Here is a 57,671-nt window from a genome sequence, read left to right on the forward strand (position 1 = left end):
GTAACCTCCACCTCATCTCGATATTGTTTAACCCATTTATACAATGAATACGGGGAGATTCCATGTTTTCGTGCAGTTAATGCTACATTCCCCCGGTCTAGTGCTTCCTCGACGACCTGTATTCTCAACTCGTCAAACTTACTGTGTTGCACTCTCATACGGACTACCTCCAGCTAATTTTTATTGTATATTGTTTAGCCTGAAAGTGTCCAAGGTGATTAGGGGGCTTTATAGTTTAACTGCACTTTTTACAATTAGATTTCTAAGACTGCCATAATGGCAAGGTTTAACTGTACAAAATGCAATTACTACGTGCGAGGCGGCCAGAATAAGGCCATAAGCATTCGTTTTTTTCCCACGTATATGGCTACAAGATTCTTTCCCCAGTAATTTTATACTTTCTGATATTAAAAAAACCGAGGCATAGGCGCTCGGTCTTTCATTATCATCATTTTGACTTTAATACAATTTTTCCGAAATCGCCTTTGCTGTCATTTCTCTATATTTCAAGGCCTCTTCTTTTATTTTCAGCGAGACGCCGACGTTCAAAATATCGATGAGGACAAGCTGCGCCGTCTTGGCGGACAATGAGCTGCCCTGCAGCGGATTTTCCCTGGCCACCATCAACAGCACAATATCCGCCAGCTTCGTAATCGGAGAACGGGCATTGCTTGTAATGACAATAATTTGGGCCCCCGCTTTTTTGGCCAGACTCAGGTTGTCAATCGTATCTTTGGTGCTTCCGGATATAGAGAGCCCTACGGCCACATCCCCTTTTCTCATTAGCGAGGCGGACATAGCCTGAAAATGGGTGTCGGATCGCGCTATACTGTTCTTTCCGATTCTTGAAAAACTGTGAGCCGCGAGCTGGGCCGTAAGTCCGGAAGAGCCTACGCCAAAAAAGCTAATATTCGTAGCTTGATACAGTAGAGATATCGCTTTCTCCAATTGGTCCGGATTGACTAGCTCCGAGGTTTGCTCCAGCGTTTCAATATGCATCGAGATCACTTTCCGATTTAAGGTCGCCGCGTCATCCTCTTCGGTAACTTCATGATATAAACGGTCAGATGGCTTAACTAAATCCTGGGCCAAAGACAATTTAAAATCCTGAAATCCATGGAATTTCAGCTTACGACACAGTCTTAATACGGTCGTCTCGCCCACATCAGCCCTCTCGGCCAGCTCCGTGACCGAATGGTAAATGACATCCTGCGCATTTTCCAGAATGAATTTAGCCACTTTTTGCTCTGTTTTCGTGAGTCCGTTCAGATGACTTCGGATCGACAGCAGCGTTTTCCCCATTCCTTGTTCGCTTAACAAGTAAATTCCCCTTTCAGGCCCGATACCCATTTCACCGATTCTAAGGCAAATACTCCGGTTTTGTTGACATACCACGACATTGGTTTTTCTACTAATAAATTATACATAATATTGAAAAATGGCAAATGCAATTGTTACCCTATTTAAGTATATCCAATTGGGCTTTCTATTTCATCTTTTCAAAAATGTCGGCTGCCGCACCGATCACTCCTCCGTCGTCCTCCAGCATCGCTGCCACAACATCTATGGTCTCCGGCGAATTTCGGTATACGGGCAGCAAAGAGCTCGCGAGCTCTTCCCTGACAATATCCAATAGGAAATTGCCTTGCTTCGTTATAGCCCCGCCAACTACTATGCCCTCAGGGTTAAATATGTGGATCAGATTGGCTAATCCGATCGCGATATAACGAGCATACTGGCGGACAAGCACTGATGCAAGCTTGTGATCTTCACGAGCAAGGGAGAACACAGCCTTCGACGAGACCAACTCTTTGGCTTCAGGGTCGACTTGGCGAGCCATCCGCATCAACCCCGTCACAGAAGCATATTGCTCCCAGCAGCCGGTTCTCCCGCAATTGCAAGGCTCGCCTCCGTCTACAATGACATGGTGGCCTACCTCTCCGGCGTAACCGCTGCGACCGCGGTACGGCTTCCCGTCGACAATAAGGCATCCGCCAACCCCAGTTCCGAGCGTAACACATACAAAATTTCGCCAGTTTCGGCCGGAGCCAACCCACGCTTCCCCGAAGGCCATCGCATTAGCGTCATTGTCGACGGATACAGGCAGGCCAGTCGATGCATGCAACTGCTCACCAAGCTTCATACCCGCCCAGCCCGGTAAATTGGCAGTCGCCCCCATGACTACACCTTCGGCATGATTGACTTGGCCGGCCGTTCCGATACCTGTGCCAATAAGCGACCAGCCTCTTTTCCGGGCTTCATCCGATAGTTGCTCTACAATACTTATAACTCGCTGCAACAGCGCTTCGCCGCCTAAATAGGCCTCCGTGGGGAGGACCAAACGATAAACCACTTCTCCTCGATCATTTACGATACCGGCCTTGATATTCGTACCGCCAAGGTCGATTCCGATCGCCACGCTCTCTTGATGGCTCATCGTTTGGTTTCCCCCTCCTCCATTTCTACTTGGAATCCTACCTCAAACATTCGGTTCCAGGGAAGCGTCACACTCTGAATATTCAAACTTTCAGCAACCTGCCCCTGCATATAGCGACCAACAAAAGCGTTCAGCTCCGCTTCAATAATGCGGCATACCTGATCCTGCACATGAGAAAGGGCAAAATAGCTTGCTCCAAGCGGCGGCAGCGATTCAAGACATACCTTATAGCGGACCAGCGACTGGTATCCCCAATCTTCGATCAGCCGGGAAATATAGAACAGACGGCTGCTGCGTCCGAATCTTTTCTTCTCATCGCCAGCAGCTTTCCGGTAGAACGAGGCGATAACCGCATGGGCAATAACGGTCCCCAGTGAATTGCCTGAAGTGTTCCAGCCGGCGTATCCTTCAAGACGGGGGAGCAACCCCCGGCTGTGAAGCAGCGTCATCAGCAAATGATCTCCACCGTTGCATAGGGCAACATCAGCCAGCATCACAAGCCGATCGGCGTCCAGGTAATGCTTCATCGCCTGGGCGAATTCGCGCGTATTCACCTCCGAAAAATAAGAGCGGTGCCGCTCCTGGACCAGCGTGCTGGTCTCGCCCATCTCTTGCTGCGATACGGCCGGAGAATGCACCATCAGAATTGCATCCGCATCGGCGGACCCATCGGCCATAACCGCCCCGGCCGAGGTAAGATGCGCCTTAATGCTTTCGTTTAAGCTGCGATCCTCATATTTAGGAATGCACAGCGGCCCCTGGGTCGAGGAATACCGGACGAATAAGGAAGGCGTAAACTGCTTCAATTCGGAGAACACCCGTGCAAAGAGCGTACAGCCGATTTCGTCGGCTCCCGGATAGATCGCTACCCGGTCGGCCAGTCCGGCAAGCTCCGTTTGGATCGTCAAGGCCCGCTGTTCCATCGCGCTAAACCCATACTGAGCGTTGTCGTCCAACGGGAAAATCAAATAATCGATCACTCCGGTTTCCGCGAGCTCCAGTGCCGCCTTGTTAACATCCGAGTTAACGCTGCGTCTTGTACGGTAATCGGTCAGCACATCTTCCGGAATGGTGGCCAGCACCTCGCTCAGCCGCTTCTGCTCCGCTTCCGTCAAACCAACGCTTTCGCTTTTATCGCTGAGCCAGCCAAGCTCATAAATTTCACGGCCGACCTGGTCGTAATAATCCGGTTCCTCCTCACTGCTAGAATACGCCGGGACCCGGGTGATTAAATTGAACGCGTATATTTTCAGATGCGGATTCGCTTCCTTTGCTTTTCGGAGCAGTTGCAGCCGCACCCGGCAGTCCTCCGAGCTGTCATGATGGAGACGGGAAGGCACGATGCCGCCATGTACGAGCATGTCGAGCGAAGCAATTAGCACGCCGGCAGTCCGACATTCCTCCATGAGCCAATCCGCCACCCCCGTTAGATTGGCCCGCTGCTTTTTCTTCCCTAGAAGCTCCAGCGCAGGAACCAGCATCTCCAGATCCGTCATCGCGGCGAGCTGCTGCGGGTAAAGCCTGTTGCATGGTCTTTCATCCAAGGGCAAATAAACAACCTTTGTCTTCATCCTTAACACCTTCCTAATAGACGTATTGGTGAGAATCGGCCAGAGCCGTCACTCCTTCACTGCGCCCGCAGTAATCCCGCGAATAAACTGCTTTTGCATCAGCAGGAACAAGATGATCATCGGAATCAGAGACATTACCGAGCCGGCCATGATCGCCGTCCAGTCGATGTCTCTCGACGATTTGAAAAGAGCCATACCTACCGGAAGTGTCCGCATCTGATCGTTGTTCGTAACAAGCAGCGGCCACAGCAGGTTGTTCCAGGCCGTGTTAAACGTAAAGATTGCCAAAGTTGCCATGGCCCCGCGGTTTAAAGGGACAACGATTTTCCAAAATGTCCGCATTTGCGAGCTTCCGTCGATCGTTGCCGCTTCAAGCAGGGCATCCGGCATGGACAGCATGAACTGACGGATCAGGAAAATGCCGAAGGCGGTGGAGATTTGAGGAAGGATCAGCCCCTGATACGTATCGATCCAGCCGAAATTCGAGATCATCCGAAACAGAGGAATCATCGTTGCCTGAAACGGGATCATGAGCGTGATCAGAAACAACATGAAGAGAATATTCCGGCCTGGAAATCTCATTTTAGCGAATGCGTACCCGGCCATCGTGCACAGCAGCACCGTGACGGCTGTGATCAATAGGGCAACGACAATACTATTCAGGTAATAACGTCCAAATGGAATCATGGAGAACACTTTCTCGTAGTTTGCAAAATCAAGCGAATCCGGAATCCATTTCGGCGGAAAGCGGAACACTTCACTCCCCGGCTTAAAGGATGTCGAGAGCATCCAGGCGAGCGGAGCCAGATTCAGCACTAAACCCGCGCTTAGAAACAGGTATATGAAGAACAACTGGATTTTCTTCTTTTTGAATTCTCCCATGGCGGTTACCTCATTCTTCCTTCTTATAGATCAGCTTGAACTGGATCAGCGAAATAATGAGCAACATGAACAAAAAGATGTAGGATAGCGCAGACGTGTAGCCCAGTTTCAAGTATCTAAAGTTGCTGAAAATTTGAAAGACGATCGTTTCTGTGGATTTCACCGGTCCTCCGTTTGTCATGACATAAATTTGGTCAAATACGTTAAACGCTCCGATTACCCCGTATATGAGCAGGAAGGCGAGCGTGTCCTTAAGGCCCGGAAGCGTAACGTTCAGAAACGATTTGAAGCCGCCCGCGCCGTCTATTTTAGCCGCCTCATACAAATGCTCCGGAATCTTTTGCAGCGCCGCCAAAAATACGATCATCGAAAAGCCCATCCCCTGCCAAATACTCGTGCCGATAATGGAATACATGGCAACCCTTTTGTCCGTCAGCCATCCTACCGGCTCAAGTCCCAGATCGCCCAGGATGAAATTCAGGAGTCCCTTCTCGTTGTAGATCAGCGTCCATACGAGAGCTACGACGACCATCGGAGTGATGACAGGGATAAAATAAGTGACCTTGAAAAAGCTCTGGAAACGTCTCAACTTATCGATCAAAAGCGCCAGTATTAACGCGATTCCCATCCCGCCGATCAAGCTGACGACAGCAAATTTGACCGTGTTCAGCAATGCCTTGTGAAAATCCTGACTCTCCAAAATCTTCATATAGTTTTGGGCTCCGATGTATTTGGCGCTCTGAAGCCCGTTCCAGTTCGTGAAGCTCATCAAAAATCCATACACCATCGGAATAAGGCTAAAGACGATGAGCAAAGCGATAGGAATCAGTACGAATAGGTAAGCTTCCTTGCTCTTTCTCATCTCCCGCAAAATATTGCGCCGATGGGGAAGCAACTTGCGCTCCGGCTCGACGGCAAGGTGTCCGTTCATCTTTCCCACCCTTTCAGTGAAAGGCGGGTATATGCCATACCCGCCTTAACATTCAACATGCTTCTACTTTTCCCGAGGAACCCTGCTTATTCCTGCGCTAGGATTTGATTCACCTTTTCGGCAGCTTCATCCAACGCTTCCTTCGGCGAAGACTCCTTCATCACCGCTTTGGCAACCGCATCGGTGATGGTTTGGCTAATTTCCTGCCAGGAGCTGACGATCGGGTTTGGTTTGCCTTGTTCAACAGCCTTTTTAAATACGTTCAGCGGAACATCGTCTCCGAAGAACGGGTCTGGTGCGCTGACTTCCTTCGATTCGAGTGCTGGCAAATATCCCGGTGCAGCCCCGGAAGTCTTGTACACCTGAACGGCATTTTCTTCCCGGCTCAAGAACTCGATGAACTTCCAGGCCTCTTCTTTATGCTTCGATTTCTCGAAAATACTCAAATAAGTGCCCCCGATATGGGTTCCGTACTGTTTGTGGCTCATGGCATCGGTAATTTTCCACTTGCCCTTTTGCTCCGGATTGCTGTTCTTGATTAAGCCCATAACATAAGGTCCGTCCTGGAACATGGCTATGGTTCCGTCCTTTAGTCCCGCTACGTAGCTGCCGCGGTCCGGCGTCCAGTTAATGGCAATTTTATATTTGTTGACCATATCGGCATAAAACTGCAGTGCTTCAACCCCTTCGGGACTATTGAAGGCAGCTTGCTTCATGTCGTCAGACAGGACTTTCCCGCCATTCGCATAGAGGAATGGTTCATAGTGGTTCCAATCCGGCATAACCAGAAAAGCGTATTGATCGGTTTTTCCGTCCCCATCCACATCCTTAGTTAACTTTTTGCCGACATCAACAAGCTCGTCCCAATTTTTCGGTGGAGCGGCTGCGCCTGCCTCCTTGAGCAAATCGCTGCGATAATACAAGGAATAAGAGTCGAAGTCATAAGGAATACCGAACAAACCTTGGTCCGTGGTCGCAGCTTTGATCATTCCTTCGCTGTATACTGACTTGATGTCTTGTCCATTGACTTTCCCGCCGGAAAGCGTATTCAAATCTGCAAACAGGCCAAATACCGTATATTTAGGATTCCACATGAGTCCGGTCGTAGCAATGTCCGGCGTTTCCCCGCCGGATGCGGCAGCGGCCATTTTATCCCAGAAGTTATCCCATGGCTGCTCCTGAAAATCGATCTTGATATTAGGGAACTCCTCTTCAAATTTCGGAATCAAGGGCTTGATTGGTGTAGTAGCTCCGTAGTTGTCCCATACCGTAATCGTAACCTGTTCCTGCTTCTCACCTTGCTCTTTCGTAGCGGGCTTGCTGTTGTCGCTTTTCCCTCCGGAACAGCCGGATAACGCCATAGCCGAGACCAAGATTAAAGACAGCATAATTGATAGCTTTGATTTGTGTTGCATGTTAACCCTCCCTTTTTGATGTTCCATATTGACCAAGCCCTTGAGTCCAAATACATGAAGCGGTTCATCCCCCCTCTCAGTGACTTCCTTCCGAAGTGATCAGTTATACGGAAAATGAGATAGCGCATCAACATATTTCTTAACAATCTCTTGAGGACGCGTAATGGCTCCTCCAATAACTACCGCATACGCCCCTTCCTGCAAGCAGTACAAAGCCTGCTCTGGACTATGAATTCTGCCCTCACCCAATACTGGAATCCTCACCCTCGAACTCAGGTCAGCGATCAACTGAAAATCAGGTTCTTGCCCTTGAGGGCTGTATGGGGTATAACCTGACAACGTTGTAGAAATGAGATCAAATCCAAGCTGCTCGGCCATCAATCCTTCTTCTAACGTCGAAATATCTGCCATAAGCAATACCTGGTGCTTTCTTCTAATCTCTTTAACGATCTCCGAAAGGGATAATCCATCCGGGCGGTCGCGTTTAGTCGCGTCCATCGCCACAATATCGGCTCCGGCAGCAATCACTCCTTCAACTTCTTCTAAAGTTGGTGTAATATATACGCCAAATCCCGCATATTCCCTTTTCCATAAACCAATCAAAGGCAGCTTCGTAACGCGCTTGATCGCCGCGATATCCTGGGGTGTATTCGCACGAATTCCCACGGCATCGCCCATTTCGGCAGATATCGCGAACCGGGTCATAAACTCGCTGCCGAAAAATGGTTCTCCCTCAAGAGCCTGACAGGACACAATCAAACCGCCTTTGAATGATTCAATGATGGAATGGGCCATGAGCAAAACCTCCAATTATATGATAAATTTCTCCTTTTATTAATGTATAGGAGAATATTTTCTCCAAATAGAAGTAAAAAAATATCTTTTTATGCTTGTGAAAGATTAACAGATAACTTATGTTCTAAAATAGAATCCGTAGGAAGAATAATATCTCCAAATTATTTTTATATAATGGTTTTTTTCTTTATTATAGAATTGCAATTCACTTTTGTAAACAAAAAAATGAAGCCGCCCTCGAGAAGGGGCAACTTCATCAATTTCTTTTTTTCTATTCCACTGCTGTAGCAGTGCTATTCGCAAGCGTATTTGTAATCTTGGCTTTGCCTTTTTGCTCTTCAATCCAAGTTTGAGACAAACTGGACACCTGTTGTTTAACTAGAGAATTGCGAATTTCTTCTTTCTTCTCATCAAGCGTAGCCGTATGAGCTTCCTTGCGATCGGTCAGCTTGAGCACTTGATAGCCTTCGCTCGTCTTCACTGCACCGCTGATTTCATCCTTCGCCAGCTTGAATGCTGCCACTTCTACTGCTTCTTCCTTCTGCCCGCGGGCAAAGAAGTCAGTATCTCCACCCTTATCCTTAGTAGCTGTATCTAAAGATTTGCTCTTGGCGAGCTCTGCAAAGTCCGCGCCCGATTTCAACTGTTTAATAATATCATTAGCCTCAGCCTCGGTTTTTACAAGAATAACGGAAGTCCGCACTTGCTCTGGCGTTTTAAAAGCATCCTGGTTAGCATCATATACTTGTTTGATTTGTTCATCAGTTACCTTAATTTTCGGCTCAAGCAGCTTGGTCAGTTTCAGGTTCATATCCACCGTTTTGCGTAAATTTTCCTTGGTCATGCCTGCCTGCTCAAGTGCCTGATTAAACGCCTCTTCCGAGCCGTATTGAGTAATGTAGGTTTGGATTTCTTTATCAATATCAGCCGAAGACACTTGGAGGTTCTGCTTTTTCGCTTCCTGATTGACAAGCTCCTCATTGATCATTTGCGACAATACTTGTTCGCCGCCTTGGGCAGCCAGTTCCTTAAACAGTTGATCCTTCGTAATTTCTACGCCGTTAACTGTTGCTACCGCCTCGACCTTTTTCGCAGAGAACGGTGGCTTAATCAGCACAATAACGAGCAAAATCGTAAGCACTACTGAGACGATCGGCCAAAGCTTATTCGAGAACATGGGCTGAGGGGCCTTCTCGGGTTGCTCCAGTGAAAAGTCGGATTTCATTACCGGCGTTTCATCACTTTGGAAAGCTTCAACACGTTCCGCATTATCAAGTGTATCAGTCGGCTGCTCATCCTGTAAGTTTGCAAGTGGGCTTGCCGTTTCTTCTCCGTCTATTACAGCATCGGAATCGGCTTGCCCCTCCTTAGCGGTGGTATCCCCCTCTGCTAAGGCATCCTTTCCCGCTGTTTCTAGCTCTTTCTTATCTTTTTCATCCATCTGTGCTGTGACTCCCTTCTTCTATTTAAAACCTGTTTTGGAATCGTACTTTCTTGACTTTAACAGAAATAAGCCGGTCAAACCTTAAATAAATATAAAAAAAGGAGCAATTTTTTTAAGGAACGATTAAGCAAAATGCCGTAAAGAGGAAAAACATCCTTACCTTTGATTCGTGTTCTAGGCAAAAAAGGTGTAGAATATACTGGTAAATCTAGTTCGGGAGGATACCACGACGATGGATTATCAATCTTATTTTAGTAAGCAAAGAGAACAGCATTTAAACGAACTCAGCGAGCTGCTGAGAATTCCAAGCATTTCCGCGTTATCCGAACATAAAGCCGACGTCAAGAAGGCCGCCGAATGGATTGCGGATTCGCTGCGCCGCGCCGGACTGGAAGGAGTGGAGGTACATCCGACCGCCGGTCATCCAATTATATATGCCGAGCATTTGCATGCTCCGGGCAAACCAACCGTTCTCGTATACGGTCATTATGACGTACAGCCTGTTGACCCATTGAACCTTTGGGAAACTCCACCTTTTGAACCGTCCATTCGTAACGGAAAGCTGTACGCTCGGGGAGCGACAGACGACAAAGGGCAAGTATTTATGCACGTCAAAGCCGTTGAAGCTATATTGAAGCAGGAAAAAGAGCTGCCTGTTAATATCAAGTTCTGCATCGAGGGTGAGGAAGAGGTTACAAGTCCTAATCTCCCGATTTTTTTGAAAGACAATCAAGAGAAGCTGGCGTCAGATCTCGTGCTGATCTCCGATACCGCACTTATGGCTCCAGGGAAACCGGCGATCTGTACCGGCCTTCGCGGCTTGTGCTCGCTGGAGGTTTCCGTATTCACCGCGAATACCGACTTGCATTCCGGTTCGTTTGGCGGAGGCGTTCCGAACGCACTGCATGCACTAGTCTCGCTGCTGGCTTCCTTGCACGATGACAAAGGGCGTGTAGCTGTAGAAGGTTTCTATAAAGGAGTACCTGAACTGACCCCTATGGTCCGTGAAGAATTCGCTAAACAGCAGTTTGATGAAGAAAAACTGAGACAAGATCTTGGACTTACTTCGCTATATGGTGAAGAGGGTTACACCTTTGTGGAAAGAGTCGGCGCACGTCCGACACTGGAATTAAACGGCGTATACGGCGGATTCCAAGGCGAAGGCTCCAAAACGGTCATTCCGAAAGAAGCGCATGCCAAAATTACCTGCCGTCTCGTAGGAGAACAGGATCCACAGGATATGCTCGATAAGATTGAACGTCATTTGCACGACCACCTGCAGGAAGGTGCTACGATCAAAATCGTGCAAATTGAAAAGGCTCGCGCATTCGAGATCGATCCATCTGAACCTCTACTGCAAAAAGCAGCCGATGCCTACGAGAAAATTTATGGCACCCGCGCTCTGTTCACGAAGGATGGCGGTTCGATTCCAATCGTAGAAACATTATCACGTGTCTTGTCCGCACCGGCCGTGATGATGGGATTCGGTCTGCCGGACGAAAACCTGCATGCTCCAAATGAACATTTTAATTTGGAAAACTTCGACAAGGGCTTGCTCACAATCGTCGAATACTTGAAATCGCTGTAGGATTGTAGGAAATAAGTGTAAAACGAATATTAAAAATGCATTTGTTAAAAATGACCTGGCGGGGATTTCCCCCCAGGTCATTTTGTGTGCAGCTAGTTACTGTTGTGGAATGAATTCACACCACTAATGCATTTAGTACAGCTATTTTCTGGTGAATTGCTGATTTCTGGATTTTAACTGCAAAACCTGCATCTAAAATGGGACCATCCGGACGGAAGTGACGATCCCCCCTTATTTAGTGCATTAGTGCAAACTTTAGTGCTTACTGTAAACTTAATGGCCAGAATTCGCTGTGAAACATGAGCACTGGACTTTACTGTTAGACACGACGAATAGACCGCTGGACTTACCTCTGGACTTGGAAGTAGACTTCGCTGCTAGACTCGACGGTAGACTTGCCTGTATGCATGCTAATGGGCTAGTCAATTCCTGCGAATCGACTAACGAACTCATTAAGCGTTATTTGGGGCATATTTGTGGTTTGAGCATTCTAACGAACTCCAGTAACGCTATTTGCCACTTTGTACTGCGATTCTACCGTTTTTATGCCAAATAAGGCCGCTGGAGTTCGTTAGACTTCAAATAACGCGATTTTCCCGGAAATAAGCGCTATTCAGTTCGTTAGAGCCAACAAGAGGGTCCTATTTCCAAATATCTTATACCATATTCTCACAGTTGAATATCCCTGGATTCAACCATTAAAAAGCCGAGAAAGCACACAGTCTATTCTGCATGCTTCTCGGCTTGTTCGCCAGCATCATATCTTTATTGCAGGGGGGCTCCAAAACAAATCATCAACCCTTCGTCGCACCGCCCAAACTAAACCCTTTGGACATGAAGCGCTGAGAGAAGATGTACAAAATAACCGAAGGAGCGGTATACAGCAAAGCAAATGCGGCCAGTCTGCCGTATTCTACCATGCCGTGGCTGCCGAAAAATTGATAGATCGTAACCGAGGCAGGCAGCTTCTCGGGGGTTTGCAGCAAAATATACGGCACGAAGAAGTTGCCCCAGCTTCCGGAAAACGTGAAGATCGCAATCGTGCAAATACCAGGAAGCATTAAAGGGGTAACGACTTTACGGAGACCGGTCCATACCGAAGCCCCGTCAATCCAAGCGGATTCCTCGAGGTCCACCGGTACGGAATCCATGAAGTTCTTCATCATCCAAATGCCGTAAGGAAGTGATGATGCGGTCAAAAACAAAATCGTGGCAATAATCGAGTTTTGCAGCTTTAAGAACAGAAATAGCTGGAAGACAGGCACCATAACCGCCGTAATCGGCAGGGCCGTCATGAACAAAATTGTCAGCAGGAAGCTTTTCTTAAACTTCATTTCATAACGGGACAACGGATAAGCCGCCAGCGCGGATACAATTACGACAAGGGTCGCTTGGCCCCCAGACAAGAGCAGGCCGACACCGAAGGAACGAATGTTGGAGGCGTCGGTAAGCACATCCTTATAATTTTGCAGCGTAAATTGCTGCGGAATTTTGATTCCTTGCTGAGCATGGGCATCAAATGAGGCAAATACAATCCATAATAAAGGCAGTAAAAAGCATAGCCCGATGAAGCCTAATATTACATATTGAATATTTCGATGGGTTTTATAACGTGTCATATTGATCACCTCCGGTGGTTACACTTTTACTTTCATGGATCTCATGTATAGCAAGCTTGCGACGATACCGATGAACAGCAAGACGAGGGAGATGGCTGTTCCATAACCGAACTGATAATTCACAAACGCCTGATTATACATGAAAATAGGAAGCGTCTGCGTGGAATTGCCGGGACCGCCACCGGTCATCGTATAGATCAAGGTAAACACGCCGAGGGTTTGGAGCGTTACTAGCATCATGTTGGTCACGATGGATCCCTTAACCATAGGTAACGTTACATATCGAATCACTTGGAATGGCCGAGCTCCATCGATGGTTGCCGCCTCTTCCACCGATTTAGGAATATCATCGAGTGCCGATTGATATACCATCATGGAAAATGCTGTTCCGTGCCATATATTTGCTATGACTACGCAGGTCATCGGAAACGTATAAAGCCAGGATACCGATTTAAGGCCAATCGCCTCTAAAATGCTGTTTAAGGAACCCATATCGCCAAAGAAAGCGATCATACAGAAAGCCACAACGATTTCAGGCGTTACCCAACCGGCAATGACGATAATTCCGATAACCCGGCGGAAAGTCACGTTTTTTTCTTTCATAAGCAATGCAATCAGGAATCCCAGTACAACCTGACCGATTACGGCTGAGAGTATGAGAAAAACTAGTGTACGGTATACACTAATTCTGAAGTCGGGGTCCTGGAACATGTTCGTGAAGTTTTGAAAGCCGACGAATTCAAGACTTTTAGCGGCTTCCCCTGTGAGAGACATATTGGTAAATGCAAAGCCAAAAGTCATCAGTATCGGTATAATAAAGAAAATCAGCAGCAGCAAGATTGTCGGCAGCAGGAACAGCAGAATCTGCAGCCCTCTTCCCTTTTGGTTCTTCATCACATTCTCTCCGTTCAGAACAATAAAGGGATAAAGGTTGTTCTTTATCCCTTGTATTGTCTTTTTTTATAGTCGGTTTATTTCTCTTCGACTTGGTCCGCACCTACAACCCGGGATACGCTATCTTTAAACTGCTTCACTGCATCTTCCGGAGTAAGCTTACCGGAGGCAATGCTTTCAACAATACCTTGAAGCTGTGTCGAAACGCTTGCGTATTTATCGTTGGTTGGACGGAAATGTGCATATTGAACGAACGATTGCGCTTCTTTTACGAACGGACGATCCAAGTATCCGGATACATCGACGGAGTCTGTGCGAGGGCTTAAAGCGCCTTCGGCAATAACCCGTTTCGTCGCGTTTTCTTTATTCATAATGAATTGCAGGAATTTCCAAGCTTCATCCTTGTCTTTTGCTTTGGCCGGGATTGACCAAGCCCACCCGCCGGACATCGTAGTAGCTCCAGGATCTTGACCGTTTTGAGTCGGCATAGCAACAAAGCCCATTTTGTCGGTTACATTATCAATTGGGGAAGGACCGGTTGGGAACCATGCCGAGCCAGCCCAGCTGCCGTCAAGACCGATAGCCATTTTATCTTTCGGGAGCAGTTGTTCGAACGCCATACTGCCGGCTTGTCCACTCAGAGCGATTTGCAGGGAAGGACCGGTTTTGTCTACATTAAAGACTTGGTTAATAAATTTAAAGGAATCCAGCAGTCCAGGACTGTTTACGATCCATTTTTTCGTATCGAAATCATAAAGCTGGTCTTGCGTTCCGTACAGCAGCATTTCCAGCGTTTGCATCGTCACGCCTTCACCGCTCGCTTTACCTACTGTCATATGCATCGGAGTTACATCCGGCAATTTGCTTTTAATTGTGCGAGCTGCGTTCAGTACGTCCTCCCAGTTTTTAGGCTCCCATGGTACAGGAAGTCCGGCTTTCTTAAACAGATCTTTGTTGTACCAAAGGCCGCGGGTATCCGTTGTAGCCGGGATACCATAGAAGCTGCCGTCTTCGCCTTTGACGCCTTCCTTCAAGCTTTCCGTAATATTGTTCCAATCGCTCCAAGCAGTTACCTTGCTGTCGAGCGGTTCAAGATAACCGGCCTGCGCATCGGATTTAATGATGGAGGTATCTTCAGCAACGATGTCAGGAGCGGTATCTTCCGATTTCATTTGCAGGACGACTTTAGAGAAATAATCGCCTTCACTCGCGAGAATCGGAGCCAGCTTGATTTTGATCCCTGGATTTTCGGATTCGAACTTCTCTACCAACCCGGATTTAAAGTAGGTGTTAAGCGCATCGTCGGATCCTGTTGACCGGAAGGAGATCGTTACCTCTTTCGTGGCATCCTTAGTTCCTTCACTATCCTTAGCCTTATTTGTACCACTACCGGAACAAGCGCTTACAAACAACAGGATGGAGCAGAAGGTCAAAATCAAGGCGATTCTAGACTTATTCACTTTCATCGTATTTCCCCCTTGTTATAATAAATTGTTTTGGCTACTTCCTCTTGGCGATGCCGAAATGATCCATAATAAATTCGCTAAATAGCATATTGGACCAGGAAAACCACGGTCTCGTATACTGAGTGGGATCGTCCATCAAAAAACTTTCATGTGTCATACCAGTACCGGCGTCGGTTTCTTGCAGCCACTTCAACATTTGCTCCCGTTCAGCCGGATCGTTAGAAGTGAGTCCACGCATCGATAAAGCGATATGCCATATGTACTTGTCCGGTGTGTGCGGGCTTCCAATTCCACTTGCAGCTTTGCCGCTGAAATAGTAAGGATTCTCTTCGCTAAGGATAAGCCGCCGTGTATTTTGGTAAATCGGATCATCCGGTGTGGTATACCCTAGATAAGGCAGCGACAATAGACTTGGTACATTGGCGTCATCCATCAAGTTGTAGTTTCCGAGTCCATCCGTTTCATAAGCGTAGATTTTGCCGTATTTCGGATGCTCCATCACGCCGTAGCGTTGGATACCCTGCTCGATTTCCTCGGCAAGCTCTTTTGCTTCCCCCGCCAGTTTCGCATCAGACAACACTTGACCGGCAATTTCCTCCAGGTAGCGCAGTACGACCACGGCAAACATGTTGGACGGAATGAGATATCCGTATTGACAGCAATCATCACTCGGTCTAAATCCGGACCAGGTCATCCCTGTGTAACCTGTTAAGCTGCCCTTGCCGTCTCTGACGAGCGTATCGGTTAGACTCACGTTTAGGCGCTGAAAGCTATACGGCGATCTAACCTCATGATGCTGCTCTGTCTTCCATAACTTAAGAATCGTTTGGACCGCCTGGCGGAAAGTTTCGTTAAACTGTGAAGTCCGGCCTGAAGTTTTCCATAACAGGTAGCTGAGCTGAATCGGATAACACAAAGAGTCGACTTCGTATTTTCTTTCCCACAGCCACGGGTTCATTTCAGTTAAATCATCCTGGTGTCCCTGACCGTTTGCCTCTTCGTTAAAAGCGTTTGCATAAGGATCCAGCAAAATATACCGGAACTGCCGCTGAACCAACCCCTCAATCATGTCCGCGAGATCGGAATCTTCTCCTGAGAGTAGTAGATATGGCCGAACCTGTGCTGCCGAGTCTCGGAGCCACATAGCCGGTATATCACCTGTTATAACAAATGTTGTCCCGTCCTCCTTTCGCTTGATCGTTGTGTGGATCGTATTGCGGAAGCAATTTTCAAACATCTGGGCAAGCTTCGGACGTCCCTGGAGCTTACTGTGAACAAGCTCAATCGTAGCTTCAATCGATGCGTAACTCTCTTGTTGTTCAGATGCCAACTCTCAACCCCCCTATTCCAAAAACATCTTTATATGAATTGCTTACGGTTTTATTATAATCTAACAAGATAGTATGTCAACATATATATTTTATAACAATTATAATATGTATTTCAGGTTATAATCCACTAGTATATCAATAAAAAAGGAGATCTCCTTTTTTTTGAGATCTCCATTCAACATTTAAAGGTTTGCTCGAGGCGGTGCTGTCGTCCGTCCGACCACTAGCTTCGTTGGCAACGTCGTTTTGCCCGGTACTGATTCATGATGCAGGAGCTTGATAATGCTCTCGATTGCTCTTCTCCCCATCTCTATCTGGTTTTGCATGACGTATGTAAAGTAAGGGGGACTGTATATTTTAGGACTATCGAAGCATAAAATCGACAGGTCGTCCGGTACAGAGAGTTGAAGTCTTTCCACGGCCTCAAACACAAGCTCGGCAATTTTGTATTCCACCGCAAATACCGCAGTTATCTTCGGGTTATTCCGCAAATGCTCGACAATAATTTGGATATCCTTCTCCCGTGCCTCCAAGTCAAAGTTATTGGGTACGGAGGACGCGATATTCTCAAGCCAAAGTTCCCGCTCTACGACTATCCCACGCTCTTCATGAGCCTCAATGAATCCTTCGATCCGCTCCTCAATGGCAGTCGTATTATCGAAGGGCTGAGTAATGAAAGCAACATGCTTATGTCCTAAATCAAACAAGTACTTCGCCGCTTCCTTAGCGGCCAAAATATTGTCGCTGCTGATAGATGAAGCGGACAAGCCCTTCAAATAACGGTCTACAAGCACGAACGGGAATTGAGAAATAACCAGTTTCAAAATTTCAGCGTTAAAGAATTCCCCTTGTGCCGGAAAAATAATCATCCCATCCACACCAAGCTCAAGCAGTTCCTGGATGGCCTCCTCCTCATATGACTGAATGCCGAAGGTTCGTCGAAGCACCAGGAAACAATGGTTTTCCCGAGCAGCCTCCTCCATCCCGTAAATGAGCTCCATTCCGTAGCTTTCGTCAAAATTAGTGATGACCAAACCGATGAGCAGTTTGCCAGTTCTGTCCCGCTCAGGGCGCAGCACCGCCGGTGTTCCCGCAGCAGCCGGCTCCCGCAGCGTCTCATTTACAAAGGAGCCTCTACCGGGCTGGCGGATAATGTAACCCTCATTGGTTAGCATCTCTAAAGCGCGCTTGCTCGTAATTCGGCTAACACTGAACTCATCGCACAATTCTTTTTCAGAAGGCACCCGTTCACCCGTTTTATATTGCCCGGATACAATCCGCTCTCTGATTGCCTCGTATATCTTCTCATACATCGGTTTCGATATAGAATCAGGCATGAAACTCCTCCCCGCCACAATTACACTATACAACTCAATAACATAATAATATAACATGTTATGTTGTTATGCAAACTTTATTTCATGAAACTAAACAAAACACCCCCTAAAATTTTCCTGGATGAACGCGTCTACGCGGACCCTGCGCAAATTCATCCCTTCTAGAGGGTGCTCTGTTTCACTAACATCATATTGAATTGTATCAATTAAGCGCCCATACCGGTGAACTTTTTAATGACCTGCGCCAGCTCTGGCCAGTATTCGCAGTTCTCATAATGGAACGAGGCAGGAAGCTCCAGCATTCGTTCCCATGGTGTCTTTTCCAGAAAAGGCTTCAGATTCTGCTCCACGCAAACGGCCTGCATAATCGTTCGCATGCGGAATTGCAGCGGATAACGTTTTTCCTTGCTAATCGGCTTAAAATACGTTTCTGCCATGTAATCGACGAGTGCTTCTCCCATGGCCTGCTCCTGCTGCTGATCCCATACCTGCTTGATTTCAGCCGCAAGCTTTCGCCAAGGCATGTCTTCCTTCGGATAAACCAGCCCCATGCAAGCCGTATCCTTATATGTCCATAAGGTCCAGGATACATCATGCTCCTCGCATAACCCCAGCATGTCTTCAATAAACTCAACTTGGAAATCGATCCCTGCCTTATCCAGTACAAGGCCGAGTTCTCCGCACCATACCGGTCTCTTGTATTTGTCACGGATGCTGACCAGCTTAAGAAAGCAGTCGGTTAATATGCGTTTCCGATCGGCCTTGCTCATCGCAGGCGACAGCACCTCCGGCTCATCCACAAACGGGTAGTAGTGGAAGGTGTAAGCAACCTGCGGGTCTGCAATCGGCTCCACCATGGTAAAATCGGTCGTAAACCTGTTTCCCTCCACAAAAATGATATGGTCAGGGTCCACCTTTCGAATTGCGCGAACCACCTTGTCGTAGAACTCGTTGAAAACAGCGGCATCCGTTACAAGCGAAGGCTCATTCACGATATCATAAGCGGCGACCCAAGGATTTCCACGGTAATGCTCCGCAATGTTAGCCCAGAGATTGACCACCGTATCCCTTAATGCCGCATAGCTCCAGAACAAGGGGAGGCCGCTTGCGGTATCGCAGTGCCAATCCGGATTTTGCCCTCCGGGTACGGTGTGCAGGTCGAGGATCGCGTAGATCTCATATTTTTCACATAGCGAGATCACATGATCCAGATACTTAAAGCCCTCCTGCTTCACGACGGACGGGTTCTGATCATCAATAAAGTACTTATAGTTGAATGGTAGTCTAAGCGCATTAACCCCTAAGCTTTTCAGCAGTTCAAAATCCTTTTCATCCATAAATTCCATCAGAAATCGATCAAAAAACTGCTTGCTTCTTTCCTCGCCGTATACCTCCCCGAATGCCTTCTTGATCATCGTGTCCGTCCCCGGAAATCCGATCATGAAATGCTCCAGATTCATCCACGTGCCTAGTCCAAAGCCGCGAAATACAATATTTTGACCGTTCACTTTAAATTGTTCTCCGTCCACCTGAACGAAATACGGTGACATGTAAATCCTCCTTTGATCGCTTCTTCTCTTAGTTCTTCATCCCGGAGAAGGCAACCCCTTTAGTAAAGAAGCTCTCTCCCGCGAGAAAAATAATGACCATCGGCAAAATAGCGCAAACCGTACCGGCCATCGTAAGCCCGTAATCCATCGTGTGCTCCGTCCGGAACACCTGAAGCCCGAGCTGCAGCGTCTTCAGCTTGTCATCATGAATGTAAATAAGTGGGGCTAGATAATCATTCCATATAAATGTAAAGGTGAAAATCGATAAGGTAGAAAGACCCGGTTTGGCCAGCGGCATCATAATCCGCCAAAAGATTCTCCATTCGCTGCTGCCATCGACACGCGCCGCTTCATTTAGCTCTATCGGCAAACTGAGGAAAAACTGGCGCATCAGGAAAATGCCAAATGCGCTGAACACCTGGACAAGAATATATCCGGTATGCGTGTTGTACAGCCCCAGCTTGGAGACGATTGCGAACTGCGGCACCATAATCGACTGCCAAGGGACCATCATATTCGTCATGAACAGCAGGAAAATGGCATTTTTAAACGGCACCTTCAGCCGAGCGAATGCATAAGCCGACATTGAGCAAATGATGACCTGCAGCACTGTGATGATCACCGACAGCTTGATTGTATTCCAGTAATAATCGCCAAATGGAATCGCCGTCCACACCTGCTTGTAGTTATTGAAATATAAGCTGCTTGGAATCCAGTTCATCGGATTTTTAAACGTCTCAACGTCCGTTCGCAAGGAAGTGGACAGCATCCATAAAAACGGAAACAGCATCAAGAGGGAAGCGATCAGTAATACGGTTAATAATAGTAGCTTAAGGGCAGTGGTCTTCGTCTTCCTTGCTCCAAATATACTTGTTGCCGACATCGTTACCCCTCTTTCCTAATAAGTGACCCATTTTTTCTCAAGCTTAAATTGAATAATCGAGACAATGACAATAATTAAGAACAGGACGACAGCCATCGCGGAGGCATAGCCCATTTTGTAGTTAACGAAGGCCTCTTGGTATATCCGATACACAAGTACGTTGGTGGAACGCCCTGGTCCACCGTTTGTCATGACCGATACGAGGTCGAACACTTGGAATGAGTTGATGATTGTAAGGATTAATGACATAAATATAGTTGGCGACAACCCAGGAAGTGTAATGTATAAGAAACGCTTCCATGGACCTGCTCCATCCAGCTTAGCCGATTCATACAAAAAATCGGGAATTCCCTGAATGCCTGCGAGCATCATCAGCATATAAAAGCCAAAGTTCTTCCATACGGAAACCAGTACAACCGCAATCAAAGCCCAATGCGTTGACATTAACCAGTCCGGCGGATTGGCAATCCCGATCGATTTCAATATGCCGTTGATCGGCCCGCGCATCGGATTAAACATGAGTCCCCATACGATCGCAACCGAAACCATCGATGTAATTTGCGGAAAATAAAACGCCATACGGAAATATTTTTTGAAATGGAAGACACTGTTTAGCGCGACGGCTGCGATCAGTGACACGAGCAGCGTCAAAGGTACAAACAGGGCAGCATAGATAAGGTTGTTCCCCAAGGATACTTTGAAATAATCGTCCTTGAACAAATGCACAAAATTGTCCAGGCCGACAAAGTTTGGCGTAATGTTAAATCCCCCGTAATCCGTAAAGCTCATAACTAAGCCGTAAAGCAGCGGGAGAAAAATAAACAACACAAACAGCAGCAGCGCCGGGAGCAGGAATAGAATCGCTGTCATGTACTCTCGTTGAAGCCGGTGGTTTAGATGCATAATACGATTCCCCTTTAGATTACTGTCACCACCGCCCTAGGCAGTGGTGACAGCGCAATGACATTCTATAAATCGTTCCTTAGCTACTTACCGAGTATCGATTTCCGTTGATTTTCAAACTCCTTGATCGTCTTATCGAGCGGCTGTTGCTGGAACAGGTACAAATCTCTTTGTTCCTTAAAGGCCTTGTTCACTTCGTCGATTTGAGCGATCGGTTGGTTTTCGACGACCGTCTTCGCATCGAAGAAGAAGTTGCTCCCTTGAATTCCGGTAGCTTTCAGGAACGAAGCTTTGGTAGCGTCACTGGAGTAAGCCGGCAGCACACTCGATTCAGCGATAATCGATTCACCTTTTTCACCGCCCAGGAACTCTACAAACTTAAAGGCCGCATCGATGTTTTTGCTGTTCGGGTTAATGCCGACAAAGGTACTTACACCACCGACCGTAGTTGGTTCGCTCACCCCATCCGGAAGAGGAAGCGGGGCCATGTCGAAGTTCATCTTTGCTTTCCCGGCAGCGATGTCGGCTTTCAGCATGTTGATGGTCCATTCCCCATTCACAAGCATCGCGACGTTACCGCCTTCAAATTGCTTGATCCAGTCAACGCTCTCTGCTTTCATTTGTTTATAGCTCATATGGGATTGATCCTTATAATACAAGCGGTCCAAATACTCCAGAAAATTAGAAACTTCCGTCAAATCATCATCCAGGATCGTCGCTCCCTTTTGCAGGGCACCGAGCGGAGCGATCATCCAATCGGCATAATAGCCGCCCCATTGCTTGCTTGTGCCGTCACCCTTCGTCAGCTGTTTAGCCAGCTGGGCGTATTTTTCCCAGGTCATTTGCGTCGGATATTTCACGCCGGCTTTGTCGAACAGGTCCTTGTTATAGAACAAGGCATATTCGGAAGTACGATAAGGCAGCGCATAGTATTTGCCTTCCGTCAACACTCTGGTAATATCCTGATAGCTTGGGCCATAGGCACCGACATCCAGGTTCGCCGCTTTCACGCGGTCGGTCAGATCCACCAGTTGTTTTTTCGAAGCAAATGTACCGAGCATCGCAGTCCCGTTTAGACTGTATATATCCATCTGAGAACCGCCGGACAGGTTATTCATGATTTGCGTATTGTACTCATCATCTTTACTTGTGACCATGTTCAATTTGACTTCAATATCGCTGTTCTGGTTGTTAAAAGCTTCGACTACTTTCTTCATGTAATCGGCTTCATCATTCCATGTGTAGTACTGCAATGTAACCTTGCCTTGTGGTTTGCTGGCTGAATCACCGGTGTTGGAGCTTCCTCCACCGCAGCCCGCCATGGCCGTCAGCATCAAACCTACGAGTAACAGAATTGCCGCCTTACGTCCCCTTTTCATATTCTCTTTTTCCTCCTCTGGTTTTGATTCGCTAGGAATCGAAATGATGCTTTTTGTTACGCTTTCATTGTAGGTTTGAGGCGCCCAATCCGTAAGGTTGAAATTTTATCCCCAACAAAACTTGTGTTTGTTAGAAATGGTTGGGCCGATATATGCGCCTGAGAGGTATAATAGTTGTGCTATTCCAGATATGAGCCTATATATCACCATAAGTGCTCACCCGAAAAAAAGGGTGGAAGAAAGATCAACCTTTACAGGACATTCCTTACGGGTGAGAATGGACATATATTGTATTCATCTCATCCATTCAGCGAAGAGGTGCGAGAAGAGATGTTTATATTCTCCATGTCTATCCTATTCGTTGGGATCGCGATCATCAGCTTTACCCAGCGGAAGTATAGCAAAGCTACTTTATTTTTGCTCTTTATGGGCCTATCCTATCTCATTGTTATCTCCAGCATTATTATCTACCTGTCCAAGGATGCTTACTATTACAATAGTTTATATCAATACTTCGGTATTGTAAGAAGCCTGCAGAATCAGCTCATGTTTCTGCCTATTTCCCGTTATACGCTAATTCGCATGCTCAATATATCAAGCATGGCCTTCCTCTATTTTGGGCTTACTTCGGCCATCTTCTTTACATTCCGGCTCAAGCCTGTTTGGGAACGACGCATTTTATTTCTGGTAGCGCTACCAACAGCACTGCAGGTTGTAATCTATGATCCTAGCTTCTATAAATGGTTGTACTATCAACTTTATCCGGAGCTGACTAGCCCGCAAAGCATTAAGACGGCCTATAATATCATTCATATCTTTACGTTAACATGTAACTCATCATATATCGCAGCCGGTATTGGTTTATTTATATATACTTTTCTACATACGCCAAAGGTCCGGCAAATCCGCAGCAGCATCTTAATGATTATTATCTGCTACGCCTCCGTCCAAGTGACGTACTACTATATCAATTTCTGGGCGCCGGACATCCTAGTCATCGTATCTAAAGCAGCCGATTTTATTCGCTTCAAACCGATCAACCTTAGCGGCAACCCATTTATGTACACGCTGCTGCCGGATATAGCTATCCTTTGTCTGACCATAAGCCTGTATGGCATTTACAAATACGCTCGCATTCAAAAGAGTATAAAGAACCATGAAATGGTCATTTCCCGCAACATTGATTCGGCGGCACTGACAACTCGGGTATTCAGTCATTACATGAAAAATGAGCTACTCGCCATCCTCGCGCAAACGGAATTTCTGGAGCAGCTTTGCGAGGAATCGCCTAATGTCGTGGAGGAGATCAAGGTTATTGAACAGCGCTGCAAACGGATTTACGAAAGGCTGGATGAGGTTCACCACAACACGCTGAAAAACAAGCTGGAGCTTAAACCGATTTGCTTGAATAAGCTAACGGAGAACCTCTTGAACGAGATGCTCCCGCAATTAAAAAATGTAAATGTCAATTTCATGCCCAGCCCGGTAGAACCGATGATTTTGGCGGACCCCTACTATTTTTCTCAAGCAGTCGAGAACATCGTGTCCAATGCCATCGATGCGCTGGATCGAGTTCCAGAGAAGGAGCGTAGGATCGATATCAGCATCACGATTCGGAACAAATGGGTAGAAATGAGCATCACGGATAACGGAAGCGGTATTGCCGATGAAAACCTGGAGCATATTTTCCAGCCCTTTTTCTCAACCAAACCGACCTCCAAAAGCTGGGGGATGGGATTATCGCTATGTCATAACATCATCACCTCCCAGGACGGGAAATTAACCGTAACTAGCCGCGAAGGGGAGGGTGCTTCTTTTCACATCGTTATGCCGTTAATCGATGCGAACATCTAAACCATGTATAAAGGAATGAGCACATGTGATGGAACCGGAAAACGACCTTTGCATTAAGGTATTGATTGTGGAAGATGACAACCTGATTGCGAAGCGATACGAAATGATTCTGGGAAAAAGATCGGAGTTCAATATGGTCGGCATTGCCTCCACCGGGTACGAAGCCACGATGCTGGCGGCCTTATACAAACCGGATGTTATTTTGATGGACATCGAGCTGGAGGATAAGCAAGCCGGGCTGCGGGCAACCTCGGAGATTTTATCCTATATGCCGAACATTAAAATCGTCGTGCTAACGGTCGATGAAACAGACGAAACGGTGTTTAAGGCTTTCGAACTTGGTGTGACGAACTATTTGCTCAAAAATATGCCGCCTCAAGCGATCGCCAGCTCCATCATAGACGCTTATTATGGAACCCCATCCCTGCACGCCAATATTGCGGGAAGAATCACGCGGGAATTCAAGCGGATCAAATCCTCCGAGGACAGCCTGATTCATAACTTCTACACCTTAACACAGCTTACCCCCACCGAGCTGGAGGTTCTTGAGCAGCTGATGAAGGGATACAGCCGGAAGGAAATTTGCAGCATGCGGCACGTGGAATTTTCCACGCTCAAGACACAAATCAACAGCATCCTGAAAAAGTTTAACAAGAGCTACATTCAGGAGGTCGTAGACGTGCTAAGGGATCTTCACATTCCGGAGATTTTATCCCAGCGGAAGGATAAAAATCTACCCCTGCCTCCGCGCTAAGCCGGTGCAAGGGCGAAGCCAACACAAAAAAACCTCCTCTTTCTCCCCATTCGTTCGGGATGAAAAAGAAGGTTTACGGTTTTCTACGCAAATGCCTTAGATTACCGTCAGATTTTCAGCTCCCCAAGCTTGATCAGCTCGACAACCGCCTGCGCACGACCTTTGACGTTCAGTTTCTGCATAACATTCGAGATATGATTACGCACGGTTTTCTCGCTGATAAACAGCTGTCCCGCAATGTCGCGCGTCGTTTTATCCTGCACGAGAAGCTCAAAGACCTCTCGTTCACGATGAGTTAACAGAAATTTGCTGTTACGATCGCTGCTTTTCAAAATGCGTCACCCCTCCTTGCTCGGGTTTTGTGGTTTAACAAGGTTAAGGGATACAGTCAACACATATTATGAAGGAGCAGCTTCAATGGTGCGGTGCCGCAGGAAAATGGGCGATTCGTTTTGATATGGCTATTAAGCCTTTTTATTTAAAAGCCATAGCTGCATATACCGCTTTAATCCAGCCACTATACAGCGCTTCCCTCGTTTCCGCAGACATAGAAGGCTCAAAGCGTCGATCAAGCTGTTTGCAGTGCTTAATTTCATCCAGGCCGCTCCAATAGCCTACGGCCAGACCTGCCAAATAGGCTGCCCCAAGAGCAGTTGTTTCCCGTACGACCGGGCGCTCTACCGGAACCCCGAGGATGTCGCTTTGAAACTTCATCAGAAAGCTGTTGGAAACAGCTCCGCCATCAACCTGCATCGAATGCACCGCGTACCCGGAGTCACGCTCCATCGCGCCAAGGATGTCCTTCGTCTGGTAGGCCATAGATTCCAAAGTAGCGCGAATGAAATGCTCCTTCGACGTGCCTCTCGTCAAGCCGAACACCGCCCCCCGGACCTCACTGTCCCAGTAAGGGCTGCCAAGACCAACGAATGCAGGAACCACATAAACCCCATCCGTCGAGGTGACACGCGAGGCGTATGCTTCACTATCTTTGGCATCCCGGAACATGCGAAGCCCGTCGCGCAACCATTGAATCGCCGACCCCGATACGAAAATGCTGCCTTCAAGCGCATATTCCACTTTCCCGTTTATTCCCCAAGCTATCGAAGTAATTAGCCCATGCTCGGAAGCTACCGGCTTCTCGCCTGTATTCATCAGCATAAAGCAGCCGGTTCCATACGTCGTCTTGACCGTTCCCGGCTCATAGCAGGCCTGCCCGAACAGCGCGGACTGCTGATCCCCGGCCGCCCCGGCTATCGGCACCTCTTCACCGAAGAAATGGTACGGAATCGTCGTCCCGTAAACCTCCGAGGAGGAGCGCACTTCGGGCAGCATTGCCTTCGGTACGTCCAACAGCTTAAGCAGTTCGTCATCCCATTCCAGCTTATGAATGTTGTACATGAGCGTACGCGAGGCGTTGGAATAATCCGTCACATGCAAACGACCGCCCGACAGCTTCCAGATTAGCCATGTATCAATCGTGCCAAAGAGCAGTTCTCCTTTCTTAGCCCGCTCCCGGGCACCTTCCACATGATCCAGAATCCATTTGACCTTCGTCCCGGAAAAGTAAGGATCGATTAAGAGCCCCGTCTTTGTCCGAAATGTCTCATCGTGCCCGGACGCCCGCAGCTCCTCGCAAATGAGCGCCGTCTGGCGGGACTGCCAAACGATCGCATTATGTATCGGGTACCCGGTTTCTTTATCCCATACCACCGTCGTTTCCCGTTGATTCGTAATTCCGATGCCAGCGATTTGCTTCGGCTTTATGCCTGAGTCGGACAAACAGGACGCTATAACCGAAAGGATCGAGCCCCAAATCTCATTCGGATTCTGCTCCACCCAGCCCGGCTCCGGAAAGTATTGCGGGAACTCCCGCTGTGCCGAATGTACGATAGCGCCTTCCTTATTGAACAATATCGCTCTGGAACTCGTCGTTCCTTGATCCAGTGCCAATATGTATTTTTCCATACGTATCCCTCAATTCTATCCAAAATAACGCTTACAACACTTCTTAATCATAACTCGATAGAACCGGCGATGCCATCTCCAGAAACTAATTATTGCTATTTTTTGTTGACGTCTCAACAGCATACGCTTATGATGTTCAATGACAGTGATAATCATTATCATTAAAACCTAATTATAGCAGGACCTAATTCTATGTATAGTTCGAAGGGGTGCACTTATTCTATGAAATTTCGTTACACGGTACCAACAGCTGTTTTGTCGGCAGCGTTATTGTTATCGGGCTGCGGCGCGAACGAGCAAGCAGGCAAAGGAGCGACGCCGGCTCAGGCTAGCGGAAATACGGCTGTAAAAATGAACAGCTCCAGCAGCGGCAATACCGCAAATCAAAAGGCCGATTTCCAGCAGGCCGTGGACCAATACCGCGAATACGTCATTCAAGAGTGTGATGCATTCGTCACGGAAACCGGTAAATTTGTGGAGGCCGTAAACAAGGGCGATATCGAAAACGCCAAATCGTTATATGCTCCAGCCCGCATGCATTATGAACGTATTGAACCGATTGCCGAGGCGCTGGGAGATTTGGACCCTAACATTGACGCTCGCGACGGCGACGTGGATGCAGCAGAATGGCGCGGGTTTCATCGGATAGAAAAAGCACTATGGGAGGATAAAACCACCAAAGGGCAAAAGGAATTTGCCGACCGCCTGCTTAGTGATGCCAAGCTGCTTCGGGCCAAGGTAGAAACGGTGGACATTCAGGCATCTCTCCTCGTAACAGGTGCTGTTGAACTGTTAAATGAAGTATCCTCCTCCAAAGTAACCGGGGAAGAGGAACGTTATTCCCATACGGATTTGTATGATTTCGCCGCCAATGTAGAGGGCGCGAAGAAAATATATGAGCTGCTGGCGCCTCAGCTTACCAAGAAAGACGCCGATTTGAGCAAGCAGATTGCGGACCGATTTGCCGCGCTTGAAAAGGAGCTCGCTCCTTTCAAGAAAGGTGAAGGTTACGAGACCTATGACAAGCTTAAGGATAACGATATTCGTACCTTAAGCCAAAATTTGGATGCCCTGGCCGAGCCATTATCCAATATGGGCAAGTTGCTGGGAGTGTAAACAGGAATGCGCAAGACAGAAATGAACCAACAAACCAATCAAGGTGAAAATGGAAACGCTGAGCCGAGGGCCAAATCGGAAAAAGAAGCTGGACTTTTCGATAAGCAGCTTAGTCGCCGGGATGTGCTCAAAATTGCCGGTGCTGGCGGGCTCGGCCTGCTACTGGGAGGCGGGGGCGCTTACGGAGTGATGGCGGCCAAGGAAACGTTAAATCATACGGTGAGAAAGACGAGTTCCCCCGCAGGTAGCCGGGCGCCTTTCTATGGCCAGCACCAAAGTGGAATCATTACTCCTACACAAAATTTTCTTTACATTGCGTCATTCGATCTGACAACGCGCTCGCTAGCAGACGTGCGTAAGCTGTTTCAGGCGTGGACCGAGGCCGCCGCAGTTATGGCCGAAGGTGTGATGATCGGCGATACCAACAATCATCTTAACCTGCCCCCTTCCGATACCGGTGAGGCGGCAGGTCTTTCTCCATCCAGGGTGACTCTGACGTTTGGCGTGGGTCCTTCCTTTTTCGACAGCCGTTTCGGCTTGTCCGGGAAGCGGCCGGCGTCCTTTGGCGACTTGCCGGCTTTCCACGGCGATGCTCTGCTGCCCGAGTGGTGCGGTGGCGACATCAGCGTGCAGGTATGCGCCGACGATATGCAGGTGGCGTTTCACGCAATCCGTAATCTGGTGCGGATCGGGCGCGGCACCGCTGTTCTACGCTGGATGCAGGAAGGCTTTCAGCGCACTGGGCCAGCTGACCCGGCGGGCGGAACGCCACGCAACCTGCTCGGCTTCAAGGACGGCACCGGAAATCCGGACACTACGGATACCGGGGACATGAACGAATCCGTCTGGGTTCAGCCCCAAGACGGAGCGGATTGGATGCGTGGCGGCAGCTACCAGGTCGTCCGCCGGATTCGAATGCGCATTGAGGTATGGGACCGCTCATCTCTCGCAGATCAGGAGCAGACGTTTGGCCGTCACCGTGACTCGGGCGCTCCGCTTGGACTCAAGGACGAATTTGCTCCGCTTGATTTAAACGCCAAGGATTCATCCGGACAGCCGACGCTCCCGATGAACTCCCATTCCCGGCTTGCTCATATGGACGGCAAGGTGAAAATTTTGCGTCGGGCCTATTCCTATAGCGCCGGTATGGATACCAAAACCGGGCAGATCGATGCTGGTCTTATATTTATCTGCTTTAACCGGAACCTGCAGAAGCAATTTATTCCGATGCAGCGGATACTCGCGAAGAGCGATAAATTAAACGAATATACCGTTCACATCGGCAGCGCCCTCTTTGCTTGTTTCCCTGGTACCACCAAAGGCGGATATATCGGGGAAACGCTTTTCTAAGAAAGGAGATACCGGGATGATACATCCAGTGAAAAAGTCCACTCATCGCATGCTGCAAGGCACAGTCATTCTGTTATGCTGTATGCTGCTGCTCATCGGGGTTTCCCCCGCTATGGCCGCTGATGAGAAAAATACGTCCGCCGGTTTAGATTCCCTGCTTCCGCTCGTGGGAGGAGCCCTCGTTGAAGCGGGGGCCGGAGGCTGGGAAAAAGCATCCGCCGAATTAACCGAGTTCGAAAACCTTTGGAATAAACTCGAACCTGCTCCTTCGGGCGAAACAGCTGAGGAGATTGCCAACACACTAAAGGCGGCTAAAGAAGCTGTCGGAGCAAAGGATGCAGAGGAAGCCAAAGAGCAGCTGTCTTCGCTGGCTAAGCAGGTAAATACGTTTACCGAGCAGAGTTCGGAGCAATCGGAAGCATCCGCTTCCGGCAAGGATGCGGCTGGCCAGCTGCTTAAGATGGTGAACGAGACGCTAACTCCATTGAATGCAGGCAAGCTGGAGGAAGCGAAGTCGCGCTACAAGGAGATTCTAAACCAATGGGGCGAGATGGAGGGTCCGATCCGCGGCGGACATTTTGGCGTATACAGTGATATTGAAACACATATGAGTCTGATCCGCATCGCGCTTCAGGCAGAGCCTGCCAAACAAAAGCAAGCGATCGATGAACTGAACAAACTCATCACTCTGCTCCAAAACTATACGGAAGGCAAGCTTGACGATGCTTCTTCCGGCTCCGCTGCCAATGAGGGAAAAGCCAGCTTGAAGGACGCGCTGGCTTTGCTTCGGGAGGCGGATGAAGCTGCCGAAGAGCAAAATGCCAGTCAAGCGGCGGACCAAATGCAGGCTTTTATTGTGATGTGGCCGACGGTCGAAGGCGAGGTTTCCGTCACCTCGAGTTCGATTTACACGGCCACCGAAAACCGGATGAGCGAAGCGCAAAGCTACCTTCTGTCAAGTCCGCCGGACCTGGCTAAGGCGAGACTGATTATAGGCCAAATGCTGAGCGACCTTGCCCCTCTCGCGAACAAACAAACATATACTGCCTGGGATGCGGCGCTCGTTCTGCTGCGAGAGGGTTTGGAAGCCATTCTCGTCGTGGCCGCCCTGCTGGCCTTTGCCAAACGAGCACAGCAGAAATCCGCCCAGCGATATATTTGGACCGGGGCTGGTTCGGGCCTTCTGCTATCGATCGTGCTGGCAGTGCTGCTTACCTACACCGTTTCGCAGGCCGTTTCCGGCGGCGCGCGCGAGCTGTTTGAAGGAATTATCGGCCTGCTCGCCGTTGTCATGATGCTGGCGGTAGGGCACTTTTTGCACAGCCGCTCCAGCATTCAAGCCTGGAACCACTACGTAGCGAAGCAGGTTGGCGGAGCACTGGAACGCGGGAGCATGTGGTCACTGTTTATTTTGTCCGGGCTAGCTATCCTGCGTGAAGGCGCGGAAACCGCCGTTTTCTATATCGGGATGGCCCCGTCGATGGAGCCGATGCAGCTAATCACGGGAATGCTGGGAGCGATATTAGCCCTCACCGTGCTCGGTTTTCTGATGATCCGGTTTAGTGTGAAGCTGCCGATCCGGCCGTTTATGCTCACGGCAACCGTATTTATCTATTATCTCGTCATCCGTTTCCTAGGCGAGAGCATTCACGCTCTGCAGGTAGCCGGAGCGCTACCCGCCCACACCGAAGGCTGGTTGCCGACGGCTGGCTGGATCGGTGCTTATCCGACCTGGGAAACGTTCCTGCCTCAATGCCTCCTGCTGCTATTTGTCATTTGGCGGCTGATGGCAACAGAACGGCGGAAAACGAAACCCTTAGCGACGGAAAATATGTAATATGACCTGATTCTGTCTATATCGTAAGAAAGACCTGGCGGAAAATCACCGCCAGGTCTTTTTGCACACAACTAGATACTGTTGTCGCGTGAGTTCACACCACTAAATGCATTTAGTACAGCTATTTTCGAGCGATATGCCAACTTTTGAAGTTTAGCTGCAAAACCTGCATCTAAATGAGGCCAAACCGGGCAGAAGAGGCAATTCCCTCCGCTTTAAATGCACTTTTTACAACTAGATTCCTAAGACTCCCCTAATGACAAGGTTTAACTGTATAAAATGCAATTAATCCCCAAGCCGTTACTCTTAAACGATCATCGGTGTAATAAAAGGAAGTCTACTGGCTCGCAGGCCGCTCCGCACCTGCAAATTTCTCGAAGATACTCACGAGCACATCAAGTTCTTCAGGCTCCAGCAAAGCCAGATACGATTTGAGAACGGTGCGTGATTTTTGAACCGCCTCTTCATGTACCTGTGCCCCCCGTTCCGTAACAGTGATCAGCACAGCTCTCCGGTCCTGTTCGTCATGCCGCCGCTCTACGTAGCCATGCTGAACCAGCCGGTCGATCATAACGGTAATCGCGCTGGGCTTCACCTCCAGCTTCTCAGCGAGAAAGCTGACATTGCACTCTTTATGGCGCGCAATAATCGCCAGCATATGAAACTGCGGCCCTGTAAGACCAAGCTCCTGATGGTGCATCAGCTCGCTTTTCATTTTCCGAAACGTACTGGACCATGCCACTTCAATCCGTTCTATATATTGATCAAGATTCGGATTCACAACACACCTACTTCCCTCTCCCCAAAAGATAGACATAAACTCAGTGTATTATTCCCTCCCCAAAAATACAAGGAATCTATCATGGTGTGACACTTTTTCCTCTTGCAAATGGTGGGAAAATCCGATAATATGAAGTCGAAATTATTTTCATCATATGCACTAAATTTTTAGAAATAATTTTCACTATCATTTGTTATCGAGAGGAGACGGCCATGGTGACTCCTATACTACATGCGCTCTCCAGCCATTTGGATACACTGCCGCCGCAAGAGCGCAGACTTGGAGAGTTTATTCTAGAATCGCCTTCCTCGGTCATCCATTTGGGGATTACCGAGCTGGCCAATACGTGCGGCATAAGTCCTTCCACGGTAACGCGGTTTTGCAAAACGTTCCATTTTAAAGGCTTTCCGGATTTCAAAATGAAGTTGGCCAGCGAACTTGCGCATAAACCCTCTGATAATCACTACCAGGACATCATTGCCGGCAACGACCTACAAAAAATCGTGGAGGCCATGGAGGCGAATCATCTGGCTTCCATTACCGATACGACCCGAATGCTGGATATGAACCTGCTTGAAAAAGCGGTCAAGGCGTTGTGCCGCGCCAAGCGCATCGATCTGTACGGTGTAGGAACCTCCTCCATCGTCGCTCAGGACTTCTATCAAAAGCTGATTCGCATCGGTAAAAATTGTACCGCCTTTGCCGATACGCATATGCAGATAACCTCCGCTTCGACGCTGAGCAAAGAGGATGTAGCGCTGGCGATTTCCTACTCCGGGGAAACTCCGGAAACGATCGACGCGCTGCGCTGCGCCAAAGATAGCGGCGCCATAACCTTATCGCTGACCCAATACGGCAGCAGCCGTCTGGCCACACTTGCAGATATACCGTTATTCTCCTCCTCTTTGGAGGAAGGTATGCGCCGGGGCGATATGGCTTCACGGATCGCTCAACTGCATGTCATCGATATTTTATTTACGGGAATGGTCAGCATGGAATTTGAAGACTACATTCCCAAGCTGGAAAGCTCGTACCAAAATGTCCAAATCTATCGCAAACCACAGGGAGGGCAAAATTCATGATGAACATTATCAAAACAACCAGCGAGCAGCAATTTAATGAAACCGGTGCAGGAATTATCGCAAGCTTACTACAATCCAACCCTAGAGCTATTCTCGGACTTGCTACAGGCAGTACTCCGGTGGGCGTCTATGAGAAACTGATCGAGCTCTACCGCGAAGGCAGCGTTAGCTTCAAGCAAGCCAGTACCTACAATCTTGACGAATACATCGGTTTGCCGGCGAATCACCCAGAAAGCTACCGCTGGTTCATGAATGAAAAACTGTTCAATCATGTCGATATTTTGCCCGAGAACACACATGTACCATCCGGCATTGAAGCTGACCCCCAGAAAGCTGCCGAGGACTACGCACGCCTGCTTGATGAAGCTGGTCAAATTGATCTTCAGCTTCTGGGGCTGGGACATAACGGCCATGTCGGATTCAATGAACCGAGCGATGTCCTGCAGGGACCGCCGCATATCGTGAAGCTTGACGAGCGGACCCGGGAGGCGAATGCACGATTTTTCAATTCCATTGAAGAAGTACCGACACACGCAATTACAATGGGGATCGGTTCCATTCTGAAAGCAAAGCAAATTTTACTCATGGCTAAAGGAGAGGACAAGGCGGATATTATCGCTACAGCGTTAAAAGGACCGATTACAACGAAATGTCCGGCTTCTTTTCTCCAAACCCACTCGAATGTCGTTGTCGTAGTGGATCAAGCCGCAGGGAGATGGATATAAATGAACGACAAAAATTTTAGTATTGTTCACGCCGAAGTCGTAACGCCGAAGGGAATCATTCATGACGGTGCGGTCATTGTAGAAGATGGCGTTTTGGCTTACGTCGGATCATCAGCTGGGGCTTTAGCGGAAATCCCGGCGGGTTTTGAAACCATCGATGCGAAGGGCAGCTATGTGCTCCCTGGCTTTATCGATGTCCATGTGCATGGCGCCATGCTGGAGGACTTCTCCTCCCCTAGCAAAAAGGGGCTCGACGCCATTACCAAGCTTCACTGCAGCCAGGGCACAACATCAATGCTAGCCACCACAATGACGCTTCCAAAACCGGTGCTGGATGGAGTGTTGGATGAGGTTTACCGTTATACGCAAAACGATATGCCTTACGCGCAGCTCGTCGGCGTCCATCTGGAAGGACCGTTTATTAGCCCGAAATGGCCTGGAGCCCAAAACCCGACTCATATCGTATTGCCTAACCGCGAATGGGTGGAAGAATGGGAGGAGCGTTTCCCTGGCTTGATCAAGCAGGTTACATTTGCTCCGGAACGTGAAGGCTCGGAAGAACTGATTCGATATTTACGTAAAAAAGGTATTGTTGCGGCAGCCGGACATACGGATGCAACCTACGAAGAGATTACAGAGGCAGCCAAGCTCGGACTTCATCACTGCGTCCATTGCTACAATGCCATGACACCGCTGCATCACCGCAAGCCAGGGACAGTTGGAGCCATTTTAAGCAATCCAGGTATCTCTGCTGAAATTATTGCGGATGGTGTTCATGTTCACCGTGCTGCGATCCAGCTTCTGGCAAATGTGAAGACAGACCACAACCTGATTCTGATTACAGATGCGATGTCGGCTGCCGGACTTGGTAACGGGGATTACATGCTCGGCGATTTGCCGGTCGTTGTGAAGGATAACGTATGTACGCTCAAAGAAAATGAAGGAACGCTGGCTGGCAGCACCTTAACGATGATTCGCGGCTTCCGTCATCTCGTTAAAGAAGTCGGCCTATCCATCGAACGGGCTTCCGAAGCAGCTAGCGGCAATCCAGCTAAACTGATTCGCATGGATCATGTTACCGGAGCGGTTGAGACAGGAAAACAAGCTGACCTTCTGTTGGTTGATCCTGAACTGGAGCTTGAACGTGTTTGGGTTAAAGGTCGTTTGTTCCAAGGTCAATCCAATTAATTTTCAAATGGACAATTTCTTTTAAATGACAAGAACCCTTCATCTTTTGAAAGGGTTCTTGTCTTTTTCGGGCAGTTGCCCGTCAAGTCACTTAGCGCGAAGTACCGCCTGTAAATCCTCCACCCGTACCACCGGTACGCATGCCAGCGCCAGTGTTCGGACTCGTAGGCGTATAACCATTAGGACCGGTCATCGTTCCTGTGCGTCCCGGGAATACACGTTGAATCATCAATTGAAATTCATCGATGACGTTGTGGAGAGTACCCCCGTTACGAGTTCCCATCGTGTAAGTGCCCATTCGTGATACGAATTCTCTATCACCGGAAACATAAACATTACGGATATGCGGAGCCGATTTTTTTACTGTAGCTTCGATACTATCTTTCAAATGCTGAGGAACATAATCGGTAATCGTCGGTTTATAAGCGCTGTAGTTATTGTAGCTGTAGCTGTTATAGTTGTCAGTGGTTAACATGTCGGCATTCGTGCCGGTTCCCGTAGTTCCTGTTCCAGTAGTCCCGATACCTCTGGTCACATTCGGTCCCATGTTGCTTGGGTACATCGATCCGGAACGGCTACTCATACCTGTGCCAAGACCCCTTGTATACCCGCTGTCAAGCGCCGCATTTTCAGTAGCGTTCATACCCGTTCTGCCCAAAAGGCCACGACCCAGCCCGTCATCACCTACACCGCGGGTTCCATAATCAGCACCGTAAGGGCCGGCGACATTAGTTGTTCCACGGCCAAAGCTTGTTGGGGTTTGCATAGTTCCGAAGTTAGTGGTACGGCCTGTAAAATTACCGTTCAGCGTCACAGCAACATAAGCGTCACGGTCCGTCAAAACAACATCCGCCGTCTTTACATCACGCATCTGTGCAACTGTATTGCTCAGCGCCCGGCTGTATCTAAGCGAACGAATACGTTCATCATGCCCGTGTCCGGCACTGCGCGTAAACATCCGATGACCGTCGGTCAGTGAGTTTACATCATAAGTGCGGGCGGTATTATTCCGAACATTTTGCGTCCGAACCTTATTGTCTCGGTTATATCCGCAACCGGCAATCCCCACCGTTCCGACAAGCAGTGCAGCGGATAGCGATAAATTTAGTACTTTCAATCCACGCATGAGTCATCCTCCATCCAATAAATTTATTGTTGATGATGTACATGCGTTAGAGTGCACCGCTCGCCGAAATGAAATTCAGGGAACTTCATCCGTAGTCGGAAATATAGAGCGTGACTACAGCTGAGATTAAATGGAACGAAGCATTTCAATAAATTGTCGGCAGTATTTGTCAGGGTGAAATTCATTCAGAACATGCTGCTGTGCCCTCTTTCTTATGCCTTCCCTAAACGAAGAATGATACATAAGCTCCCGAGCTTCCAGAACAGCCTGGCCAATGTCCCCAAGCGGGTATATTTTTCCGGTAACGTTATGAATGACACTTGATTGCACTCCATCGGAGTTGCTAGCCAGAACCGGGCAGCGGCAGCTCATCGCTTCCAGAATCGACAGAGGAGCCCCTTCTACTTTAGATGTGCAGCAAAACAGCCCTCCGGAATCTCCAATTTGTGAGAAATACGATACCATATCCTGATTAGGCACATTAGAACGAAGCTGCAGTGCTTTCGTTAATTGAAGCTGTTCTGCCAAGTGCACGAATTGCTTTCTTTCATCAGGGCGAGATAAATGATGATCCTCAAACATCCATACCTGGAGGTTCTCATAATAAAATAGTAAAGAATGGGCAATATACAAAAATTCACGCCAGTTTTTATTGTCCTCAATCCTTCCGATCCAGGCAAGTATGGGAAATTTAGGTCTTCCAGAAGGTCGATAGGCAAAAAAACGCGTATCAAAGCAATTATTATAATGAAACTGAGGAATCGTGCTGTAATAATTTCTGAACAAGGCGGCGATATGAGGCGTATTCGGATTCATTAAAGCCGAAGCATGAGCATGGACGGCTGATGCGGCTTCCCGCAGCTGCTTCTCTGCAGTTTCTACCGCCCCGTAGCCTTGAATTTCAAGGATTAGCTTCCCTTTGTACCCAAGCCTGCGAAATCGTTCAAAACTGGTATGGTCGGTCGTTACAACAATCGTATCGAAATTTCTTTCTTGAATAATACGGCGGATCTCCTCATCACTGTTCGTAATATACACCGGAAAATCCACCTTGTTTTGCAGTCCCGCTCCCCATTCATAATACAGGCATTCCGCCTGAATGCCATGTCTTCGTAACGCTTGACAGCGCTGGCGGTTAACCGTCTCCATTCCCCCGCTGGGTACATAAAAAACGAACAGGACACGGGCTGTCATATTTCACATAGCCGCTTGATTACGGCTGTATCCGGAATGGAATAATTGTTAGGCAGCTTGGAGGTAAGGGACTGCCACAAATCGGCATCCTCCAGCTCAACACCTGGAATGAGAGTATGGGGATTTTTAATAAATGGGAAAGAAGATAATAATGGATCTTGCATTGGTAAAAAAGCAGAGTCAGGATAATGATAATTGTCCGGCAGCTTTAGCACCAGTTCCGACCAGAACACCGTATCCACCTTGTCATATTGTTGAAAAGAAAACATTAGCCTCTCACCTTCTTTAGCGCTTGATCGTAAACCGAAAGAGTTCGTTCCAGGAGCGTATCTACAGACCACTGTTTATTCGCCCACTCCATACCTTGTTTGGATAAAGTCGCTCTCAGATTTGGGTCATTAATGATCCGGGTTAATTGCTGTGCCAACTGCTGGTCATTTTCAGTATCGAACAATAGCCCGGTTTTACCATGCAGGATCATTTCCGGGATGCCTCCAGCATTGGATGCAATTACCGGAATTCCGGCCAACTGAGCTTCCATAATCGAAAACGGCAGATTATCCTGAAGGGAAGGCAGCACCATAACATCACTTTGCTTTAGTAATGCAGGCACATCGTTGCGGTCACCAAGCAGGCTGATTCGGTCCGTCAAGCCGGCCTCCTGAACCCAATTTTCCACCTCGGTTCGAATAATGCCGTCACCTAACAGCCAGCAATGCCAGTGGATGTCCGAACTGATTCGCCCAAGAGCACGGATCAAAGTATGGTGACCTTTCACTGGAACGAGCCGAGCCGGACAGCATATGATAAAGCTTCCTTTTTTCACGACTGGCTGAGCCAAAGGAAGCGTAGTCCTGCGGGTAAATTCATCCACATCCAATCCATAAGGAATGATGTTAAATAAGCCGGAAGGTACCGCAAACTGTGACATTTCCTTCCGCAGCCATTCGGTGGGCAAAATCGTTGCATCAGCCGATACGCAGCCATAGTACTCCTCATCGGCAACATATTTCCAAGCCAGACTGTCCTTGCTTTCAATATTTCCGGCAAAAACATGCTCTTTGGCCAGCAGGCCATGGATCGTCGCTACCAAGGCTGTCGAAGCCGGCTTTACTCGCGATAAGGCTCGGGTCGATATGATGTCCTGTGTATGAATAATGTCGTATTGCTCCAAGTCAAACAGTACAGCAGCCAGTTCAAAGCAGTAGCGCTCAATATCCCGATAGCGGACCCATGGATCCACATGGGCCAGATAATTTTGATAGAAGCGAATGACCTGGTCATATACTACGCTTTTAATTTTCCATTTATTAACTATTTTCTCCCCGTCCACCATATAATAATGGGCCATATCTGGATGATGCGCCAGCACGTCGACATGATGCCCTCTTCGCTCCAACTCGCTTTTCAGCAGCCGAACATAAACATCGACCCCACCGACGTGAGGTAAATACCAGTAGGTGGTGAGCAATATTTTTTTAGGTGAGGTTAGCAAGGATGAAGTCAGAGATTCTGAATCAGTCAGCTCTATATCCTGGATCGGCTCGTGATCAACCTCGGCAGGAGATGCCGTTGTCAAAAAATATACCGCGCCTGCCAAGAAACAGTTTTTGTTCAATGCAGACACAGCGCCTACAGCTATTCGCGTCTCTTCTTCTCCGTAAATGACGGACAAGGATTGGCCGAATATTTCCGCTTCATCCCCGTTAAACTCATGAATCAGCTTCCCGTTCAGATCAAGCAGGTAAACCGCGCCAACCCTGGACCCTGCCAATACGGTCGGCAACCCTCCGCTTCGGCGGTATGGAAGGAGATCGGTACCGAGCTCCTGAAGTCCAAACCAGCCTTCTTTCTCCATAATGATCTTGTTTTGAATGAGAGAGAACACCGTAACTGCCCCGCCGCGAGTGTATTCACCTCCCGCTTTAGGAGAACCGATCAAAAGGTCCGGTATGCCGTCTTCGTCCATGTCAAATACGGCTAACTTACTGCCATGCTCATCATAGCTGCGTTTTCCTTTTGATTCATACAAGACCGCTCTGCCAGTCGTATAAACCAGCACACGTCCATTATGAGTCAGCCCGGGGTCGGAAAAACGGGGGGCACTTATGATCAGCTCATCCTGGCCATTTCCGTCTACATCACCGGCCGCCAGCGACAAACCAAACCCTTCTTGGCTGGAGCCGTTCCATTGTTCCAGAATAGAGTTGTCCCGGCCGGAAAAAACGGTGACTCTTCCGTCCCTATCCGCGCCATTAGGATCCAGGTTGTGTGAGGAGACAGCTATATCCGGAATTCCGTCCCTATTCCAATCCAGTACCGCAAGGGCTGCGCCCAGCCGAGCGTAATTCTCATCCCCTTCAAGCTTGGAAAGCAATTGACCCGTTCGTCCGGAATATATGAAGACCTTGCCGCACTCCAGCAGAGAACTCGAGCTGGCACGCGGGGCTCCAATAATAATCTCCAAGTTTCCATCACCGTTAATATCCGCTAACCCCAGCGCTGATCCGAAACAATCGCCGTAGTGGTCTCCGCTTAAGGTGTAAATCAGCTTCAAATCGTAGGAATAAATATATACTTTGCCCATGTAATAATGGGGGATAGGATTCACTCCATCCTCATCCTCCATGTAAGTTGCCGTACTGGCCGATATGATCCATTCATCCAAACCATCCCCATTAATGTCTCCAGAAAGAATCACATCGCCGAATCTATCATGCTCACGTTCGCCTTCAAGACGCCCTCGTAAATAGAATGGCAGTTGGTTGCTCATAGAATAGCTAATCCCCCCTTTATATGATGACGTCAAGCTTGATCGGCTCAGATGAATTGACGCTGATTTTAAACGTCTTCATCCCCAACGCCATCGCTGATATGCCTAATTCATAATTTCCCTGCTGAAGATTGCGGATTTCAAATGTTCCCTCCGGCCCGCTTGTTGTACTGAGAAGAACGACGCCCGCCATATCAAGAAGGTGGATATGGGCATGCGCAGCCGCTCGTCCGGTCTGCCCGTCAGCAATCTTGCCTGACAATGTGGCAGCAAGCGGGCTTGAAGGCTGGGCAATTTCACCCTCATCAGCCAAATATCCTGCGATCAGGCTCGAGGTGAAATCCTGAATCTGCACCGGAAACGACTGCGCGGATACAGCTTTCTTGTATACCTCAAGAGTCTGCCGCAGCATGACCTTGTCGTTCCATACTGCTAAGGCGTGCTCCCGTGCGGCCACGGCCATTTTGCTTCGCAAATCGCGATCCTCTACCAGCAACAGCAGCTTTTCGAATAAATCAATAGCATTGGCCGGTTCCACTAAGAAGCCGTTCCTGCCGTCTTCCACCATTTCCACGATTCCGCCGATACAGCTGGAAACGACCGGTTTGCCGAGGCTTTGAGCTTCAATGATAGAAAATGGCAAATTGTCCTGAAGAGAAGGAAGTACAACGATATCTGCTTTGGCGATCAGCTCCGGCACATCATGGCGTTTGCCCCAAAAATAAACATGGTTTTGCAGCTTCAGTTCCTCCACCTGTCGCTCTAAGTCCTGACGCATCACCCCGTCGCCGATCAACCAGCAAACAACATTTTCGTGTTGTTTTGCCAGCAGTCTCATCGCCTCCAGCAAATATCCATGCCCTTTGATGGCGACCAAGCGGGCTGGACAAGCGATAATGATGCTCTTTTTTTCCAGCGAAGACACCGTTAGCCCTTGACGTTCTATGGAGACCAAATAATTTTCATAGATATCCTGGTCTAAACCATATGGAATAATATAAGAGCACGGATGCTCTATCCCAAAAGTAGAGAGTTTATCTGATAGCCATTGGCTGGGCAGGATTAGACAATCGGAAGACATAGAACCAAAGTATTCCTCCAACGATAGATAGTGCCGCTCCAGCGGAGACCGTACCAAAATCTCGTCATTTGCCATCCATTCCGCAGCCAGACAGCCGTGGATCGTCGCGACAAGAGGAACATGCGACGGTTTGGCTCGCCGACACACAAAGGTAGAGATGATATCCTGCGTATGAACCAGATCATAGTTCTGCAGAGAGATTTGACGAAAGGCCAGTTCAAAAGCATATTTCTCGCTCTCCCGCCATAACAACCATGGACTATACGGAAGATTTCGGCTTTCATAGTTGGCCTTCACTTCTGCTTCCGCTTGTGTGCGAAAAGTTTGCTTCTCCAGAAGCTGGCCGTTACCCACCAGATAATATTGCAAAAGGTCGGGATGCTGTGCTAGAATTTCCACCCGATGTCCAACCTCTTCCAACCTGGTACGGAGGATGCCAAGATAGGTGGATACTCCTCCAATGTGCGGAAACGGCCAATAAGTGGCCAATAAAATGTTCAAGCTAGCTCTCCTCCTTTTTTCCCTTGCAACATGAGCTATGGTTTAAAGAAAGACCACGAGACGGACCGTCTGGTGGTCGTAAGAGATTAGCTTCTCTTTTTTCTATCTCTCGGCATCTGTAATGACCTATATGCCTGATTATTTTCACCGTTCTCATCAGGCTCAATTTCTTCCTCGACAGCATAGTTTGCCATTACATCGTATACTGCAGGCTCAGGCAGTTCGTGAAAATACATATCTTTGAATTCATCTTTGAAAGTATTGAGCTGGGTGAAGGGAACGTACGGGTTCACATTGTCCGTAATGTTTCCCGTTCCGGGTCCCGTTCCCGGTCCCGTACCCGGACCGGTAAATAGTCCTGAACCAGGCGGTTTGTTGAGCCACATAAAAAACGGTCTGGTTCTAAAAATGCCCCTTTCCTCCTGTTCCTGGAGGTAAGCAGCTTTTTTCTTATTGCTCAAATATCCCGGGATCATGTCATGATAAACAGGAGGAATTTTAGCCAACATGGCTTCGAACGTTTCACTTTCCTTTACTCGTCGTTCTTTTCTAAACATTCTATTCATCTCCTTTAAATCAACAAAATCTAGCGAATCATTTACTTGTTACGCTAGACAGTATATTCAGCAGACATAGATTGGTATGGACAATAGTTCGAATGTGAAAAACAATAGTCAAAAAAAAGGCCAAGCCATATCAGCTCAGCCCTTCCATCGTCATTTTATTCGAGTTTTGTGTTTAATGGCCGATTTTTTAATCAGGCGTAACTTCTTCGGACAGTCTGGAAATCGTGTCCGGATGGAGCACGGACCCGATTCCTTCATCCGCTTCTACGCGTCTCCACTCAATTCCGAAGTCAACGGGATCCGTACCCGCCTTTAATACATGAACAAAGGCCGGATCAGGGACGACGTTTTCATCCGGTATAACGAACAATTCCTGAGCATCGCTTGTGATCGGCCAGGCATGTTCAGGCCCCTGAGCAGCACCAATTGCAGCTTCGGCAGGTATGCTCGCCGCAGGAATCCCTTCCGGCTGAGCAGCCGTCAAATTCGGAATACTTGGAGGAACTGACGAAACAGCTGTTGCCGCAGAGACTTCATTTGCCGGAGCTTCGACTGGCACCCCAAGTGCCGTTGCGTCTGCCGGGCCAGTCAAAGTAAACTGTTCGGGACTGCTCTGTCCCGGTAATTCCTTAGGTAATATCGCACCGACCTGCTCTAACAACGAAACCGCATCGGCTGCCAGAGGAGCAACCGCTGCGCTGTCCGGACTCAAGTCAGGCCTTAAACCGCCTTCAGGCGTCAGGGACGCGGGACTACTCGGCTTCGCTTCTTTCGCTGGATTCCCTGCTTCTGGCCTTGCTCCGGGTCTATTAAGCGGCGGATGAACCATAGGCAGCGATATTTTACCTGATGCTGTTCGCGTCAGCCCCTTATTGCCTCGAGTTAGTTTCGATCTACCTCGAAGCATCCTCCGGCGAAGCAGCAGCTTCTTCCCCTGTCTTCTTTGCTTAATCCGTCTTTTCTTTCTAACAATTAAACGGGATTTCCTTTGATTAAGCCTGTGATTCCTTTTCGGGCGTGTTCTTTTTTCCGGCTCGGTCACTACTACCGATACCTTGCCCATATCAATCGCTTTTGCTTTACGCTTAAGGGCGCTTCCTTTTTTAATGGCCCGATGATGAGTCACAACGGTCAACTTGCTTTGAATACGGGGTAAACCAGCGCTCATACTTTTGTTCCCTCCCTATATGAGGTGGGCGGTTTGGTTACAGCGTCATATACTTTCAGCGTTTTGTCCATCATCGTTTGAATCGACCAATGTTCCTTTGCCCACCGTTTAGCCTGCTCACCGAGTCGATTGTGCAATCGGCTATTCTCCAGCACCTTGCGAAGATTGCGGAACAGCGGTTCACTTTGCCCCGCGGGACACACCAAACCTGTAGCCCCGTGATTAACCATCTCAGGGATTCCGCCAGCATCGGATACTACCAGTGCCTTTCCGGCAATCTGCGCCTCTATTATGGAAAAGGGAAGATTATCCTGAAGACTTGGAAGAACAAAGACATCCGCTTGCTGGAGCAGCTCAGGTACATCCGCTCTCGATCCTAAAAACTGAACATGCTCGCTTAGTCCCATATGTTTGCTCTTCATCCTCAGTTCATTCTCCAGCGGACCATCTCCCAGCAGCCAGCACACCCAATCATCGCGGACCTCCTTCAGCATGGAGAGCGCTTCGAACAACACCTTATGTCCCTTTACCTGCACCAAACGGGCAGGGCAAATCAACACTTTCTTTTCCGATTGTCCCTTTTCCTTTCTGGCTCGATTTATTCGCTGCTGAAAGGAAGCGATATCCATACCATAGGGGATCACTTGCAAATGCCTTCCAGGAACCGCAAATTCCGTCATGGCAAGAGCTTTAAGCCATTGGGTAGGGACGATGGTCGCGTTGCTTGACATCATTCCGTAAAACTCCTCCGCCGCCGCATATTTCCACGACAGCGTGTCTTTACCCGTTACTTCGCCAGTGTGAATAAACTCCGTAGCCAAACAGCCGTGGATCGTAGCCACCAGAGGGGTCCCTTTTGGCTTGACACGCCAGAGCGCCCGGGTCGATACGATATCCTGCGTATGAATCAGATCATACTTCTGCAGACCGAAAGCCGAAACTGCAGCTTCAAAACAGTATCTTTCGATATCTCTCCACCTGATCCATGGATCAACGTGCTTCATCTGCTGCTCATAATAGGCATAAACCTTCTCATAAAGTTGGTCCTTTATTTTGGCTTTCACCAAAGTCCGCCCGTTATTCGGCATATAGTAATGCTGCATATCTGGATGATGGGCGAAGACATCCACTTGGTGGCCGAGCCGCGTAAGCTCGCTCTTCAGCATATCCACATACGTAGATACCCCGCCCACATGCGGTAAATAAAAATAGGTTGTCAACAGTATGTTCATGCTCCCAGCCCTTCCTTATCGGAACTCGCTTTATTCTATGTATTTACCCACTCATCCGACAGGGACATTTAACTATTTCGCAAAAGGATGAGCACGGCGCATTCCTCTATACGAATCTATTTACCCGGCATGATATACTACCATTTTTTCTATTACGGGTACTTCTATCTATATCAATGAAAGACTCTCCTGAGTAGGATATACCGACTACAAGAAAAGGAGTGAAAACATATGAATCAGGCAAAAGCCAGCATCGCCGTAATCGGACTTGGTTACGTCGGACTACCTTTAGCTGCCCTGTTCTTAGAGAGTGGTCATACTGTCTATGGAATTGATGTAGATGCTAGTAAAATTGCCAAACTAAAAAGCCAGCAGAGCTATCTATCCGATTTTACCTCAAAGGATATTCGAGCGATGTTTGCTGGCGGCCGATTCCACGTCAGTGAATCTTTTCGTGAGATTGACCGTGCCGACGCCATCATCATTTGTGTGCCTACCCCGCTGAACGCACAGTTTGAGCCGGATCTAACTTATGTACGAAGCGCGATGAAGAACGTATTGCCTTATTTGCGCAAAGGGCATTTAGTCGTATTGGAAAGCTCGACTTACCCCGGTACGACGGAGGAGGAGCTGCTCCCGATGATCCAGTCAACAGGACTAGTGATCGGTCAATCCGTGTTTCTAGCCTATTCGCCTGAGCGTATCGATCCAGGGCCGCATCAAAGCTCCCTGCAGCTTATTCCGAAAGTGCTTGGAGGGGTCACGGAAAAATGCACTGAAACGGCCAAAGCAGTATATGGAAGCATATTTAACGAGGTAGTCGTCGTTTCCTCCCCCCGTGTCGCAGAGTTTACGAAGCTATTGGAAAACTGCCAAAGGCTCATCAACATTTCCTTCATAAACGAGTTGGCCGTCGTCTCCAAGAAGATGGACATCAACCTGTGGGAAGCTATTGAGGCCGCCAGCACAAAGCCATACGGCTTTACGCCTTACTATCCCGGGCCCGGAATCGGCGGACACTGCATTCCGGTAGACCCTCTTTACTTGCAATGGAAGGCAAAACAGTATGGCATTGATCTCAAGTTCATCGATTTGGCGCATCAGGTCAATGAGTCTATGCCGGATTACGTCGCGCAAAAGGTTAGTCAACACTTGGCTGCTCTAAAACCACTCAATGAAAGCAAAGTGTTTGTTCTCGGGGTCACCTATAAAAAAGACGTTAATGATCTGCGCGAATCGTCCGCGATTCCTATTATTGAGAAGCTCCTTGCCGCAGGCATCAAGGTAAGCTTCCACGATCCCTTTATCAACCGAATCGAAGTAAGTGGACATAGCCTGGACGGAATCGCACTTACCAAACGGAACATTCAACAGCATGACTGCCTGTTGATTTTGACCGATCACTCCTCAATTTCCTATGGATCCCTTGCCTCGTTCTCTCATCTTATTTTTGACACCCGCAACGCTATGAAAATGATTGAGGACCGGAAAAATATCATTTTGATTTGATAACAGACCAATCGAGGTGAAACCTAAATGAATATTCTGGTAACCGGTGGGGCCGGGTTTATTGGCTCCCATCTGGTAGAACGCCTGCTGCAGCATGGGCACAACGTATGGACACTGGACGATATGTCTACCGGTAACCTGCATTTTTTGGACGAAGCTACCGAAAATAACCGTCATTCCATGATTTATGGCTCAGTCACCGACAAGTATTTGCTTAAGGAACTGATGGAACATTGCGATGTTGTTTTTCACTTGGCGGCGGTGCTTGGTGTGAAAAATACGGTAGAGAATCCACTAAAGGTCATTGAGGGCAACATCGACGGAACTCGAAACATTCTGGAGCTCGCTTATCATAACAAGATGAAAGTTGTGTTTGCTTCTACTTCGGAAATATATGGAAAAAATAGCCAAATCCCTTTCGGGGAAGATGCTGATCGCGTTTTAGGCGCTCCTTCCATCCATCGCTGGTGTTATGCAACGGCCAAAGCGATCGATGAGCATCTATGCTTTGCATATGCCGAGAAAGGGCTTCGCGTCTCCGTAGTTAGATACTTCAATGCCTATGGCCCAAGACAAACCTCTTCCCAATACGGAGGAGTCGTAGCGCGTTTCATAAAAGCGGCGCTTCTCAATCAGCCACTGGAGGTTTACCATGACGGCTCTCAAATTCGCTGCTTTACTTTTATACGGGACACAGTGGAGGGTACACTTTCCGCAATGGGCAATCATGCGAATGGACAGGCGTTTAATATCGGCTCCGAGCACGCGATCGCAATTCGCGATTTAGCGCATAAAATTAAGGATTTGACCGGTTCCTCATCACCTATCGTTTACATTCCTTACGCTACGGCCTACGGCCCTGGGTATGAGGATATGCCCGTAAGAATGCCGGATTTGACCCGATCCCGGAGCATCTTGCATTACGATCCATCCGTTTCCCTTGAAGAGGGCCTTAAAATGTCCATTGAATGGTTCAAACAGCAGATGAAGGATGAGGGGATGTAAATGAAGGCTATCGTTACCGGCGGTGCAGGATTCATCGGCTCCCATCTGGTTGAAGCCCTTATCGCTGAAGGTGCTGAGGTCCATGTCATCGACAACCTGTCAACGGGCAACATCAATTATCTGCCCAAGGGTGCTTCACTACATCCTTTGGACATTCAAAGCGAGAAGGCTGCCGATACAATCAGGCAGCTTTCTCCCGATATCGTTTTTCACCATGCGGCTCAGGTCGATGTTCAGCGCTCCGTGATGGATCCCGGCTATGACGCCGCCATCAATATCGCAGGAACCGCAAATATCCTGCAGGCTTGTGTCCACTCGGGGGTAAAAAAGATCGTTTACGCTTCCTCCTGCGCTGTTTACGGGGAGCCGAAAACCGCCCTCATTCACGAGCAGGACCCTGTGCAGCCGATCTCCTTCTACGGAATTTCAAAGTATACGCCTGAAGCTTATTTACGGGTATTCCACCAACTTTACGGTCTGAACTATACGATTTTGCGTTATGCCAATGTTTATGGACCTAGACAGACCCCTAAGGGAGAGGGAGGTGTCGTGTCAATCTTCCTGGATCGAATTCGCAAGGGTACTCCGCTCGTGGTTTATGGGGACGGTGAGCAGACCCGCGACTTCGTGTATGTCAAGGATGTGGTCAGGGCGAATCTCGCTGCAGCGCACCAAGGTGACAGTCAAATTATTCAAGTTGGGACGGCGCTCCCGACTTCGGTAAATGAGCTTTTAAGTTCACTCCAACGTATTCATGGAGAGCAGCTGCACGCCGTCCATCGGCCTGAACGCCCTGGGGATATTCGGCATAGCTGTCTGAGCAACATCCTCGCCTACAAGGTTCTCGGCTGGAAACCGAGATACGACATTAACCGCGGATTGCAGGAAACGTATCAGTATGTGATGAACCAGTACTGAAACCTATGAAAAACAACTAGGCTGCCACGGCGATCCAAGCAGCCCAGTTGTTTTTCAAATATTCATCCGAGATAGGATTTGCGTCATCGATTCCCTAAAGCGGTTCTGTGTGAACGCGTATTCCTGCTGGATTTGTTCTCGGTGCTGCAACGTTCCCATTCCATCATGCCAGCGGTAAGCCGTTAGCGACTCGTTCAGGAAAGGAAAATGGACCCCTTTCTGTATCACCCTATACCAGAAGTCCAAATCATGAGTATATGGGAGCGATTCGTCAAATAAACCTACACTGGAAAACAGGTCCCTTCGCATCATGACGGTACAGCCGTTCACCGGATTCGCATTTAGAAAGGAGCGATAAAACATAGTAGTGCTGCGTAGCATGTTCGCCGGCGCAACGTTGTATTGCGTTACGTTTCCGCCGCCGTCGATATAATGAAAATTGGTGTGGGATATGGCTGCGCTCTGCTGCTGCATAAACGAGACCTGCCGACTGATTTTCTCCGGATAAAATAAATCATCCGAGCTGAGCCAGGCGATATATTCCCCGCTCGCGTGCCGTATACCGTGGTTGAGAGCGGAAGCCGTCCCGCCATTCGCTTTCCCGAGATAATGGATGTAAGGGCGATAAGGGGCTAACCGCTTTGTATGGCAGGTGGACCCGTCATCAACGACGATGATTTCGACCGGGTTGTAAGTTTGCTGCAGCGCGCTGTTTACGGCCTGCTCTACGTACGGGCAATTGTAAAAAGGAATAATTACCGTAACCTTCGGTCTCATCGGAGTTCTCCTTTCGTACCACGAAAATAGTTCATAACATCGTTTAATGAAGTCTGAAATGGAATAAGCGGTCTCCAGCCCAGTCCCTGTAAAAAGGATGGCAGCACCGGCGCAAGGTTCCCGTCCGGCGGCGCTGCGGCTGTGTCCGAATCCCCCCACTCCAGATTAATCCGGCCTTTTGCGATTCTCTGAATCACTTCAGCCACCTCCTGAAGGGTACGCTCCACTCCGCTGCATACCGGATACTCCTTTCCGCTATCCCCGTAAGCAAGCAGATAGCCATACGCCCGGACAGCGTCGCGCACATCGAGAAAATCCCGCCTTCCTGATCTCGATGACAGCCGGAAAGGCTCCCCTGCTGTTCCAAGCTCCGCTTGAGCCAGCCTGCGGCCGAGCAGGGAGCAGATTCCCGTGGAAGGACCTGGGCCGATCAAATTAGACGGCTCCGCAACCATAACATCTTGGCCGAACAGTCCATTCCAAGAAAGGGAAAGCACCTTTTGCAGGCTTTTACTCAGACTATAGGGATGAGGCGGACGGTAGGGCGGCCCCAGCGGGACGGATAAACGGGACCCTGCCACTAGCACGCGGCATGCTGAATTTGCTCTCAGTGCTTCAAGCAGGTACAGGAGGGAGAAAACATTGGTTTCCATATACAGCAGCGGATTGTTCCAGGATTCGGGGACCGAGTTCTTCCCTCCGAGATGCAGCACGTAATGAGGTGCTATTTTCTGAACGACTTCGGTGATCTGACGTGGATCAAGCAAATCGCACGCATAGTAGCGAACCCCGGGGAAATCGCTATCCGGGAGCGTTTTGTGAGTGAGACCGGCTACCTGCATGCCAAGATTGGCAAAATATCGACAAGCGTGCATTCCGGTAAAGCCCGTGGCGCCTGTAATGAGAATTACGCGACCACGGAGCGTTTTTCCCTCATCCATTGTTCCAACTCCTTCAGCATATCCCGGTAATGCGGCACCTCATAGCTCCAATCGCTCCGGGTCTGCACCAGGGTCCGGTCCTGAACCGGCTCTTCGCTCGGTAATACGTTTACCCCTTGCAGACCCCATATCTCCTGAAGCAAAAGCAGCAGGTCATGCTTGCTAATGGCTTCAGGGTGTGCAAGATGGATGAGACCCGACACAGAGGAGGTGAGGAGAGCGTCGATCGCTTTTGCCAGCTCAAGCGTAGTTACGCCGTTCCACATCACTTTGCGGTATCCTGAAACGGTTCCTTGACAGTGCATAAACCACTCCATTAGGCCAATACCGCCTGTGCGGATCTCAGGCCCGATGATCGAGGTGCGAACCGTCACATGACGTGGCGCCCGGACCTCACCGAGCGCTTTCGTCAATGCGTACACACTGGTTCCATCCGGCATGTCATCCTCGCGGTAGCAGCCGCGGTTTCCTGAAAATACGCAGTCCGTACTGATATGGATCAGCCTTGAGCCGACTTGATCCGCAGTTCGGGCAAGGCGGTGCGGCAGAAAGCCATTAATGTGATACGCACCGACTCTATCCTTTTCCGCAAACTGATTCAATATGCCGATCGCATTGATCATCACATCCGGCCGCACCGCCTCTACGACCTTCTCAACCATCATGCAGTCCGAAGCGTCAACGACGAGCGCACTGGAATCAAGCGGATCCCGGCTTGTGTAAAATACGGTATGGCGGCCCTGACGCTTGAAATACTCCACGAGCATGTGGCCGGCCATCCCGTTTCCGCCCAAGATTAACAGCTTCATGACAGGAACCCCCCACGCTGCAGGATTTTCCGAATCTCCTCTTTCGTCATCAGGTTATGAGCGGAGCTGAAGCTGCTGAAGGAGACGTGCGGGCAATGCTTGTAATGCTCCTTAAGCTCAGGGATGTTAATCGTTGGTAGAATGACAAGGTACTGCTCGTCATAAACGACTGTAGACAGGCTTTCAAACTCGCTCATCAAAATTTCGTGGATTTTCTCCCCGGGACGAATTCCTCGCTCTACAAGCCTTACATCCTGCAGGCCGGAATCCTCGATCAGCACCTCCGCCAGATCGACGATTCGGCAGGTCGGCATCGTCATGACGAAGATTTCCCCGCCCAGGCTTTCAACCGATGCCTTAAACAGCAAAGAGATGGCATCCGGCAACGTAAGGAAGAAACGGGTCATATTGATGTCCGTAATGGAAACCTCGCCTTTTTGACGGATTTGATCCTTGAATAGATGGACGACGCTGCCATTCGTCCCCAGCACATTGCCGCCGCGCACCGTAACGAACCGCGTTTTCCCGCGGAGCAGGTTCGCATATACGATCAATTTTTCGCCTATGGCCTTGGTCATGCCGTAAAAGTTCGACGGATTGGCAGCCTTGTCGGTCGAAATATATATCAACTTCTCCACATTGTTCTCAATCGCCGCTTCGATCACATTTTGCGTGCCGATCACATTCGTCTTCAGCGCCTCGTAGGGCTGATCCTCGCAGACCGGTACATGCTTCAGAGCCGCAAGATGGAACACGTAATCGACGCCCTGACAGGCTGTTAACAGCGCCTCTTTGTCGCGAATATCTCCAATGCAAAAGCTAAGCCGCTCATTCTCAAATTCCCGGCTCATCGCCACCTGAGTAGACTCGCTTCTGGAATAGATGATGACCTCACGCGGCTGCTGTGGGAGAAGCTGCGCAACTAGCTCATGTCCCCAAGAACCGGTGCCGCCGGTGACCAAAATACGTTTATTTTCAAACATGCCGTTTCCCTCCAAGCAGAAATTTGACAACCTTTACCGACACGTCCCTGGCTAGATATCCTTCCGGTCGCTCCCACTCACGCGGAAGCTCCCCAATAACTGCAGCGGATCGCAAAATGCTGTCCGCATCGAGTCCTGAAACGATATTGCTACCGCAATCGACCGTTTCAGGTCGTTCCGTCGTACGCCGTAGTGTCACAGTCGGAATTCCCATGATGCAGCATTCCTCCTGCACCGTACCGCTGTCCGTTAACGCACAATAGGCGTGGCGTTCCAGCTTAACGAAGTCAAAGAAGCCAAACGGCTCGTAATACTCAACAAGCGGATGCATGCTTAGCTTCAACTCCTCCGTCAATTTCGAGCGGGTCCGCGGATGTATGCTGCAAATGAGGCGTTTCCCAAAGGCTTCCGCAACCTTGCTCAGGCCCTCCATTATTTCCTGCAGGTTCGCTGGCTGATCTACGTTCTCCGCCCGATGCACGGTGACTAAATAATAGTCGCCCCCTGTAAGCTTCAGCCGTTCAAGAATATCGCTACCTGCAATCTGCTGCTCATAATGCTGGAGCACCTCGTAAATCGGGTTTCCGGTCAAAACGATGCGATGGCTTGGAATGCCTTCAGCGAGTAGATTATTTTTACTTTGCAGCGTGTATGGCATGTTTATGGAAGAGATGGTGTCGATGATTTTGCGGTTCTTCTCCTCCGGCACCTCCAAATCGAAGCAGCGGTTTCCCGCTTCCATATGGGTTACCGGGATCCCCATTCGCTCAGCCAGAATAGCGCATAAAGCGCTGTTTGTATCCCCCAGCAGCAACACTCTATCCGGACGCTCATCCTGCAAAATCCGCTCTACTTGCGAAAACATAGCGGCGAGCTGCTCTCCTAAAGTAGACTGACGGTCCTGAAGGACATAATCCGGGTGTCTAACCCCGAGCTCTTGAAAAAAAATATCGCTTAAACTAGCGGTAAAATTTTGCCCTGTATGCACCAAAATGTGCCGATCCGCGTACTGGTCCAGCAGAGGAATAATTAGGCTCAGGCGAATGATCTCAGGGCGGGTGCCCAAAATCGTCATAATTTTCACGTTCTCACTCCCTGGTGTGTATGGTTTAACGACGAGAGCGCCGGGCGGATGCCAAACGTCCACGTCCCTTCCTCCTTTGTGCCCGGGCTTTTGTCACGGCAGCTCGGCGGAGTGATCTTAGACGGCGTTTTCGTATCGACTTTGAACGCCCCTTCTTTCTAGCGGAGCGAAGCCGACTTAGTTTCTTGTTTGCCTTTTTCATACGCAGCCTGCTCCTTCTCCGTACGACGATAGGGCTTAACGCGCTATCCACTGCGACCGGTATAGGTGTCCCTGATATCGAAGAATCGCCGGGCGATTCATTCACACTCTGAAGGTCGTTTTCGGGGGAGGGCACAAGACCATCCACACGTCTCACCATTTCTAGAAACCGTCCCATATACGCCGCCGGACCAAACGCCGACTCCACCTGAACCCGATTTGATTCACCAACCAGCTTCATCGTCTCTGGCGAGGCAAGCAGCTCCGATATTTTTGCCGCGAGTTCCGGAGTTTCCCCCGTCTTCACGAGATAAGCATCGTTCCCCGTCGCATTAAAAATTTCCTGTAGCCCCCCGGAGGCATAGGCAATGACCGGTTTGCCAAAGAACATCGCTTCCATCGCGGTCATCCCGAACCCTTCGCTGACCAGGCTTGGAATGACCGTGATATCCATGGCGGAGTATGCTGCTTCTATACTCTCTTCGTGATTGATGAAAACAATCGGCCGCCCCGTCGCTTCGGCAGCCTTCCGCCGAAGCGAACGATAAAATTCGCGGTCCACTTCTCCTCCTATGATCACGAAGCGGACTTCCGGATAACCCCGCGCGACCTCAAGCGCAGCCTGAATAAAATGCTCCGGCCCTTTCTGAGCGATCAGAAAGGAGGAAATGTAGCCGACAACCGTCTCGCCAGGACGAATCCCCCATTCGCGTCGTTTGCTCTGCCGAAGCTGAGGCCACAGCTTGGGATGAATGTCCCCGCCATCCCATGAAGGGAACAGAAGGCCCAGCTTATCCCCCGATTCTCCTTTTCGGAAAGGCAGCAAAGTGGTTTCGGAAATGCCTATAATCAAGTCGCTATGCCGTTCGATCAATTGGGTCGCTTGTTCTGTATATGGGTTATCCGCCACGAATTCGGTAATATGCCACACGACAGGAATGCCGAGCGATTTTGCGGCCATCGCCGGTACAATATTTACGGACGTATTGACAAACACGACATCGGGACGCTGCTCCGTTAACAGCTTAATAACATGGGCCGCCTCTTTTCCTCGCATCATCTCTTCTGCATCCCGGGTCAGATTCTCATAAGGGGAGCACATGCCATATAGCAGAGGAGCATCCCTTATCATCGTCATGAGACCTGCTTTTCGCGCCAGGTAAGTCAATCTTCCTTCCTGAGGAGCCACCAAGGTACAGTCAAAATGAGCGGAAAACCGCTTAGCCAGAAAAAGCAGCAGCTTCTCGGCGCCGGTTATATTGCGCAGATTACTGACATGTGTAAATAGAAACAGCTTCTTTCGCCTAGACACAAGTCTTCACCTCCCTGTGAAGATCCTTCAGACCTTTACCCGAAAATGTAGCGCAATAGCTCATCAAGCCGGTTGCTGTACGTGTGGTCCCGATATGTTCGCTCCAGAGCCCGCAGAGCGATTTCGCGTCTTTCCTGCTCGTGAGTTAAATAGAACTGAATTTTCAGGAGTAGTTCCTCCGGGGAAGAGAATGTTTCGATTTCCTTTCCGGGAGTATAAAATAAAGCTAAATCATCGCGGGCATCCACCAACTGCAGCGTGCCACAGGCTGATATTTCAAAGGTTCTGGGATTCGGTGATACAGCCAGTATCCCGGCTGTGTTATTGTTCACTGTCTCCTCAAAGGGGGAGCGGTGCAGGTTCAAAATGATTTTTGTACCGCTATATACCTCAGCCGTTTCCGCTGGTCCCATCCACTTGCCGAGTTCGATATGGTCCTGAAACTGGGGGTATTCCGGCAGCCGATCCCACCAAATCCCGTTGATCATCAATCCATGTGCTATGAGTTCGCCGATGATTGGCTGCAGGAACTGCACCCGGTTCCAGTAAGCCGAGCCGATGAAGCTAAGATTTCTGCGGACCGGCGACCGAGATAAGGTGGGGCGATAATGCTCCGTATAAGCTGCAAACGGCAAATAGTGCACATGGGCGCAGCCTGCATTGCTATAAAGATCCACACAATTCCGCTCCAAAGTAAACACATAATCATAATGAGACGCTAGACTTACCGTAATGTCCGTGTAGTAAGGATCATCCGTTAGCCATACAGCTGTCGGAATACCTTTTGCTCGAACCGCATCGATCTGCTCGGTCGGCATTTCCATGCCATCCAGCACCAACACCAGATCAGGCCGAAGTCCGGTGACTAAATCAGAGAGAACCTGGCCTTGCTCGTATATAAACAGCTCAGACACTAGGGTTTGCAGCGTTGCCGAAATCGCTTCGTCGATCGGAGCATAAGGAAAACCTTTGCCCGATCCGACATACAATATCTTAAGGTTGCGAACGGGGAAAGGAGGTCTTTCCTGCTGAATGATAACGCTGGCCCGGCCGCGCAAATACCCTTCCTCGTACCCTACCTTCAGACCCGCTGTTCGACCAAGCTGCGACGGATCAGCAGCCCCATTTCCAAAAGCAGCGATTGCGGATACTGCCAATTTCTCTGTCAACATGCCGTCACTCCTTCAATTTTGTACGTTTTAATCCGATTGACGAAAACCTATCAGGAAACTGTTTCAAGAAGCAGGTCAATCCGACCGACATAGTTATGGTTGAGGCGTGTCGTCCAGAGCGAGCGCCAGGCGACTATGTTCCGTTCCGTCTCATGCTCCAAATAATAGGCAATTTTGCTTACCAGCTCCGCAGTATCGCCAAACGTTTCCATATCGTAGCCAGGTCGATAATGCTTCGGAAGATCAGCGCGAACGTCTGAAATCTGAAACGCTCCGCACGCTGCAATTTCATATGTCCTAGGATTGATGGAACCACCCGTTATATTGAGTCCGTTCCGATTGTCTTGCCCCGGTGTCGATGGGCGGTGCAGATTAATGACGATCTTGGAGCCGTTGTAATAGGATACCGTTTCCTCGGGCGGTATCCAACCGCTCCGAATGAACCTTGACAGGCGCTCGTAGTTTGTCAAGCGGTCCCAGTGTCCTCCGGCGATCAGCACTTTTTTATCCTGCAGGAACTCCGCCATTTGGTCGAAAAGCTCCACCCGGTTCCAAAAGGCGTTGCCGATAAAGCAAACGTCAAATTGATAACCGGATCCCGTTTCTACCGGGCGGAACAGTTGCGGATTGGCTGCGAGCGGAAGATAGTGAACCTGCTGACAGCCGGCGGATCGATAGAGCGGTACGCATTCCATTTCATGCGTAAACACCACATCGTAATAGCGGCACAGCCGATACGTGTCCTCTGTAAAATAAGGGTCGTCGACAAACCAAACGACCGTGCGGATGCCCATCTCGCGGATTTGGGCGATTTGCTGGACATGATTTTCCGGGAACACGTGAAGGGCGTTCATCACCAGCACCAGATCGGGACGACGGCTGGCCGCTTCCTCGAGCATCGTTTCCGGACGCGCGACAATACATTCTTCGGTCAGCTCGTATAGAGCATTTATAACTCCCGCATCAATCGCCTCAAACCCTTGGGGAACATAAAGTACGCGAATGCCTCTTTTCCGGGGAGACACTGGAGTAACACGATCGAGAACAGCCTGACAACCGCCGTAACGGTATCCCTCCCTATATCCGGCCTGGTAAGCCTCTCCTCTGTTTTCTCTCTCGTTTCTCAAGTTCTTCATCCTATCTATGTGGATTTCCTGGGTCTTAATAAATATATGCTGGGTGGACACGTGCATCATGGACGACTACCCGGAAGCCGGATAAATTGGCGAATGTCATCAAGCAAAACGTCTATTTTGGCGTGCCCGACAGTCTCTCGCAGCATGCTGCAATCCGGGTACATACCATGAAAATAAGAAAAACCTAGCCTGCGGCTAGGTCCTTGTCTAACCCCATACGTTTGAGCATGGGGAAGGGAATTGGGTATGCTCACACCTCCGATTTTGTTGAAGAGGGCTCACCCTCAGAAATTTCATAAATTCTTACGTGTAAAAAAAGTGACGATGCACGTATAAACGCATGCACCGTCACTTTTTGTAGTATTTACGCCCACTTCGGAGTAGGCTTTTTTTATAAACAGCCCTTTTGAACAATGTTTATTTTAGCTGATTCTTATAAGCCAGCTTATGACCATCCTCATAGCCTTGGGAAAATCCGGAGTTAAACCCTTCCTGGTATGCCTCGTTGTAGGCTTGATCGTATGCCTTCATGCCTTCGGGAGTTGCGACCGCAGAAGATAGAGGATCGGGAACTGAAGCAGGCTCCGCAACGAATGGAGCTGGCTTTACCACAGCCCGTCTTCGTTTAAATCTTCTCCTCCGTCTGCGTAGTCCACGCACCCTCTTCTTAAGGCCTCTTTTTCGGGTAACCTTCTTCCTCCCTCGCTTAAGGGATAGCTTGCGCCGCTTGCTACCTGACCGGATTTTCCGGGCTGCTTTTGACTTTGTCCGGCGGCTGCGCCGGACTTTGGTTTTGGTCATTTCTTCAGTCCTCCTGTTCTCCTCGGGCAACGTAATTTGCTGCAAAACATGATTCCGTAATCCATGGCGATGAAGGAGTTCCATGATAAATACGATAGAGGGGAATTCCGCATACGGAGCGGGCCATCGCCTCCTGATATTTCGTGAGCACTTCAATATTGCGGACAAGATGTCTCGCAGTTTCTCCAGACAACTCAGTCACATCGGCCAGGCTACCTAAGATTCGCGCCATCGCGAGCTGGCTTTGGGCTAGAGAATCTATCAGCCGGAGCTTGGCTTCCTCTCCGTTCTGAAGATAGTGGATC

General features: G+C 49.0%; 52 protein-coding genes (2 of these 52 only partly in view). 12 read left to right on the top strand and 40 right to left on the bottom strand.

Annotated features, from left to right (window positions below; translation table 11 throughout):
- From ACFQ3W_RS18350 to ACFQ3W_RS18390, 9 genes are all read right to left on the bottom strand, one after another.
- On the bottom strand, positions 1-158 hold a 158-nt coding region (locus tag ACFQ3W_RS18350), incomplete at its 3' end, for a transposase (RefSeq protein ID WP_379320245.1).
- A 301-nt stretch (positions 159-459) separates the two neighbouring features.
- Positions 460-1,350, bottom strand: a complete 891-nt coding sequence (locus ACFQ3W_RS18355) for a MurR/RpiR family transcriptional regulator (RefSeq protein ID WP_379320687.1) — start codon at positions 1,348-1,350, stop codon at positions 460-462.
- Positions 1,351-1,486: 136 nt separating this feature from the next.
- Positions 1,487-2,437, bottom strand: coding sequence for an ROK family protein (locus ACFQ3W_RS18360; protein WP_379320688.1), 951 nt, complete (start codon positions 2,435-2,437; stop codon positions 1,487-1,489).
- Positions 2,434-4,008, bottom strand: a complete 1,575-nt coding sequence (locus ACFQ3W_RS18365) for a DUF4127 family protein (RefSeq protein ID WP_379320689.1) — start codon at positions 4,006-4,008, stop codon at positions 2,434-2,436. The genes ACFQ3W_RS18360 and ACFQ3W_RS18365 overlap by 4 nt, the downstream gene beginning before the upstream one ends.
- Positions 4,009-4,056: 48 nt before the next feature.
- A complete protein-coding gene (locus ACFQ3W_RS18370) occupies positions 4,057-4,890 on the bottom strand; it encodes a carbohydrate ABC transporter permease (protein WP_379320690.1) in 834 nt (277 codons plus the stop codon).
- Between the two features lie 10 nt (positions 4,891-4,900).
- Complete coding sequence (locus ACFQ3W_RS18375) at positions 4,901-5,821, bottom strand: carbohydrate ABC transporter permease (RefSeq protein ID WP_379320691.1); 921 nt, start codon at positions 5,819-5,821, stop codon at positions 4,901-4,903.
- Positions 5,822-5,907: 86 nt separating this feature from the next.
- Entirely contained in the window at positions 5,908-7,236 is a 1,329-nt protein-coding gene (locus ACFQ3W_RS18380; protein WP_379320692.1) for an ABC transporter substrate-binding protein, read from the bottom strand.
- Positions 7,237-7,335: 99 nt separating this feature from the next.
- Entirely contained in the window at positions 7,336-8,031 is a 696-nt protein-coding gene (locus ACFQ3W_RS18385; RefSeq protein WP_379320693.1) for an N-acetylmannosamine-6-phosphate 2-epimerase, read from the bottom strand.
- A 271-nt stretch (positions 8,032-8,302) separates the two neighbouring features.
- Complete coding sequence (locus tag ACFQ3W_RS18390; RefSeq protein ID WP_379320694.1) at positions 8,303-9,472, bottom strand: peptidyl-prolyl cis-trans isomerase; 1,170 nt, start codon at positions 9,470-9,472, stop codon at positions 8,303-8,305.
- A gap of 235 nt (positions 9,473-9,707) precedes the next feature.
- Between ACFQ3W_RS18390 and ACFQ3W_RS18395 the strand changes: the two genes are divergently transcribed.
- Positions 9,708-11,063 carry a dipeptidase gene (locus tag ACFQ3W_RS18395; RefSeq protein ID WP_379320695.1) on the top strand — a complete coding sequence of 452 codons (1,356 nt, stop codon included), beginning with the start codon at positions 9,708-9,710 and terminating at the stop codon, positions 11,061-11,063.
- Between the two features lie 794 nt (positions 11,064-11,857).
- Here the strand turns inward: ACFQ3W_RS18395 and ACFQ3W_RS18400 are convergent.
- The 9 genes from ACFQ3W_RS18400 to ACFQ3W_RS18440 form a co-directional block, all read right to left on the bottom strand.
- Positions 11,858-12,682, bottom strand: coding sequence for a carbohydrate ABC transporter permease (locus ACFQ3W_RS18400; RefSeq protein ID WP_379320696.1), 825 nt, complete (start codon positions 12,680-12,682; stop codon positions 11,858-11,860).
- Between the two features lie 18 nt (positions 12,683-12,700).
- The gene (locus tag ACFQ3W_RS18405; RefSeq protein ID WP_379320697.1) at positions 12,701-13,576 is read right to left on the bottom strand and encodes a carbohydrate ABC transporter permease; all 876 of its coding nucleotides are present in this window, start codon (positions 13,574-13,576) and stop codon (positions 12,701-12,703) included.
- 77 nt (positions 13,577-13,653) lie between these two features.
- Positions 13,654-15,042, bottom strand: coding sequence for an extracellular solute-binding protein (locus tag ACFQ3W_RS18410; protein WP_379320698.1), 1,389 nt, complete (start codon positions 15,040-15,042; stop codon positions 13,654-13,656).
- Positions 15,043-15,076: 34 nt separating this feature from the next.
- Positions 15,077-16,372, bottom strand: coding sequence for a glycoside hydrolase family 125 protein (locus tag ACFQ3W_RS18415; protein WP_379320699.1), 1,296 nt, complete (start codon positions 16,370-16,372; stop codon positions 15,077-15,079).
- A 183-nt stretch (positions 16,373-16,555) separates the two neighbouring features.
- Entirely contained in the window at positions 16,556-17,710 is a 1,155-nt protein-coding gene (locus tag ACFQ3W_RS18420) for a GntR family transcriptional regulator (RefSeq protein ID WP_379320700.1), read from the bottom strand.
- 206 nt (positions 17,711-17,916) lie between these two features.
- Complete coding sequence (locus ACFQ3W_RS18425; protein ID WP_379320701.1) at positions 17,917-19,260, bottom strand: glycoside hydrolase family 5 protein; 1,344 nt, start codon at positions 19,258-19,260, stop codon at positions 17,917-17,919.
- 28 nt (positions 19,261-19,288) lie between these two features.
- Positions 19,289-20,143 carry a carbohydrate ABC transporter permease gene (locus ACFQ3W_RS18430; protein WP_379320702.1) on the bottom strand — a complete coding sequence of 285 codons (855 nt, stop codon included), beginning with the start codon at positions 20,141-20,143 and terminating at the stop codon, positions 19,289-19,291.
- Positions 20,144-20,158: 15 nt separating this feature from the next.
- Complete coding sequence (locus tag ACFQ3W_RS18435; RefSeq protein WP_379320703.1) at positions 20,159-21,046, bottom strand: carbohydrate ABC transporter permease; 888 nt, start codon at positions 21,044-21,046, stop codon at positions 20,159-20,161.
- 83 nt (positions 21,047-21,129) lie between these two features.
- Positions 21,130-22,425: an ABC transporter substrate-binding protein gene (locus tag ACFQ3W_RS18440; RefSeq protein WP_379320704.1), complete on the bottom strand. Its 1,296-nt coding sequence runs from the start codon at positions 22,423-22,425 to the stop codon at positions 21,130-21,132.
- A 345-nt stretch (positions 22,426-22,770) separates the two neighbouring features.
- On the opposite strand from ACFQ3W_RS18440, the gene ACFQ3W_RS18445 reads away from it, so the two are divergent.
- Together ACFQ3W_RS18445 and ACFQ3W_RS18450 are read left to right on the top strand one after the other, a co-directional pair.
- Complete coding sequence (locus ACFQ3W_RS18445; protein WP_379320705.1) at positions 22,771-24,279, top strand: sensor histidine kinase; 1,509 nt, start codon at positions 22,771-22,773, stop codon at positions 24,277-24,279.
- A gap of 28 nt (positions 24,280-24,307) precedes the next feature.
- Positions 24,308-25,033: a response regulator gene (locus ACFQ3W_RS18450; RefSeq protein ID WP_379320781.1), complete on the top strand. Its 726-nt coding sequence runs from the start codon at positions 24,308-24,310 to the stop codon at positions 25,031-25,033.
- A gap of 107 nt (positions 25,034-25,140) precedes the next feature.
- Here the strand turns inward: ACFQ3W_RS18450 and ACFQ3W_RS18455 are convergent, their stop codons facing one another.
- The gene (locus tag ACFQ3W_RS18455; protein ID WP_009225122.1) at positions 25,141-25,365 is read right to left on the bottom strand and encodes a helix-turn-helix domain-containing protein; all 225 of its coding nucleotides are present in this window, start codon (positions 25,363-25,365) and stop codon (positions 25,141-25,143) included.
- Positions 25,366-25,507: 142 nt separating this feature from the next.
- Positions 25,508-26,998, bottom strand: coding sequence for a glycerol kinase GlpK (gene glpK, locus ACFQ3W_RS18460; RefSeq protein WP_379320706.1), 1,491 nt, complete (start codon positions 26,996-26,998; stop codon positions 25,508-25,510).
- 222 nt (positions 26,999-27,220) lie between these two features.
- Here glpK and efeO point away from each other — a divergent pair, with 222 nt between their 5' ends.
- From efeO to ACFQ3W_RS18475, 3 genes are read left to right on the top strand one after another with little or no spacing between them, the layout of a single operon-like run.
- Positions 27,221-28,114: an iron uptake system protein EfeO gene (efeO, locus tag ACFQ3W_RS18465; RefSeq protein WP_379320707.1), complete on the top strand. Its 894-nt coding sequence runs from the start codon at positions 27,221-27,223 to the stop codon at positions 28,112-28,114.
- Between the two features lie 6 nt (positions 28,115-28,120).
- Positions 28,121-29,464, top strand: a complete 1,344-nt coding sequence (efeB, locus tag ACFQ3W_RS18470; RefSeq protein ID WP_379320708.1) for an iron uptake transporter deferrochelatase/peroxidase subunit — start codon at positions 28,121-28,123, stop codon at positions 29,462-29,464.
- A gap of 16 nt (positions 29,465-29,480) precedes the next feature.
- Entirely contained in the window at positions 29,481-31,301 is a 1,821-nt protein-coding gene (locus tag ACFQ3W_RS18475; RefSeq protein ID WP_379320709.1) for an FTR1 family protein, read from the top strand.
- A gap of 337 nt (positions 31,302-31,638) precedes the next feature.
- Here ACFQ3W_RS18475 and ACFQ3W_RS18480 read toward each other — a convergent pair whose 3' ends face one another.
- Positions 31,639-32,082: a MarR family winged helix-turn-helix transcriptional regulator gene (locus ACFQ3W_RS18480; RefSeq protein WP_379320710.1), complete on the bottom strand. Its 444-nt coding sequence runs from the start codon at positions 32,080-32,082 to the stop codon at positions 31,639-31,641.
- A gap of 215 nt (positions 32,083-32,297) precedes the next feature.
- Here ACFQ3W_RS18480 and ACFQ3W_RS18485 point away from each other — a divergent pair, with 215 nt between their 5' ends.
- From ACFQ3W_RS18485 to nagA, 3 genes are read left to right on the top strand one after another with little or no spacing between them, the layout of a single operon-like run.
- Positions 32,298-33,164: a MurR/RpiR family transcriptional regulator gene (locus ACFQ3W_RS18485; protein WP_379320782.1), complete on the top strand. Its 867-nt coding sequence runs from the start codon at positions 32,298-32,300 to the stop codon at positions 33,162-33,164.
- Entirely contained in the window at positions 33,164-33,889 is a 726-nt protein-coding gene (nagB, locus tag ACFQ3W_RS18490) for a glucosamine-6-phosphate deaminase (protein ID WP_379320783.1), read from the top strand. The genes ACFQ3W_RS18485 and nagB overlap by 1 nt, the downstream gene beginning before the upstream one ends.
- Positions 33,890-35,077, top strand: coding sequence for an N-acetylglucosamine-6-phosphate deacetylase (gene nagA / locus ACFQ3W_RS18495; RefSeq protein WP_379320711.1), 1,188 nt, complete (start codon positions 33,890-33,892; stop codon positions 35,075-35,077).
- A 91-nt stretch (positions 35,078-35,168) separates the two neighbouring features.
- On the opposite strand, the gene ACFQ3W_RS18500 is transcribed toward nagA, so the two are convergent.
- The 8 genes from ACFQ3W_RS18500 to ACFQ3W_RS18535 all read right to left on the bottom strand — a co-directional run bounded on the left by ACFQ3W_RS18500 (position 35,169) and on the right by ACFQ3W_RS18535 (position 44,718).
- Positions 35,169-36,203: a YhcN/YlaJ family sporulation lipoprotein gene (locus tag ACFQ3W_RS18500; RefSeq protein ID WP_379320712.1), complete on the bottom strand. Its 1,035-nt coding sequence runs from the start codon at positions 36,201-36,203 to the stop codon at positions 35,169-35,171.
- A 126-nt stretch (positions 36,204-36,329) separates the two neighbouring features.
- Positions 36,330-37,397 (bottom strand): glycosyltransferase family 4 protein, encoded by a 1,068-nt coding sequence (locus ACFQ3W_RS18505; RefSeq protein WP_379320713.1) that lies wholly within the window; start codon positions 37,395-37,397, stop codon positions 36,330-36,332.
- On the bottom strand, positions 37,394-37,666 hold the full coding sequence (locus ACFQ3W_RS18510; protein ID WP_379320714.1) for a hypothetical protein: 273 nt from the start codon (positions 37,664-37,666) through the stop codon (positions 37,394-37,396). The genes ACFQ3W_RS18505 and ACFQ3W_RS18510 overlap by 4 nt, the downstream gene beginning before the upstream one ends.
- Complete coding sequence (locus ACFQ3W_RS18515; RefSeq protein WP_379320715.1) at positions 37,666-40,170, bottom strand: glycosyltransferase; 2,505 nt, start codon at positions 40,168-40,170, stop codon at positions 37,666-37,668. Before ACFQ3W_RS18515 ends, ACFQ3W_RS18510 begins: the two co-directional genes overlap by 1 nt.
- Positions 40,171-40,189: 19 nt before the next feature.
- Complete coding sequence (locus ACFQ3W_RS18520) at positions 40,190-41,752, bottom strand: glycosyltransferase (RefSeq protein WP_379320716.1); 1,563 nt, start codon at positions 41,750-41,752, stop codon at positions 40,190-40,192.
- Positions 41,753-41,838: 86 nt separating this feature from the next.
- Positions 41,839-42,309 carry a hypothetical protein gene (locus tag ACFQ3W_RS18525; protein ID WP_379320717.1) on the bottom strand — a complete coding sequence of 157 codons (471 nt, stop codon included), beginning with the start codon at positions 42,307-42,309 and terminating at the stop codon, positions 41,839-41,841.
- Positions 42,310-42,505: 196 nt separating this feature from the next.
- Positions 42,506-43,486 carry a hypothetical protein gene (locus ACFQ3W_RS18530; RefSeq protein ID WP_379320718.1) on the bottom strand — a complete coding sequence of 327 codons (981 nt, stop codon included), beginning with the start codon at positions 43,484-43,486 and terminating at the stop codon, positions 42,506-42,508.
- Positions 43,483-44,718, bottom strand: a complete 1,236-nt coding sequence (locus tag ACFQ3W_RS18535) for a glycosyltransferase family 4 protein (protein WP_379320719.1) — start codon at positions 44,716-44,718, stop codon at positions 43,483-43,485. Before ACFQ3W_RS18535 ends, ACFQ3W_RS18530 begins: the two co-directional genes overlap by 4 nt.
- A 231-nt stretch (positions 44,719-44,949) precedes the next feature.
- Between ACFQ3W_RS18535 and ACFQ3W_RS18540 the strand changes: the two genes are divergently transcribed.
- From ACFQ3W_RS18540 to ACFQ3W_RS18550, 3 genes are read left to right on the top strand one after another with little or no spacing between them, the layout of a single operon-like run.
- Positions 44,950-46,227, top strand: a complete 1,278-nt coding sequence (locus tag ACFQ3W_RS18540; RefSeq protein ID WP_379320720.1) for a nucleotide sugar dehydrogenase — start codon at positions 44,950-44,952, stop codon at positions 46,225-46,227.
- Positions 46,228-46,254: 27 nt separating this feature from the next.
- Positions 46,255-47,232, top strand: a complete 978-nt coding sequence (locus tag ACFQ3W_RS18545; RefSeq protein ID WP_379320721.1) for an NAD-dependent epimerase/dehydratase family protein — start codon at positions 46,255-46,257, stop codon at positions 47,230-47,232.
- Positions 47,233-48,150, top strand: a complete 918-nt coding sequence (locus tag ACFQ3W_RS18550) for an NAD-dependent epimerase/dehydratase family protein (RefSeq protein ID WP_379320722.1) — start codon at positions 47,233-47,235, stop codon at positions 48,148-48,150.
- Between the two features lie 54 nt (positions 48,151-48,204).
- Here ACFQ3W_RS18550 and ACFQ3W_RS18555 read toward each other — a convergent pair whose 3' ends face one another.
- Entirely contained in the window at positions 48,205-48,927 is a 723-nt protein-coding gene (locus ACFQ3W_RS18555) for a glycosyltransferase (protein ID WP_379320723.1), read from the bottom strand.
- Positions 48,924-49,868 (bottom strand): NAD-dependent epimerase/dehydratase family protein, encoded by a 945-nt coding sequence (locus ACFQ3W_RS18560; RefSeq protein WP_379320724.1) that lies wholly within the window; start codon positions 49,866-49,868, stop codon positions 48,924-48,926. Before ACFQ3W_RS18560 ends, ACFQ3W_RS18555 begins: the two co-directional genes overlap by 4 nt.
- Positions 49,835-50,677 carry a dTDP-4-dehydrorhamnose reductase family protein gene (locus ACFQ3W_RS18565; RefSeq protein WP_379320725.1) on the bottom strand — a complete coding sequence of 281 codons (843 nt, stop codon included), beginning with the start codon at positions 50,675-50,677 and terminating at the stop codon, positions 49,835-49,837. Before ACFQ3W_RS18565 ends, ACFQ3W_RS18560 begins: the two co-directional genes overlap by 34 nt.
- A complete protein-coding gene (locus tag ACFQ3W_RS18570; RefSeq protein ID WP_379320726.1) occupies positions 50,674-51,660 on the bottom strand; it encodes a polysaccharide biosynthesis protein in 987 nt (328 codons plus the stop codon). Before ACFQ3W_RS18570 ends, ACFQ3W_RS18565 begins: the two co-directional genes overlap by 4 nt.
- On the bottom strand, positions 51,653-52,744 hold the full coding sequence (gene wecB, locus ACFQ3W_RS18575; protein WP_379320784.1) for a non-hydrolyzing UDP-N-acetylglucosamine 2-epimerase: 1,092 nt from the start codon (positions 52,742-52,744) through the stop codon (positions 51,653-51,655). The genes ACFQ3W_RS18570 and wecB overlap by 8 nt, the downstream gene beginning before the upstream one ends.
- Positions 52,745-52,769: 25 nt before the next feature.
- The gene (locus ACFQ3W_RS18580; protein ID WP_379320727.1) at positions 52,770-54,257 is read right to left on the bottom strand and encodes a glycosyltransferase family 4 protein; all 1,488 of its coding nucleotides are present in this window, start codon (positions 54,255-54,257) and stop codon (positions 52,770-52,772) included.
- A 35-nt stretch (positions 54,258-54,292) separates the two neighbouring features.
- Complete coding sequence (locus ACFQ3W_RS18585; RefSeq protein ID WP_379320728.1) at positions 54,293-55,429, bottom strand: CgeB family protein; 1,137 nt, start codon at positions 55,427-55,429, stop codon at positions 54,293-54,295.
- A 50-nt stretch (positions 55,430-55,479) separates the two neighbouring features.
- Positions 55,480-56,565, bottom strand: coding sequence for a CgeB family protein (locus tag ACFQ3W_RS18590; protein ID WP_379320729.1), 1,086 nt, complete (start codon positions 56,563-56,565; stop codon positions 55,480-55,482).
- 417 nt (positions 56,566-56,982) lie between these two features.
- Positions 56,983-57,366, bottom strand: coding sequence for a hypothetical protein (locus tag ACFQ3W_RS18595; protein ID WP_379320730.1), 384 nt, complete (start codon positions 57,364-57,366; stop codon positions 56,983-56,985).
- Positions 57,367-57,370: 4 nt separating this feature from the next.
- On the bottom strand, positions 57,371-57,671 hold the 3' portion of the coding sequence (locus ACFQ3W_RS18600; RefSeq protein WP_379320731.1) for a hypothetical protein. It continues 2 nt past the right edge of the window; only the last 301 of its 303 coding nucleotides appear in the window; only part of the start codon is in view: it crosses the right edge, with 1 base visible at position 57,671; the stop codon is at positions 57,371-57,373.
- Positions 57,670-57,671, bottom strand: a 2-nt sliver of a protein-coding gene (locus ACFQ3W_RS18605; protein ID WP_379320732.1) for a restriction endonuclease subunit S. Its footprint extends 346 nt past the window's final position; only 2 of the gene's 348 nt are visible here; its start codon lies beyond the right edge, outside the window; its stop codon straddles the right edge of the window (only 2 of its three bases are visible, at positions 57,670-57,671). Before ACFQ3W_RS18605 ends, ACFQ3W_RS18600 begins: the two co-directional genes overlap by 4 nt.

Origin of the sequence: Paenibacillus puldeungensis (genome assembly GCF_042678945.1) — a bacterium.
GTDB lineage: Bacteria > Bacillota > Bacilli > Paenibacillales > Paenibacillaceae > Fontibacillus > Fontibacillus puldeungensis.

Coding starts and splice junctions, on each gene's coding strand:
- ACFQ3W_RS18355 (WP_379320687.1), bottom strand. CDS start 1,350: ATGGGTATCGGGCCTGAAAGGGGAATTTACTTGTTAAGCGAACAAGGA.
- ACFQ3W_RS18360 (WP_379320688.1), bottom strand. CDS start 2,437: ATGAGCCATCAAGAGAGCGTGGCGATCGGAATCGACCTTGGCGGTACG.
- ACFQ3W_RS18365 (WP_379320689.1), bottom strand. CDS start 4,008: ATGAAGACAAAGGTTGTTTATTTGCCCTTGGATGAAAGACCATGCAAC.
- ACFQ3W_RS18370 (WP_379320690.1), bottom strand. CDS start 4,890: ATGGGAGAATTCAAAAAGAAGAAAATCCAGTTGTTCTTCATATACCTG.
- ACFQ3W_RS18375 (WP_379320691.1), bottom strand. CDS start 5,821: ATGAACGGACACCTTGCCGTCGAGCCGGAGCGCAAGTTGCTTCCCCAT.
- ACFQ3W_RS18380 (WP_379320692.1), bottom strand. CDS start 7,236: ATGCAACACAAATCAAAGCTATCAATTATGCTGTCTTTAATCTTGGTC.
- ACFQ3W_RS18385 (WP_379320693.1), bottom strand. CDS start 8,031: ATGGCCCATTCCATCATTGAATCATTCAAAGGCGGTTTGATTGTGTCC.
- ACFQ3W_RS18390 (WP_379320694.1), bottom strand. CDS start 9,472: ATGGATGAAAAAGATAAGAAAGAGCTAGAAACAGCGGGAAAGGATGCC.
- ACFQ3W_RS18395 (WP_379320695.1), top strand. CDS start 9,708: ATGGATTATCAATCTTATTTTAGTAAGCAAAGAGAACAGCATTTAAAC.
- ACFQ3W_RS18400 (WP_379320696.1), bottom strand. CDS start 12,682: ATGACACGTTATAAAACCCATCGAAATATTCAATATGTAATATTAGGC.
- ACFQ3W_RS18405 (WP_379320697.1), bottom strand. CDS start 13,576: ATGAAGAACCAAAAGGGAAGAGGGCTGCAGATTCTGCTGTTCCTGCTG.
- ACFQ3W_RS18410 (WP_379320698.1), bottom strand. CDS start 15,042: ATGAAAGTGAATAAGTCTAGAATCGCCTTGATTTTGACCTTCTGCTCC.
- ACFQ3W_RS18420 (WP_379320700.1), bottom strand. CDS start 17,710: ATGCCTGATTCTATATCGAAACCGATGTATGAGAAGATATACGAGGCA.
- ACFQ3W_RS18425 (WP_379320701.1), bottom strand. CDS start 19,260: ATGTCACCGTATTTCGTTCAGGTGGACGGAGAACAATTTAAAGTGAAC.
- ACFQ3W_RS18430 (WP_379320702.1), bottom strand. CDS start 20,143: ATGTCGGCAACAAGTATATTTGGAGCAAGGAAGACGAAGACCACTGCC.
- ACFQ3W_RS18435 (WP_379320703.1), bottom strand. CDS start 21,046: ATGCATCTAAACCACCGGCTTCAACGAGAGTACATGACAGCGATTCTA.
- ACFQ3W_RS18440 (WP_379320704.1), bottom strand. CDS start 22,425: ATGAAAAGGGGACGTAAGGCGGCAATTCTGTTACTCGTAGGTTTGATG.
- ACFQ3W_RS18445 (WP_379320705.1), top strand. CDS start 22,771: ATGTCTATCCTATTCGTTGGGATCGCGATCATCAGCTTTACCCAGCGG.
- ACFQ3W_RS18450 (WP_379320781.1), top strand. CDS start 24,308: ATGGAACCGGAAAACGACCTTTGCATTAAGGTATTGATTGTGGAAGAT.
- glpK (WP_379320706.1), bottom strand. CDS start 26,998: ATGGAAAAATACATATTGGCACTGGATCAAGGAACGACGAGTTCCAGA.
- efeO (WP_379320707.1), top strand. CDS start 27,221: ATGAAATTTCGTTACACGGTACCAACAGCTGTTTTGTCGGCAGCGTTA.
- efeB (WP_379320708.1), top strand. CDS start 28,121: ATGCGCAAGACAGAAATGAACCAACAAACCAATCAAGGTGAAAATGGA.
- ACFQ3W_RS18475 (WP_379320709.1), top strand. CDS start 29,481: ATGATACATCCAGTGAAAAAGTCCACTCATCGCATGCTGCAAGGCACA.
- nagB (WP_379320783.1), top strand. CDS start 33,164: ATGAACATTATCAAAACAACCAGCGAGCAGCAATTTAATGAAACCGGT.
- nagA (WP_379320711.1), top strand. CDS start 33,890: ATGAACGACAAAAATTTTAGTATTGTTCACGCCGAAGTCGTAACGCCG.
- ACFQ3W_RS18500 (WP_379320712.1), bottom strand. CDS start 36,203: ATGCGTGGATTGAAAGTACTAAATTTATCGCTATCCGCTGCACTGCTT.
- ACFQ3W_RS18505 (WP_379320713.1), bottom strand. CDS start 37,397: ATGACAGCCCGTGTCCTGTTCGTTTTTTATGTACCCAGCGGGGGAATG.
- ACFQ3W_RS18510 (WP_379320714.1), bottom strand. CDS start 37,666: ATGTTTTCTTTTCAACAATATGACAAGGTGGATACGGTGTTCTGGTCG.
- ACFQ3W_RS18515 (WP_379320715.1), bottom strand. CDS start 40,170: ATGAGCAACCAACTGCCATTCTATTTACGAGGGCGTCTTGAAGGCGAA.
- ACFQ3W_RS18525 (WP_379320717.1), bottom strand. CDS start 42,309: ATGTTTAGAAAAGAACGACGAGTAAAGGAAAGTGAAACGTTCGAAGCC.
- ACFQ3W_RS18530 (WP_379320718.1), bottom strand. CDS start 43,486: ATGAGCGCTGGTTTACCCCGTATTCAAAGCAAGTTGACCGTTGTGACT.
- ACFQ3W_RS18535 (WP_379320719.1), bottom strand. CDS start 44,718: ATGAACATACTGTTGACAACCTATTTTTATTTACCGCATGTGGGCGGG.
- ACFQ3W_RS18540 (WP_379320720.1), top strand. CDS start 44,950: ATGAATCAGGCAAAAGCCAGCATCGCCGTAATCGGACTTGGTTACGTC.
- ACFQ3W_RS18545 (WP_379320721.1), top strand. CDS start 46,255: ATGAATATTCTGGTAACCGGTGGGGCCGGGTTTATTGGCTCCCATCTG.
- ACFQ3W_RS18550 (WP_379320722.1), top strand. CDS start 47,233: ATGAAGGCTATCGTTACCGGCGGTGCAGGATTCATCGGCTCCCATCTG.
- ACFQ3W_RS18555 (WP_379320723.1), bottom strand. CDS start 48,927: ATGAGACCGAAGGTTACGGTAATTATTCCTTTTTACAATTGCCCGTAC.
- ACFQ3W_RS18560 (WP_379320724.1), bottom strand. CDS start 49,868: ATGGATGAGGGAAAAACGCTCCGTGGTCGCGTAATTCTCATTACAGGC.
- ACFQ3W_RS18565 (WP_379320725.1), bottom strand. CDS start 50,677: ATGAAGCTGTTAATCTTGGGCGGAAACGGGATGGCCGGCCACATGCTC.
- ACFQ3W_RS18570 (WP_379320726.1), bottom strand. CDS start 51,660: ATGTTTGAAAATAAACGTATTTTGGTCACCGGCGGCACCGGTTCTTGG.
- ACFQ3W_RS18585 (WP_379320728.1), bottom strand. CDS start 55,429: ATGTTGACAGAGAAATTGGCAGTATCCGCAATCGCTGCTTTTGGAAAT.
- ACFQ3W_RS18590 (WP_379320729.1), bottom strand. CDS start 56,565: ATGAAGAACTTGAGAAACGAGAGAGAAAACAGAGGAGAGGCTTACCAG.
- ACFQ3W_RS18595 (WP_379320730.1), bottom strand. CDS start 57,366: ATGACCAAAACCAAAGTCCGGCGCAGCCGCCGGACAAAGTCAAAAGCA.